Below are 57,671 nucleotides of genomic sequence, written 5' to 3'. Positions count from 1 at the left end.
AAAATGGTAGACATGAAATGTTTCATGAAGTAAATAAGGATGAAGTATTTAAAGATTTAATTTCGTGGTTAGATGCGCATAATAAATAATCCCAAACTGTTTGTAGTTTGGGATTATTTATTATACAGAAATAGGGGCAATAAATTCTTAAATTCACTTTACTTAATAAAAAATAAATCTTATTCTATAGTCGTTCAAAAAATAAAGAAATATTGTATGAGAGGAAACCTCACTTTTCTGAAGTGAGGTTTTTTGTAGTAACGAAGTAATAGTGAATAAAACTAATTTTAAAAGTAACTTAAAATCAAACTTTTTATAAAGCAACAGATGCCTGTTCATAATAGTAGTATAATAGTGAATGAGGTGTTAATAGAATGGAAGATAGAACGTTAGGTTTATTACTAGATGTTGTTGGGGAATTATTTTCAGATGAAATTTCAATTGCTGTTTCGAATACGAAAGAATATATTTACTATCGGCCAAGTAAACGAATTGATTTAAAGATTAGTGTCGGGGATCCTATAAAGGAAGGAACGATTGCTCATAAAGCGATGGTGATGAATCAAAAAACCTCTGAGTTTATTAATCGGGATGTTTTTGGTATTCCTTATCATGGAATGGCTGTACCATTTTCAAACAATGGAAAGCTTGAAGGGTGCGTAACGGCAATTTATCCAGCTTTAACGGATGGAAAGTCAGTTGTTACTTTAAAAACAACAGACGGCTGGATTCCGGTTCCTTTTTCAAAGGTTATGTATTTAGAGGCTAAAGATAAAAAGACGTATGTGAATTCAGAAGAGTTATCAGGAACACATAAATACTCTCTGCAAGAATTCGAATACTTGCTTCCGAAAGATTCATTTATTAGATGTCACCGTTCGTTTATTGTAAATGTTAATCATATTAAAGCGATTTATCCTGATACCCATTCTACTTTTGTACTTTCAATGGATAATGGTGAGAGAGTACCAGTTAGTCAATCATACGCTAGTTATTTCCGTAAACTTCTAGGATTCTAAATTTTTCTGCTTTAGAACCTAGATTTGCTGTTCTGTCTGAATTTTCGGCATTGTATACTAAAATCCCTATTTTGATAGTGTTAATGTGTAAAATAATTATGAATATTCAATGAGAGAGGGATTACATATGGAGAACAATTTAGATAGAATCAGAGATCAACGTCTAAAAGATCGGGTAGTTACACCTGAAGAAGCAGCTTACTGGATTCAAAGTGGAATGACTTTAGGCTTAAGTGGGTTTACACGTGCAGGTGATGTAAAAGCAGTCCCATTTGCGCTTGTAAACCGAGTTAAGAATGATGAATCTTTTAAAGTAAATGTTTATACTGGGGCTTCTTTAGGATCGGATGTAGACAAATTATTTGCTGAGGCAGGAATTTTAGGGAAAAGATTACCTTTCCAAGCTGACGCGACTATGCGAAAAGGAATTAATAACGGAGACTTTTTATTTGTGGATCAACACTTGTCTCATACAGCAGAGTTACTCCGTGCTGACGTTCTGGATATAGATTTCGCCATTTTGGAAGCGGTTGCGATTACAGAGGACGGAATGATTATTCCAACCACTTCAATTGGAAATTCCTTAGCGTTTTCCTTAAATGCTAAGTCTATTATTATTGAAATGAATATGGCTCAATCCGCGCAATTAGAGGGGCTACATGATCTATATGAACCAGGTAAACAAGGGGAGAGGCTTCCAATTCCGCTTGTGAAAACAGATGACCGAATTGGAACAATCGGTATTCCAATTGATCCTGAAAAAGTAAAGGGAATTGTGTTTACGAATCAATTGGATTCGCCATCGACAATTGTTCCTCCGGATGAAGAAACTGTTATTATGGCACAGCATTTAATAGAATTCCTTCGAGAAGAAGTCAAAGTAGGCCGATTAACAAATCGTTTAGCGCCGTTACAATCAGGAATTGGTTCAGTGGCTAACGCCGTATTGCATGGAATGTTAGATTCAGAATTTGAAGATTTAGAAGTATATTCCGAGGTTTTACAAGATGCAGTTTTTGATCTTATGGATGCTGGAAAAGTCAATTTTGCTTCTTGTTGTTCTATCACGCTTTCTGAAGAGAAAATGCAACAAGTATTTTCTAACTTTGAAAAATATCGTGACAAATTAATGATGCGTCCACAAGAGATTTCCAATCATCCTGAAATTATTCGTCGCCTTGGATTAATCTCAATTAATACTGCATTAGAATTAGATATATACGGAAATGTTAACTCTACTCACGTTTTAGGTACAAAAATGATGAATGGTATTGGTGGGTCTGGTGATTTTGCAAGAAATGCTCGCTTAGCTATCTTTGTTACTAAATCGATTGCGAAAGGTGGTAACATTTCAAGCATCGTTCCTTTCGTTTCTCATGTAGACCATACTGAACATGATGTAGATGTTATCGTCACTGAACAGGGGTATGCTGACTTAAGGGGACTTGCGCCAAGAGAAAGAGTGGAACTTATTATTGAGAATTGCGTACATCCAATGTATCGTGCCCAGCTACGAGCTTATTACGAAGAAGCAAAAATAAGAGGTGGACAAACTCCTCATATTTTAGAAAAAGCTTTTTCTTGGCATACGAACTATGCTAAAAATGGAACAATGCTTGAAGCGGTAGTAGAAACTGTATAGGTTTGTATCGTAAGAAATAGTAAAACGAATGAGTGAGCTTGAAGATTAAATTTTAGAAAAAGAGAACGCCAACTTTTAGGGATGGCGTTCTTTTTCTTTAAAAAAATTGTTGAAAATCGTACTGATTATAATAAAGATTTATAAAATTAATTTCTAATTTATGGAAATTAAAGGTTTTTTTGAAGTGCTTTCCGAATCAATTTAGTAGTGTACATATTGAAAGTGAGGAAAAAGAATCATGAAGATAAGAGAAGCATTATTAAGTGAAGCAAATGAATTAAGTGAACTCGCACTACATTCAAAAGCAACGTGGAATTATAGTGAAGAATTCATACTTGCTTGTAAGGAAGATTTAACAATTACGGAAGAGTACATAAAAAATAATTTTGTATATGTTTTAGAAAACGATAATGCGAAGATTGGTTTTTTCTCATTTTTACGTAATGATAAAGCTCTCGATTTCTTGTACATTCATCCTCATTACAAAGGAAAAGGTTACGGGAAAATACTTTGGGAGTATGTAATAGAAAAAGCCAATGAACTAGGATTAAAAAGTTTTACAATTGATAGTGATCCGAATGCAAAAGGATATTACTTGAAAATGGGAGCACAGTTAATAGGAGAGACACCATCAACTGTCTTTAAGGGTCGTGTACTGCCTCTTTTGAAATATGATGTGTAAAACTATTAATAGTAGGGGAAGATTAGAATGGATGATGTAAAGGAAAAAAGAATATATGAAGCACTAATAAAATCGTGGTCGATTGAAACGAGTTCAAAGTGGACAATTGAAAACCCAGCAAAGGGACAATGTGGTGTTACAGCTCTTGTCGTTCAAGACATATACGGAGGAGAAATTAAAAAGACAAAAGTAAGAGAGGTATGGCACTTTTATAACTTTATAGATGGGCAGAGATTTGATTTTACAGAGTCTCAATTCAATGGGAAATTGAATTATATGGATGAAAAGTCAAATCGGGAAGAAGCATTTGCAGATACAAATGAAAAACAATATAGCATTTTGAAGGGAAAAATAACGAAAGAATTAAAATTATCTTTTGACTCTTAATCTTTAATAAGTTACTATAATGGTGGTAACTTATTAAAGGGAACTTCATAGAGTTGAAAGGGGAAATACTTTTGAAAACAACTTATGTAAACGCTACAATTGTAACGATGAATGAACAAAACGAAGTGATAGAAAATGGATATATCATTGTAGAAAATGATCAAATTATAGATGTAAAGAGCGGAGAATTTGCAAATGATTTTGAAGTAGATGAAGTAATTGACATGAAAGGAAAGTGGGTTTTACCAGGGCTTGTAAATACACATACACACGTTGTAATGAGTCTCCTAAGAGGTATTGGAGATGATATGTTATTACAGCCATGGCTTGAGACGAGAATTTGGCCACTGGAAAGTCAATTTACTCCCCAAATTGCGGTCGCTAGTACGGAATTAGGATTACTTGAGATGGTAAAAAGTGGTACAACATCATTCTCTGACATGTTTAATCCAATTGGAGTAGATCAAGACGCAATTATGGAAACGGTATCAAGGAGCGGGATGCGAGCTGCTGTTTCAAGGACTTTATTTAGCTTCGGAACGAAAGACGATGAAAAGAAAGCGATTGAAGAAGCTGAGAAATATGTGAAGCGTTATTATAAAGAAAGTGGCATGTTAACTACGATGGTTGCACCACATAGTCCATATACATGTAGTACAGAATTGTTAGAAGAGTGTGCTCGTATTGCAGTAGAGAATCAAACAATGGTTCATATCCACCTTTCTGAAACAGAGCGTGAAGTACGTGATATTGAAGCACAGTACGGAAAACGTCCAGTAGAATATGCAGCGAGCTGCGGATTGTTTAAACGCCCAACAGTTATTGCACACGGTGTAGTATTAAATGATGATGAGCGTGCATTTTTAGCAGAACATGATGTTCGAGTAGCTCATAATCCGAATAGTAATTTAAAACTAGGTTCTGGTATAGCGAATGTAAAAGCGATGCTAGAAGCAGGAATAAAAGTAGGAATTGCAACAGATAGTGTTGCATCTAACAATAATTTAGACATGTTTGAAGAAATGCGCATAGCGACTTTATTACAAAAAGGTATTCACCAAGATGCAACAGCATTACCAGTTGAAACAGCTCTTTCTCTTGCGACAAAAGGAGCTGCGGAAGTAATCGGGATGAAACAAACAGGGTCACTAGAAGCTGGTAAGTGTGCTGATTTTATTACGATTGACCCGTCTAACAAGCCGCATCTACAACCAGCAGATGAAGTGTTATCACACCTTGTATATGCTGCGAGTGGTAAAGATATAAGCGATGTAATTATTAACGGAAAACGTGTCGTTTGGAATGGTGAATGTAAAACGTTAGATGAAGAGCGTATTATATTTGAAGCAAGTCGTTATAAACGAGGTTTACAAAGATAACTTTTTTAGGCTGTGGAGAGAATCTTCTCCACAGCCTATTTCTAATTTGTAAACCTCACTATATTTTTTAAAACTTTGCAACAGAAGTGATAATGCTAACACTACCCAAAAAATTAGATGTTGACGCTAGTTTTAGAGTACATTGATAGTTAGGACATGTATTTATTTTTGGTTTTTAATAAACTTATTGTATTATTGTGTATTAAATGAACTATTAAGGCGATTAAAGGTAAAGCAGCTCCAATGAGTAAAGTTACTTCACTATTAAATTTATAGTAAGTATAACTTCCAATCCATGAACCAAAGGCTCCTCCCAAAAAGAAAATAGTCATATATAATCCATTAAGTCTGTTTCTTATCTCGGGATTCAAACCAAAGATAATTTTTTGACCTAATAATAAATTTCCTGCTACACCAATATCAATGCAGATACCTGAGATAAGAATTAAAATTATGCTAAATAGTGAATGATCTTGAACAAAGAATAATAGTACGATCGATAATAGTACGAGTGCCATTGATACATTAGTCATTGTAAAAATATAACCTTTATCTGCTATTTTACCAATAGTAGGAGTTAATAAAGCTCCAGCAATTGCAACAAAGCCAAATAATGCAATTTCATTATTTGAAAAATGTAATGGCTCTGATCTTAATAAAATTGGAATAGCTGTCCAATAAAGGCTAAATGCAGCAAATAAACATGCGTGATAAAAAGCTCTTTGTTGTAAAGGAGAAGTATTTATTAGTAGCTTTACCATAGAAGTTATTAAATTTGGATATGTCATGTTACTAGTTGAGATAACTTCATAGTTGGGTAAAAATTTTAGAATTAACAGTAATACGGTAACTAGGGTTATTAATGAAAAAAGAAATACCATTCTCCAGCCAAACCACTCTGTTATTCCGATAGATAATGGGCGAGCAATCATAATCCCAATCAATAAACCACTCATCACTTTACCCACATATTTACCTGCCTCTTCAATTGGCACGATTCTCATTGTTAGTGGAACTAACATTTGAGCTGCACAGGCCCCAATGCCAATTATAGTTGTTAATAGTAAAAAAATAATTCCGTTTGTCGAAATTAGCGTACCAATTAATGAAAAAATAGTTAGCCCGATAAGAATTCCTATTATTTTCTTACTTTTCAATAAGTCAGCGATCGGTACGATAAAAAATAACCCCAATCCATACCCAATTTGTGTCAAAGTAGTGAGCAATCCAGATAAATCAGAAGAAATGTTCAGATCTTTTGCAATGAATTGTACAATTGGTTGTGCATAATAAATATTTGCAGCAAGTGAACCACAACTAATTGCTAAAATAAATATTAGAAAATTTGTCTTTTTAGTCAATTTTATCATTCCTTTCTTTTTGGAACGTTCATTCCGAAATCATTAAAAAAGAAAGACTATAGGTCTGCAATAGTCTTATCTACTAGATGATAGGCTGAATTTTTCTCTTTTTTATATTTAGACATTACATTCAAACTATGATTTAAACTTAATAAAGAATATGCAACTAATTCAGTATCAACCTCTTGTGAAATTTCTCCTTTCTTTTTTCCTTCTTCGATAACTTGCTTAAATACTTTTTCAAGTTCATTAAAATCATTTATGAGTATTTCTTCTATGGCAGGGTCAATTTGTCCAATAAGCAGTGAAGAATTAGTTATCATACAACCTTTTGGAATTTCACCTGAATAACATTTTTCAATATGTTGATAAAAAAAGGATTTAAGTGATGCTTTTGTGTTTATACCACTAAAAAGTAAATTTCTCTTTTGAGAGCCATAATTTTTATAATGTTCCAAAACTAGTTTAAATAGTGCATCCTTATCTCCAAAGCTATCGTAGAGAGTAGATCGACTTATACCCATCGTTTCAATAAGATCTGATATATATGTAGCATCATAACCTTTTTCCCAGAATAAATGCATAGCTTTATTTAAAGCGTGTTCTTTGTTAAAATTAATACTTCTACCCAATTTATAACACCTCCATTCATGTAACTTAGTATAAATATTCCGGAACGATAAGTCCAGAATATTCGTCTTAATTTCCGAAAGTTTCGTAAAATATCCGTAAATGTTAATTTGGTATTGTGGTATTTAGATGCTATAAAATAGAAAGTATGTATTGAAGCGACAATTAAATTCGATTTTATTGAGGAAAAGTTAAGCTCCTATTAGTTTATATGTTTTTTTCGTTAAAAATCGAAAAGATTCCAAGGTAATCCATATCCTTTTAAAAGGATAGTTTTTTTCTTGAACGAATAAATATTCAAAAGAATGTCGCATCTTTCTGTTAGTATTTCTGCTATAATATATTACGCTTTATAATATTTTATATTTAAGGAGAACAACTCATGAAGCGAAAAAAGAGCCATTTAATGGTAATGGCACTTGTTACATCTTTATTATTAACAGCTTGTAATAATAAAGCGGATAAAAGTGACATAGAGGTTAAAAAACAAGTGTTAAATGTAACAGTATCAGAAGAAATTCCTTCTCTGGACACTGTGAAAACAACAGATGGTACATCAGCACACATTATGCAGAATATATTTGAAGGGTTATATGTATTAAACGATCAAGATCAGCCTACTCCAGCCATAGCAAAATCGTTTAAAAGAAGTGAAGATGGTAAGAAATATACATTTGACTTGCGTAAAGATGCAAAATGGTCAAATGGGGATAATGTAACAGCAAATGATTTTATATTTGCTTGGAAACGTGCAATTAACCCTGAAACAGCCTCTCAATATGCGTCCATGCTCTTTTATGTAAAAAATGCGAAAGAGATCAATAAGGGAACAATGCCTCTTGATGCACTTGGGGTTAAAGCGATAAATAATTATACGTTAGAAGTTGAACTCGAACAGTCAATTCCGTATTTTTTACAGTTGTTAGCACTACCTATATACTTACCACAGCATGAATCATTTTTGAAAGAACAAGGAAACAATTATGCATTGGAACCTAGTAATCTCATATATAACGGTCCATTTGTATTAGAAAAATGGAAGCATGAACAAGAGTTTCAATTAAAGAAGAATGCTACATATTGGGATCGAAAGAAAGTGAAATTAGACGAAATAAACTTTCATATCGTAAAGGATACAATGACAGCTGTAAATTTATATGAAGCCGGAGATTTAGATCGAGTACCTATTAATTCGCAAGTTGTAGACAAGTATAAAGGGAATAAGGAATTACATATGTCGAGTGATCCTGGAATTGCTATGCTTCGTTTTAATGAAAAAAATAACGCGTTAGCAAATAAAAAGGTGCGTCAATCTATTTCATTAGCGTTAAATAAAGATGATTTCGTTGCTCACTTTATTAATAACGGAGCAAAACCTGCAAGTGGACTTGTACCAGTTGGTCATGTAAATGAAGTGACTGGTAAAGATTTTAGAAAAGAAAATGGAGATATTTCCTCATATGATTTGCAAAATGCGAAAAAACTTTGGGAAGAAGCGAAAAAAGAGCTTGGGGTAGAACAAGTAAACCTAGAGTTCTTAACGTTCGAACAAGATAACGCAATACGTATGGCAGAATATATAAAAGGTGATTTAGAGAAGAATTTGCAAGGGTTAACGATACAAATTAAACAACAGCCATTTAAGCAAAAATTACAGTTAGAACAAATAGGTGATTACGATATAACTATGGCAAATTGGGGACCTGACTATAAAGACCCAATTAGTTATTTAGAGTTATTTACGACAGGGAATCCGAATAATAAAATGAATTATTCTAATGTTCGTTACGATGAATTAATAAAGAAAGCGAAAACGGATTTTGTACTAGATACGGAAAAACGATGGGAAGCGTTGCGAGAAGCCGAGCAGGTATTATTAGAAGATGCTGCGGTGGCGCCGCTTTATCATATTGGCTCAGCATATGTACAAAAGGATTATGTAAAAGGAATTGAAAAGCATCAATTTGGTGGTATTTATACTTATAAGAATGCTTATATTGCTAATGAATAAATACAAAAAACCTTACTTTTTAAAAGTAAGGTTTTTTTTACAGGGGGCAGGGAAATCCTTTGGTGGTGTTCCCTGCATATAAAGAAGATAAATGCAAAATTGTAGGTACACATTCATAAGAAGTTGCAACAAATAAGATTGAGCAGTTTGTTTAAGTAAAAAGAAGAATAGAAATATAGCATACAAGGAATAAGGAAATGTAGTACAGATCAGCATACAAACATTCTTTTTCTGTAACTATGTTTGTTTTTAATTATATAAAAAAAATATTAGATTATATATTTTGTCCTTGGTATACTTAAAAGGTAATTTGGGGTATTAAGATGATTTGATAGAGGTGTTTGTGTGGAATTATTTGAGTATTATAAAAAAAGGGGACGGTTTAAGTGTTTAATTGGGACAGGGATTTTTCTCTTTGGATTATATTGTCTGTATAATAGTTGGAGTGATGTTAATTGGGGAGAAATAATATTTATGGTTATAGCTTCGTTTGTTTTTGGGGGAATTGGATTTTGGCAATTAAGAAAAGGGAATTTATTAAAAGAGAATATAGCTAAAAATGATTTGAAGTTTTGGGATATTGATACTTATGTTTTACTAGAATTACCTCAAAATAATAAACATTACGGTTTATATACTCCCGATGGCGCCTATATAGTAGGAACAACTATAGTTCCAACTGATATAATTTCTTCAAAATTACCTTTTTTAAAAAACAAGCAAGTTGTTGGATTGGAAGCAAAGGATGGGGAAATTCTTGCATATTTTCATAGTGAAGTTGAAAACTATGATTGGGCTATTTATGACTCAAATTATAATTGTGTAGGGATGTTTAAAGAAAATATGATACAAGGATTTGGAATGGTACGTGGTTCTTTAATGAATGAAAAAGAGATGAAAATTTGTGAAGTAGAAGTTGAATTTGATTTTTTCGAAACTTCTTTTCGGACAATGGATAACCGGATATTAATAAACTGTAAAAGAGGATATATGCCTTTGGAATGGAGCGAAAGATTCGGATTAAATGTACCTATTATTAAATTAGGTAATAATATTTCTAATGCTGAAAAGATATTTGGTTTAGGGATTCTTTTCTACATTTTAGAAACAATTAAAGTAAGAAAAAGTAGGGTTTTTAATGATTAGGATTAAAAATTTGTGTGATGAAATTTTTTGAATGCGTTATTGGGATAGGGGGATATCCATGGGGAATATACAAGTTAGACCGGAAGAATTGAGAAGAATTGCAAAGAATTTTAAATATGCTAGTAATATAGAATCAGATCGTCATTTTAAAATTCAAGGGGAATTATTAAAGCTTCAAATGAGATGGGTTGGTGCTTCCAGTTTAAGTTTTTATAATGATCTACCTAGAATGAATAAAGCACATGAATCTTTTCTTAATATTATAAAGCAAATAGAAGATGAATTACTTCGTATAGCAGAGAAATTTGAAAAAGCTGATATGGAATACTCGTCTAAAAACTCTAAAAATGATTCACTTTTGATGAATTCAAAGTCAGCAGTTGAAGCGGGAGCTGGAGTAGTTGTAAAAGGAATTGGTTATGTAATTAATGGTGAAAAATATGAAAAATCACTTGTAGATGAAAAGGGAACTGGTGGTCTATTTATTAAGGGGCTTACAGTTGAAGCTGAGCCATTTGTAAGTTCTCGTACTTATGATAAATTTGATGTGAAAGATAAAAACAAGAGGGAACAAACTTTTGGACCAATGGCTGGTTTTACGGTAGCTCAAGCTGGAATAGAACTAGAGAATATTAAAGGATCTAATGTGGGAGCTGAAGCTAAAGTAGCACTTGCTACTGCAGAGTTAGGTGCTCATGTAGAAAATGGGAATTTACATATAGGAGCTGAAGCTACTCTGGTAAAATATGAGAGTGCTATAAAAATCCCACTTCCATTTTCTGATAAAAAATTACAAATTGGAGGATCGGCGTCACTTGGGACAGTCGGGGGATCTTTAGAAGCTGGAAAAAGTGGAGTGAAATTCCATGTACCATTTGGTCCTGGTGTAGGTTTATGGGGATTTGGTGGAGAATTTGCTATTAAAGAATAAAGGGGAAAATTAGTATGAATAAGAAAGTGAAAATTTTAAAATATTTTATGGTTATATTAGCTTGCATTGCAATTTTTGGGACAGTTTTACCTAATGCATTAGATCCAAATGAATCATTAGCAGGGAAAATTTCAATTGCAACTTTCGGTACAATTGGAGCTTGTTTACTATTCTCTATTATGTATTTTATTGTAAAAAAAGCTATTTTAAGAGGTGGGAAATAAGATGGGACAAAATTTAGAGTTAGAATTACTTCCAATAGGTTCTGTTGTAATGTTTAAAGATTGGGAACATCCATTAATGGTTTATGGAAGAAGACAAATGGATTCTGAAACAAAAACAACATGGGATTATGTATGTTGTTATTTCCCTCATGGTAATATTTCTTCAGAGTACAATTTCTTCTTGAATCATGAAGATATTTCTAGTGTGTTACATCTTGGTTTTATTAATGAAACAGAATTAGAGTTTCAAAAATTATTTAAAAAAGAAATTGAAGAAAAGCAGTGATTCTTTTTAGGTGTTGGTGTTTTTGAAATAGTTAAAGAATGGATTTTAATTCTCATATACATAAAAAAAGGGGAATTTCTATGAAATCATTACGTTTATTTATGATTCTCACTCTTGTTGTATTGTTAAGTGCGTGCAATACAGCAACACAAGTTACAAAGGTTCAAAAAAATGGCGAAACGACTTTGAAAATTGGTTCTCTGCAAGGGTATTACGATGTACAAACGCTTAAAGCTGAAAAAGGAAATGTGGAAATCCCTTATGAAGCAGCTGTTGAAGAAGGTACAATTTTATTACAAGTTACAAAAGATGATAAGGTTATTTATGAAGAAGAAATCACTTCTCAAAAAGAAGGTTTGCTTTCTTTTGAAGCTCCAAAATCCGGATCATATGATTTAATTGTACGCGTGAAGGGTGAAAAAGAGAAAGCAAAAGAAATTCAAATACATACTAAGCTATGAAAAAATGGCAAGTGGAGTGCACCCGCTTGCCTTTTCCATTTTCAGTTGATTCTGTTAAAACAAATGAAGTTAAAATAAGAGATGAACAAAAGAATATGTTACAACCTTGGCATGTTAGTAACGAAATTGATATCTCTCTTTTACATGATAAAAAGACTGGGTTTGATGCATTTTTATTCGAAAGAGATGTAGATGGTAAAAAGCAAGTAGTAGTATTTAGGGGGAGGGACATAAGGTGATGCTCTTTTTGGAGAAGGTGTCCCAGACTTTACTACAGATATTGATTATATATGGAGGGAAATAAGTTGAAAAGCATTGAAGTTCTAAATACATACATTGAAGGGATTTCTGTTGCAATCCCTACGTGGTTAAAACATCTAATTGAGGCAGAGGAGATACATCAAAACTATGAGAATGTACAAGCACTTGGTGCATTAAAAACAGATGCAGTGTTGTACTATGTACACCGTACGCTGCAAGTGCTAGATGGATTGCCTTTAGCTGAAGAAGCGTATCATATTATTGAAAAGGTACTAACGTATAGTGAACTTGCAAAGGTAGGATCTTTAAAACAGCGGGAGCAATGGAAGAAAAAAGGGATTAATCTATTGGTACATAATGAGGGTTCTGCTGATATCTTTAGTGACATTCAGTTTATTGAACGTGTAGAGACAAACTTAAACGCTATTGAATATTTGTTTATTCGAGATTTAATTAGAACACATGGATTAATCGGGCAGTATATCCGCGGAGAGGCTCGTTTGGACTCCCATATTGATTTAATTAACACATATAAAGAAGAATACGGAGACGTTAGGTTAAAGGAGATTCTATACTATCTTAACCAATGCATTATTGAGGGCGTATCAAAAGCTTTGTGGAGTGAAGTGAAGAACGATGTGAAGATTACAATTGATGGTTTGTTTGATGGTTATATGGAACCATTTACTTCTCGCATACATAGACTCACGCCAAAACATAAGGAGTCAGCATTTGAAAAAGATATAATTATGGGGAGCGAGAAGAGTGACGTTCAAACATTCTTATTTGATAAGGATTTATGGTATGTAGAACCGTCTATGCATGCTCTTAGCTTTGAGGATATTTGGACAGTTTTTGTTATGTTAAAGAATGAGATAGGCACTAGAAAAGTTCAGCATATACATTTCGAGAAATTGATGCAACAGCTGCATTATGATTTTAAAGGCGAAAAAAAGGACAACGTGTATCGTAAGCGGGTTATTGAGAAGTATCTACGGGAGTACCGTGAGAACGAGAAACCGAATACAACGCATGTTTCTTTTAAGGTTAAAGTCGATGAAGATATGAAGACTGCGTATGTGTCGTTTCAGTTTTCTGCTGTAGGTGAGGCGTTAATTACCTTCTGTGTAGAGGCAGAAAAGATAGATATGATGCATGCTCGGGCAAATGTGCTGCTGTTTGATTTCTTCGGGTTACGAAAGGATGCATATGATAGATTCCATAACGAAGAAGTGTATTTGGAGCATATGAATAGCTCGGCTGATGATAAACGAATTATTCTTGATTATATAAAGGGAGATACGATTGTAGATGTCGGAGCTGGTGGTGGTGTCATGCTAGACATGATTGAAGAAGAGACCGAGAATAAACGAATCTACGGTATCGATATTTCTGAAAACGTGATTGATACGTTGAAAAAGAAGAAGCAGAACGAAGGGCGTTCTTGGGACGTCATTAAAGGAGATGCAATCAACTTAAGCAGCTCGTTTGAACAAGAATCGGTTGATACGATTGTATATTCTTCTATCCTTCATGAGCTGTTCTCTTATATCGAGTATGAAGGTAAGAAATTCAATCATGAAGTTATTAAAAAGGGGCTGCAGAGTGCCTATAAGGTGTTAAAGCGAGGAGGTCGTATTATCATTCGTGATGGCATCATGACCGAAGATAAAAAGTTAATGCGGTTGATTCGTTTTAAAGATGCAGATGGAATGAAGTTCTTAGAGCAGTATGCCCATGAATTTAAGGGGCGTACAATCCAGTATGAAGTAATTGCAGAAAATACAGTCAAAATGCCTGTTAACGATGCAATGGAGTTCTTATATACATATACTTGGGGCGAGGACTCCTTCGTTCATGAAGTGCAGGAGCAGTTTGGAATCTTTACGCCAAACGATTATAAGGATTTTGTAAAGAGTATCTTTGGAGATAAAGTAAACATCGTTCAAGCTATGAACTATTTGCAGGATGGATATACAAACCATCTTAGCGAGAAAATCGAGTTTACAGATGAGTCTGGGAATGCGGTTGCGCTACCAGATAGTACTTTCTTTATGGTTTTAGAAAAGAGGCAATGATGTTGAAAACCTTTAAAAATATAATTTTAAAAAACTTAATTTAATAATCTTCAGTTAAAGAGCGTGTTTTTAGAGTAATGAAAAATTCCTAATTTCTTAATTTTATACTGAGAAACATATCCAAATAAGGTATTGGTAATTAAAACCGGGAACATTAGAACAACATCGCTAGCTGAAATTTATCGAAACTCCCCTGTGTTTCAAAACCTTCGTAATCCAGATAAGGATAAGGGGAAGTGTGGTATTTTTGAGTTTCGGTATGTTTGTGGGGAATTTCGTTCTAGAGCATATGCGATGACGGGGGATTAAATGGAAAGTGAGCCTTTTGCGTACATATTCCAAAAGCATTGCGAAAACAGAAAAAGAACATAAAAAGGGGCATGAGTAAAAGTTTACTCATAGCCCTTTTTTAATGTTTTATAATGTATAGTACTTAGCATCCTTCATTAAAAATTCACTACCTATATCTAGTGTACTAAAACAAGTTTTTTACACATGAATTCTATTAAATCGATTTTAATAAAGCGTAAAAATTCGTATCATATGGGATATCATTTTGATACATATAATTTTTTAGAACGCCTTCTTTTTCAAAACCTAATTTTAATAATACTTTATTGGAAGCTTCATTTTCAAGAAATACAATTGCTCCAATCCGCTTTAAATGAATCGTATGGAAACCGTATGATATAACCTCAGAAACAGCTTCAGTCGCATATCCTTTTCCCCAGTGTTCAGGCAAAAAGGCATAACTTATATTGGCTCGTTTATGCTCAGAAGACCAATCGTGAAAACCAATGGTACCGATAAGTTCTTTCTTGTCTTTTAATTCGATCCCCCATTTTATACCGCTTCTTGCATTGTAACTCAACTTAAAGTTATGAATGATTTGTTTCACTTGATCAACATCTTGTAACGGTTTTTGGCCATAATAGCGCAGTACATTAGTATTAGAAAAGCATTGTAGTATACGCGGTGCGTAAGTTCTCTTAAAATGAGTCGGTCTGTTTTCAATATAGGAAACATGCTTTCACTCCATTTCTTTTGAAACTAGAATGTGTTGTTATTATATAATCTAGTCTGAAAATAAAGATTATTCAAGAGGGGAGTATGGTTTTAATTTATGATAAAATTGATTGTGGAATATATTTCAAAAAGAGGTTTGTATATGGAGAAAAATTCAATTTTAATTGTAGATGATGATCAAGATATTGTTCAATTTATAAAAGTGAATCTAATGCAAGAAGGTTTTAAAGTTTTTAGTGTTCATAACGGAGAAGAGGCTTTAGAAATAATAAATAATAACAGTATTCAACTTGCTATTTTGGATATTATGATGCCACAAATGGATGGGATAGAATTGTGTAGAAGGATTAGAGAGAAACATAGTTTACCAATTATGTTTTTAAGCGCGAAATCATCGGATGTCGATAAGGTAATTGGATTTAGTACTGGGGCAGATGATTATATTGTGAAGCCGTTCAGTACAATTGAATTTATCGCAAGAGTGAAAGCTCAATTAAGAAGGTATACATATTTCAACCAAAATGCTGTCCAAGTAATGGAAAAGAAAATAAATATTAGAGGTTTAGAAATAGATGAAGCGTCGAGAACTGTAATGTTATATGGAGAAACAATGAATCTTACGAAAACTGAATATGATATTTTACACTTAATGGCAGCCGCAAGGAATCGTGTGTTTACAATTGAAGAAATATATGAGAGCGTTTGGAACGAAAGAGCCTATGAAAGTAATAATACAGTAATGGTTCATATTGCAAGATTGAGAAATAAAATTGAAGAGAATCCAAAAGAACCGAAGTTTATACAAAATGTTTGGGGAGTCGGATATAAAATTGAAGATTAGATCTTTACAGGGTATTAGGGCGAAATTTTTTTTAGCTTTCATATGTAGCATCTTGTTAGCGACTGTAAGTATAATAGTGCTTCAAATTTTAGTTGGAAATATATATAGTCATGTTAATGCGTTAGAGGAAAAATATTCATTTTTATACTTTATAGTTTTTTTGATTTTTACTACGACATACTTTGCATGTATGACAAAAACAATGATGAAAAGATTGTCTGAAATTAATAAGAACGTGAAGGAAATAAGTAATGGTAATTTTGAAGTACATATACCTATTTCAAAAAATGACGAGATTGGTGAATTAGCGACGAATGTAAATAGAATGGCCAAAAGTTTAAAAGAGTCTATCGAGAATGAAAAAAAATCACAGGAAATGAAAAATGAAATGATTAGTAATATTTCTCATGATTTACGAACGCCAGTAACATCTTTAATCGGTTATGCGGACCTGTTAGGAAATAAACTCCATTCGAATGGAGAAGAATGTGAACAGTATGTAAGTATATTAAAGCGAAAAAGTTATGAATTAAAACATCAAGTAGATGATTTATTAGAATACTGTCAAATAAATTATAGAGAGATTGAATTACATAAAGATGAAGTAGATATGAAAGCATTAATTGAACAAATCATGATTGGCTTTGTACCACAATTAGATGATGCTAATATGAGCTTTTATATTAAAAGTGATGAAGTGCTGTATGTAGAAGTTGATGTGGCACTTATAGTGAGACTATTTGAAAATATAATAGGTAATAGTATTATGTATGGAAAAGATGGAAAGGAAATTGCAATTGGAATTTCCAATAAAACAATGAATGTTGAAGTAGAAATTAAAAATTTTGGACAATGTATTCCGGAAGAGGACCTTCCTTACGTTTTTGAGAAATTTTATCGTAGTGAAAAATCACGTAGTTCTTATACTGGTGGGAAAGGAATGGGGCTTGCAATTTCAAAAAGTATAGCCGAGCTCCATCAAGGGGATCTAACTGTACGTAGTAACGATAAAGAAACAGTTTTCACTGTGAAATTACCGCAGTATAAAAAAGTAAAAAAGTCGTAAGTATTTCTTTTATATGTCGTAATTTTTACTTTGTATCATTGAGAAAAAGGATATGAGAGTAGGGATGCGACATGTGGAAGAAATTTTTATTAGTGATTATAGTTTCTTTTTTAATTATAAGTTGGATCTTAGTTTATGTAGCTAATGGTGTTACATCAGTTTTTGTTTGGTGGAGTATTCAGGCTTTTAGTTTTATTTCAGTTTTCCTCTTGGTAGGATCAGTAATAATATTTTTTTGGAAAGGCATTTTTAGAAAGCGGATAGATAGAACGCTATTTTTAATCATTCTGTTTTCTATCATTGGAGCTTGGCCTGTCGGTTGGTTTGCTAATATAGGTAGAATTGCTTACCCAGCAGATATACAATCTATGAGTCCTAAAGCAGTAGTTCGTGTTCCTTTGAATGAACGAGCATTAATAGGCTGGGGCGGTGATCAGTTAGAAACGAACTATCACGTTATAAAGCCAAATGAAAGGTGGGCATATGATATCCTCATTCCACCTGCTGAAGTGAAAAGTAGTAAGTTAGAGGATTACGGAATATATGGAGCGAAAGTAATGGCACCAGCTTCTGGGACGGTTGTATCAATTAATAATGATGAAAAAGATTTAATTCCCGGATTGGATGATTTTCAGTCAATGGCAGGGAATTACATATATTTACGGATAGATGAAACAGAGACATTTTTGATTCTTGCCCACTTAAAGAAAGGGTCCATTAAAGTTAGAGAAGGACAACGTGTAAATGAAGGAGAATTTCTTGCTCAAGTCGGTAACTCAGGAAGTTCAAGTGAGCCACATTTACATATTCATCATCAAAGGCAAGATCCGTCCAAGGTAAGTATGTTTTTTGCGGAAGGATTGCCACTTTACTTTCGAACTGAAAATGGTGTCATGATGCCGGAAAGAGGGACATACATAAGTGGTAACTAGAAGAAAATCATTTCATCCAAAAAGGGTATTCCAAATTAAAATTGGAATACCCTTTTTCATTACCCTACAAATGTTTGATACAGTAAGAAGATATTTAAAACGATAACGAGTGCTGCAATTATCCAAGCGATAAATGTTGTTATACGGTGGTTAACGAGTGCACCCATAATCCTTTTGTTACTTGTAAACATAATAAGTGGCACTAGTGCAAATGCAATACCGAATGATAAGACGACTTGGCTCATGACTAGAGCGTAAGTTGGATTTACACCTAAAGCGATAATAACTAGTGGTGGAATCATTGTAATAAATCGGCGTAAGTATAACGGAATATGCATGCGAATGAAACCTTGCATAATAATATCGCCTGACATTGTACCGACAGAAGAGCTTGATAAACCGGCTGATAACAGACCAATTCCAAACAAAGCAGCTGATATAGGACCTACTAAGTTGGTAAATTGAGTGTAAGCAACATCTAAATCTTCAACGTGCATACCATTTTTAAAAAATAGTGCAGCTGCAACAATTAACATACTCGCATTAATTGCTCCAGCGATAACCATTGCAATAATAATATCGATAAATTCGAAACGAAAAATCTTTTTCTTTTGTTCGTCAGTTGTTCCGACCACACGGCGTTGTGTTAATGCAGAATGCAAGTATATTGCATGCGGCATAACTGTCGCACCTAAAATCCCTGCTGCAAGTAATATACTGTCTACACCTTGGAATTTTGGAATAAATAGTCCTGAAAGAAGGGGACTTAATTCTGGTTTTGCATAAAAAACTTGAATCCCAAAAGCAATTACTACAATGAAAATCATTCCTGTAATAATAGCTTCTAGTGGACGAAATCCTCTACGTTGAAATTCAAGGATAATAAATGATCCGGCTGCTGTAATTAAAGCGGCAGGTAGCATCGGGATTCCAAATAGTAAGTAAAGCCCCAAAGCAGCTCCAATAAATTCCGCTAAATCTGTAGCCATAATAACTAGTTCACCTTGTATCCATAAGCCGATAGACACAGGCTTTGGAAAGTTTTCACGAGCTATTTCGGGTAAATTGTTTCCTGTAGCAATTCCTAATTTAGCCGATAAAGTTTGGATTAATACAGCCATTAAGTTAGAAGCGAGTATAACCCATAATAGTAAATATCCATATTGTGAACCAGCTGCGATATTTGTAGCAAAGTTGCCAGGATCAATATAAGCAACGGACGCGATAAAAGCGGGTCCTAAAAATGGTAACAGTCTTTTCCAGCCTTTTGTTTCTCCACTTAAAGCTAAGTGAGCTGATTGTACAGTTGTACTTTCAGAAGGGAGATGTTTATCTTTTGTTATATCTTTATTCATAGTAGTTTTCCCCTTTAAAATGTTAACTTGATGAAATTATTGTATTTATTCTTACTCATTATTTCAATACATTTAAATATGTTATGTGATAATTTCATTTGAACACGAAAGTTTCCTTAATGCAAATTATATGCCTTTATGCAATGGATGGTGTGATAATGTAAAATGAATTGGGAGTTTATGGTGTGATGACATGGGGAAACATAGTGAATTAAAGGGCTGTTTTTGAAATTTATGTGAACATAAAGCTGATAATACAGCATATTAATTGATGGAATTGCAATTGTATGATATATAATATATTGGGATTACAACATAACCATAGTGTTATGATGTGTAATCTTGTTTTTTATTTTTGTTAACTGATAGAAAATAGTATAAAGAAAAGAAAATGGGATTCATTTTCTTATTATATATGTTTTGATATGAACGTTAACTTATACATGATTTTAAAAATTAGATAGGTGGTAGAAATACATTGGCAACTACAAAACCATACAGAGTATTACTATATTACATGTACACAACAATTGAAAACCCAGAAGAATTTGCTGCAGAGCATTTAGCATTTTGTAATTCACTTGAATTAAAAGGAAGAATTCTTGTAGCAAAAGAAGGTATTAACGGAACTTGTTCTGGAACTGTAGAGCAAACAGAAAAATACATGGAAGCAATGAACAATGATCCACGTTTTGATGGTATCGTATTTAAAATAGATGAAGAAGAAGGGCATGCATTCAAGAAAATGCACGTACGTCCTCGTCCAGAGTTAGTTACACTTCGTCTAGAAGATGACATTAACCCACACGAAATAACTGGGAAGTATTTAGAGCCAAAAGATTTTTATGAGGCAATGAAACAAGAAGATACAGTTATCATTGATGCACGAAATGATTATGAGTTTGATTTAGGACACTTCAAAGGTGCGATTAAACCTGATATTGAATCATTCCGTGAATTACCAGATTGGATTAGAGAAAACAAAGAAACACTTGAAGGTAAAAAGATTTTAACGTACTGTACAGGTGGAATTCGTTGTGAGAAATTCTCAGGTTGGTTAGTTCGTGAAGGTTATGAAGATGTAAGTCAGCTTCACGGCGGAATTGTAACGTACGGAAAAGATCCAGAAGTACAAGGTGAGCTTTGGGATGGACAATGTTACGTGTTTGATGAGCGTATCGCTGTGCCAGTAAACCAAAAAGAACATGTTATCGTTGGTAAAGATCACTTTACAGGTGAACCTTGTGAGCGCTATGTAAACTGTTCAAATCCAGAATGTAATAAGAAAATTTTATGTTCGGAAGAAAACGAAGCGAAACATTTACGTGCATGCTCTCATGAATGTCGTGTAAGCCCACGTAACCGCTATGTAATACAACATGAATTAACTGAAGAACAAGTAGCTGCTGCATTAGAGAAAATCGAAGCAGGGAAGTAAGCTGAATTCGTATAATAAAAAGGGTACTCCAAGTTTTATTTTGGAGCACCCTTTTTTTATTATACAGTCCTGTCATTTGTCGTTTTTTGTCGGTAAGTCGATATATTTAAAAAATCGCTGATATATCTTAAAAATCGCTGATAAAAATTTCACTTACTGTAGCACACCAAGAATTTGAAAATAACCTTCTTTAGTTTTTATCCTCTTTTTCTTTTACAGCAGACAGTACCGTTTGTTTTACCCAAGCTTTTCTTTGTTTATGCTGTAGACCCCATTGGTATAAACTTTGGGCTCCTAAAATAAGTGAAATGACAATGCCGCTAATCGCAATTAACAGAGCGAAAAATTCAAGAGGTGACGATATTTTGTTTGAATCGGTGTTTCTTAAAAGGTCGATCATAGTAAACCCTAACATTTGGCCCACTACAGAGTAGAGCGTTAAAATTAATAATAAAAGGCTATCTTTTTTAGAGGCGACATTTTCTTGATATTTAAACAAACTATCAAGATTTTGTTTCGCATTCGAGTATAGAACCTCAATATTAAAAAGTTTTCTTAAACGAAAGAAAATATCTTCACTTTGTGATTGGGATACTAATTCTAAAGAAAAATAATTAGCAGTGAACGAATTGATCGAATAAATTAATTTCTCTATTTCATTAGTATCTTGTTCAATATTTAGCTCAGCATAGGCGTTTGCCATTTTTAATAAAACAATTTTATGGAATAGGTTTAATAATAAAGCGTAATAAAATTCTCCGTACATTTGACTAGCAAGTTTAGAGATTTCGCGTTCTCCTTCATTTGTTACACATGTAAAAATATGTTCTTCCATTATGAAATAACGATTTGGAGCCCATCTCTGGTAAGCGTGTTTTTTTAAATAGTTATGAATGTAAGGAAGGTTATTTGCACTTACATATGGTTTACCATCACTTGTTAATCCGGAAAGACTGGAAGTACGATAAACATCCACTTCATTAAGTTCCATACCTTCTTTTAGTGACAATAAAGTTTGAACGTACATTCTTTGGTCTTCAAAGAAAGGGAAGGTTTGAAAGTATGAACTTCTTAATCTCTTCTTTTCAAAGAAATCAGTTACGCCATGAAATAAATAACCAAAAATGAATTTTTCAACTTGGGAATACTTTTTTCCGTTACATTCAATACAAATAGACTCATTTGTATCAGTTTTAGTTTCAAGTACACGGAAGCGAGCAGCGAATTCGATTGCTTCAGATAAAGTCATGTTTGGAGCAGTGTTTACTTCTGTTCGAATTGTTAAGAAGCCAAGTTCATAAGGACAAAGTGTTACATCAATAGAGTGTATCTTGAATGGGATTGAAATAAGGTTTGTTGTTAAATGTCCAGTTAAGTTAAGGTCCTTTGAATAACGTTGCAAGCCCTTTTGATGCTCTGAGTGAGGAAAGAGAATTTTATTTGTAAATGAAAGATAGTATGCTTCCATATTTTGATGTGAAACTTTAAACTCCCCATAATATGTATTTTCATCATCGAGATGATCGAGCCGAAAAGGACGAAAATCGTTTTTTTGTAAGAAAGGGAACATATCTTGTTCATATCCAGTTTTAAACGAAAACGGGAATATAAATTGAAATATAGCTGTTGCTACACTTTTTTCCTCAATTGCTTGTATTGCCTCCATCTACATTGTTTCCTTTCCATATATGCTATAGAAACAACATGCCCAAATTTATTTGAAAATAACCACTGTTTTATACTCAATTGAGAGTGAAAATTCAGCTTATTTAGCAGGGAACATGTATAATGTTATGTATACTAAAAGTTATAAAATTGTATGTTGAAAAGGGGGATGCTGTATGCGGATTTTAGTATTAGGCGCTGGTGGAGTCGGAGGATTTTTTGGTGGCAGATTAGTCGAGAAGGGAGAAGATGTTACGTTTCTTGTTCGTAGTAAACGGAAAAAACAATTAGAGGAAAGAGGACTTGTAATCCGAAGTGTTAACGGGGATTTTTCCTTCCAACCGAAATTAATAACGAAAGAAGAGAGAACTTCTCAATTTGATGTTATTTTATTTTCAACAAAAGCGTATCACTTAAACGAGGCTATTCAAGATTTGAAGCCGTTTGTTGGCGAAAATACTGTAATCATTCCATTGTTAAATGGTATCGCTCATTTATCACTACTACAAAAAGAATTCGGCGAAGAAAAAGTAATTGGCGGTTTATGCTTTATCGAGACGACGTTAAACGATCAAGGAGAAATTGTACAAACTAGCGCTGCCAACAGACTTGTGTTTGGAGAAATTAAGTCTCAAAATTCAGAGAGAGTAAAGCATATTTCTAAAGCATTTTCAGGTACAAAATCTAGTTTTGTTTTAAGTGAAAATATTACGCAAGATATGTGGCATAAATATTTATTTATTACTGTAATGTCAGGTGTGACAACGTTAATGCGTGCACCAATTGGACCAATCCGTGAAAGTGAAGGCGGCCGTGATTTTATCCGTAATGTGTTTGAGGAATCTGTACAAATCATGAGAGTATTAGGAGCTCCAGTAAAGGCTAATATTGCCCAGGAACATATGAAAACGATTGATAAAATTTCATATGATATGAAGTCATCAATGCAGCGTGATATGGAAAAGGGTTCGTTTATTGAAGGGAAGCACTTGCAAGGATATTTACTGGATGTAGCAGAGAAATTTTCTATAGCGGCACCATTATTAGGAACTATATATCAAAATTTAAAGGTGTATGAAGAGATGACCTTTAACAAATCTGTAATAGAATTAGATGTATGAAAAAATAAAAAAGATAGCAATATATAAGTGTATTGCTATCTTTTTTATTTTTTTGTATGACAAATTATTTATTTCTTTTCGTTCTATCTGTCAAATTTATTTCCTATATATCAAAATTTAAAGGTGTATGAAGAGATGACCTTTAACAAATCTGTAATAGAATTAGATGTATGAAAAAATAAAAAAGATAGCAATATATATGCTATCTTTTTTATTTTTTTGTATGACAAATTATTTATTTCTTTTCGTTCTATCTGTCAAATTTATTTCCTGTTCACGTTTACCATATAACTGATTAATTTCATTTGCTACTGCATCTAAATATGAATCGGAAAAAATAGGCTTCTTTTCTTTAGACATATGGGTCTCCTTTGCGGATTTTTAATATTCATTATGTATATTTCTCAGCGGATTATGCGCAATCATTTTAATTTTTTTCTTATTAAAAATTTTTGTTTACTTTTTGAAAATAAAGGAGTATTATAATCCACAGTTTCAAGTTTCTAAATCGCTGAAACCGCATGGTACGGGGGACCCGTTTTTACGGATTAGTACATAATCCGATGGGGTGAATCCTTGAAAAAGGTAGGGCTACTCATAGGCCCGAATCCGACAGCTAACCTCGTAAGCGTTATATTGAGAAGGAAGGTGGAGCTTGTGCGACAAAAAAAATAATGTCTACAAGTCTATTTCGCTATGGCTTGTAGACATTTTTTGTTTTCTGAAGAAATCGTTTACTGGCTGTAACAAGCAGAAAAGTTCGTACAAAATTATTGGAGAGTGGACAGCATTGGTTTCATCTATTAAAAGATTTTTAATTGGAAGACCGTTAAAATCAACAGAGCTTGGAGAACAAAAGCTTAATAAAACGAAAGCTTTAGCTATTTTATCTTCTGACGCATTGTCATCAGTTGCTTACGGTCCAGAACAAATTTTAATTGCTTTAGCAGGTGTGGGAGCGATCGCTTATTGGTATTCCATTCCGATCGCTGTTGGGGTATTAGTATTATTGACAGCCCTTATTTTATCTTATCGTCAAATTATTTTTGCTTATCCGCATGGCGGGGGAGCGTATGTTGTATCAAAAGAAAATTTAGGGATGAATCCAGGCTTAATTGCTGGAGGATCTTTATTAGTCGACTATATTTTAACTGTTGCGGTAAGTGTATCTGCAGGTACAGATGCGCTAACATCTGCTTTTCCTAGTTTACATGCACATAATGTAATCATTGCGATTATATTTGTTATATTTATTACGATCTTAAATTTAAGAGGAGTAACGGAATCAGCTTCTGTTTTAGCATATCCTGTTTATTTATTTGTTTTAGCCCTATTTATATTAATTGGTGTAGGCATATATAATATTTTGACTGGTCACGTTTCACCAACTTTACACACGCCGATCGGAACGCCGGTTGCGGGTATTAGTTTGTTTTTACTGTTAAGAGCATTTGCATCAGGTAGTTCTGCTTTAACAGGTGTTGAAGCAATTTCAAACGCAATTCCGAACTTTAAAGATCCTGCGCCAAACAATGCTGCAAAAACATTGCTTGCAATGGGTGCATTACTTGCTGTGTTATTTTCAGGAATTGTATTTTTAGCTTATTATTACGGAGTGACGCCGAGTAAAGAAGTAACAGTTGTTTCTCAAATTGCTGAACAAACATTTGGACGTAATTTCATGTACTATTTCATACAAGGTACAACAGCTTTAATATTAATTCTCGCAGCTAATACAGGCTATTCTGCATTTCCTTTATTAGCGGTTAACCTCGCAAAAGATAAATTTATACCGAGAATGTTTACGATTAGAGGAGACCGTCTAGGTTACTCAAACGGTATTATAATACTTGGAGTTGCTTCGATTATTTTAATTGTAGCTTTCCAAGGACAAACAGAACATTTAATTCCGTTATATGCAGTAGGGGTATTTATTCCATTTACACTTTCTCAAACAGGGATGGTATTAAAGTGGCTTCGCGAAAAACCTGAAGGATGGGTTTTAAAATTAACGGTTAATTTAATTGGTGCAGTTATTAGTTTTATCGTAATGAGCATGTTCTTTTTAACTAAATTTGCACAAGTTTGGTCGATTCTTATTTTCTTACCTGCTATTATCTTCTTGTTTCATCGAATTAAGAAGCATTATGATGCAGTGGGTGATCAATTAAGTTTAAAAACTTGTGAACCTCTTATTCCAATTGAGGGGAATGTAATTGTCGTTCCTGTAGCAGGTATGACGCATGTAGTAGAAAATTCATTGAACTATGCGAAATCTCTTTCGGCAGATCAAGTTATCGCTGTATATGTTGCTTTTGACAGAGAAGAGGAAAAGAAATTTGAAGAGAAATGGAAGGTGTGGCAACCTGAAGTAAGGCTTGTTACATTACATTCTCATTATAGAAGTATTATTCAGCCGCTAACGAAGTTCATTGATACAGTGCAATATAAGGCAAGTGAATCGAATTACCGCGTTACGGTCGTTATACCACAGTTCATTCCGAAAAAAGGTTGGCATAACATTCTTCATAATCAATCCAGTTTACTCATACGTGCGTATTTACTTTATAAAAGAAATGTTGTTATTACGACAGTTCCATATCATTTGAAAAAATAAGAAGATTTTTGAAGGATAGCTTCGTGAAAATGAAGCTATCCTTTTTGTGTATATGCTATGCATAATTGCATATGGATTTAAAAATTATATTAATATAATTTTATCGGTTATTTGCAAGTAGTGTTTTCTGTTGTGATATATAGATATTTCAATCGATAAAGTGAATCGGATTATATTTTGAAATAAGGACATGAAAGCTTGAAAATAAAGGGAATGAAAATACTTCTTTACGTTATATAAACAGCTGTGTTTAAATGACCTTACAGTACAAAACATATATGAAAACAAAACGAAATTTCATATTTACGCATGTTGTTTAGTTTAAAATGAATAATATTTTTAAGTAATATATTCACTATGTGAATGTGAGAATTTCGATGAAATAGAAAATTTATACAATATTATTCATACTAAACACATATGAAAAATAATAAAATGTTTTGTGACGATAAGTAAGTACTGTAGCAATACGAGAGAGGTGGTCCATACATGGATCACGGTGAGAACGTTCTCTATTTTAATCATCTCAAATTATGGGCAAGAAAATAGAATAATAAAATGCGATAGTAATAGTTGCTAATACATAGGAGGAGTTAAAGTGAAAAAGACTTTAATTACAGGGTTATTGGTTACAGCAGTATCTACGAGTTGCTTCATTCCTGTAAGCGCTTACGCTAAGGAGGGGCAAACAGAAGTGAAAACAGTATATGCGCAAAATGTAATTGCTCCAAATACATTATCCAATTCAATTAGAATGTTAGGATCACAATCACCGCTTATTCAAGCATACGGATTAATTATCTTGCAACAGCCAGACATTAAGGTAAATGCGATGAGTAGCTTAACGAATCATCAAAAGTTTGCAAAGGCGAATGTAAGAGAATGGATTGATGAATATAATCCGAAGCTAATTGACTTAAATCAAGAAATGATGAGATACAGCACTAGATTTAATAGCTATTATAGTAAGCTCTATGAACTAGCAGGAAACGTAAATGAAGATCAGCAAGCAAAAGCAGATTTTATGAGTGCATATGGAAAATTACAATTGCAAGTACAAAGCATCCAAGAGAGTATGGAGCAAGATTTATTAGAGTTAAATAGATTTAAAACAGTATTAGACAAAGATAGTAACAACTTATCAATTAAAGCCGATGAAGCAATAAAAACACTGCAAGGATCAAGTGGAGATATTGTGAAATTAAGAGAAGATATTAAAAGAATTCAAGGGGAAATTCAAGCTGAACTAACTACTATTTTGAATAGACCTCAAGAAATCATTAAAGGTTCTATTAATATCGGTAAACAAGTATTTACAATCACAAATCAAACTGCACAAACGAAAACAATCGATTTTGTTTCTATCGGTACTTTAAGTAATGAAATTGTAAATGCTGCAGATAGTCAAACGAGAGAAGCAGCTCTTCGCATTCAACAAAAGCAAAAAGAGTTATTACCACTTATTCAAAAGTTATCACAAACTGAAGCAGAGGCGACTCAAATTACATTCGTTGAAGATCAAGTAAATAGCTTTACAGAATTAATTGATCGTCAAATTACAACTTTAGAAACGTTATTAACGGATTGGAAAGTTTTAAATAATAATATGATTCAAATTCAAACAAATGTTGAAGAAGGCACGTATACAGACAGTAGTTTACTTCAAAAACATTTCAATCAAATTAAAAAAGTAAGTGATGAAATGAATAAGCAAACAAATCAATTTGAAGATTACGTTACAAACGTTGAAGTACATTAAACAGAAAAATAATTAGCGATATAGGGAGAGAAGAAAAATGACAAAAAAACCTTATAAAGTAATGGCTCTATCAGCACTTATGGCAGTATTTGCAGCAGGAAATATTATGCCGGCTCATACGTATGCAGCTGAAAGTACAGTGAAACAAGCTCCAGTTCATGCGGTAGCAAAAGCTTATAATGACTATGAAGAATACTCATTAGGACCAGAAGGCTTGAAAGATGCAATGGAAAGAACAGGTTCAAATGCTTTAGTAATGGATCTGTACGCTTTAACAATTATTAAACAAGGTAATGTTAACTTTGGAAATGTATCGTCTGTTGATGCGGCTTTAAAAGGGAAAGTAATTCAGCACCAAGATACAGCTAGAGGAAATGCGAAGCAATGGTTAGATGTATTAAAACCACAGCTTATTTCAACAAATCAAAATATCATTAACTACAATACGAAATTCCAAAACTATTATGATACTTTAGTTGCTGCAGTTGATGCAAAGGATAAAGCGACTCTTACGAAAGGCTTAACTAGATTATCAAGTAGTATTAATGAAAATAAAGCACAAGTGGATCAGTTAGTAGAAGACTTGAAGAAATTCCGAAATAAAATGACTTCGGATACGCAAAACTTCAAGGGTGATGCAAATCAAATTACATCTATATTAGCTAGTCAAGATGCAGGGATTCCGCTTCTGCAAAATCAAATTACAACGTACAATGAAGCAATTAGTAAATATAATGCAATTATTATCGGTTCATCTGTTGCGACAGCTCTAGGACCAATTGCAATTATCGGTGGTGCAGTAGTTATTGCTACGGGCGCAGGAACACCGCTAGGAGTAGCATTAATTGCAGGTGGTGCAGCAGCTGTAGGCGGTGGTACAGCTGGAATCGTATTAGCGAAGAAAGAGCTTGATAATGCACAAGCAGAAATTCAAAAGATAACAGGACAAGTTACAACTGCGCAATTAGAAGTAGCAGGATTAACGAACATTAAAACACAAACAGAGTATTTAACAAATACAATTGATACTGCAATTACAGCGTTACAAAATATTTCAAACCAATGGTACACAATGGGATCAAAATACAATTCTTTACTTCAAAATGTAGATTCTATTAGTCCAAATGACCTAGTTTTCATTAAAGAAGATTTAAACATTGCGAAAGATAGCTGGAAAAACATTAAAGACTATGCAGAAAAGATTTATGCTGAAGATATTAAAGTAGTAGATACGAAAAAAGCATAATCGAATACGAATCGTTAGAGCGTTAAGTGTTGATGAATGATTTGAAGCTCCTGTTCAGTTGTGAGCAGGAGCTTTTGATATCCTTATAAAGAGAATAGGTGAAAAATATGCAGAAACGATTTTATAAAAAATGTCTTTTAGCGGTAATGATTGCTGGGGTGGCAACAAGTAACGCATTTCCTTTACATCCTTTTGCAGCAGAACAAAATGTAAAGGTGCTACAAGAAAATGTGAAAAACTATTCTCTTGGACCAGCTGGATTCCAAGATGTAATGGCACAAACGACATCAAGTATATTTGCAATGGATTCATATGCAAAATTAATTCAAAATCAACAAGAGACGGATTTAAGTAAAATAAGTTCGATTAATAGTGAATTTAAAGGGAATATGATTCAGCATCAAAGAGATGCAAAAATTAATGCAGCATATTGGTTAAATAATATGAAGCCTCAAATTATGAAAACGGATCAAAATATTATAAATTACAATAATACTTTTCAATCGTATTATAATGACATGTTAATAGCGATTGATCAAAAGGATAGCGGAAAATTAAAAGCGGATTTAGAAAAGTTGTATGCGGATATTGTAAAGAATCAAAATGAGGTAGATGTATTATTAGGGAATTTGAAAGCTTTTCGCGATAGAATGGCGAAAGATACAAATAGTTTCAAAGAGGATACAAATCAGTTAACAGCGATATTGGCAAGTACGAATGCTGGTATTCCAACTTTAGAGCAACAAATAAATACATATAACGATTCAATTAAAAAGAGTAATGATATGGTCATTGCTGGTGGCGTACTTTGCATAGCATTAATAACATGTCTTGCTGGCGGGCCAATGATTGCGGTTGCGAAAAAAGATATCGCAAATGCAGAAAGAGAAATCGCTAATTTAAAAGATAGAATTTCAGGAGCGCAAGCAGAAGTCTTAATTTTGACTGATGTAAAAAATAAAACAACAAACATGACAGAAACAATTGATGCAGCAATTACAGCACTACAAAACATATCAAATCAATGGTATACAGTAGGTGCAAAATATAATAATTTACTACAAAACGTAAAAGGAATTTCTCCAGAAGAGTTTACGTTTATAAAAGAAGATTTACATACAGCGAAAGATAGCTGGAAAGATGTAAAGGATTATACAGAAAAATTACATGAAGGTGTGGCAAAGTAAACAGTGGACTAGTTCTGCTGTTTATTTTTTTATCCTGTTTTTTGTGAGAGTTGAACTTGCAATTATATATAAGTTTGTCATGTATTTTATCCATGTGTGTATAAAAATCTTTTCGTTATCGCTCCCTTTGATAGAATCCATTTTTATATGGTTTTTTACCGAATTTTTTAAAAATTAAATTTTATAGCTTGATAATTCATTTAAAATGATTTAATCTTATGTCAAATGATATGTTTATCTATCAAAAAAATGCTTTTGTAAAGATAAAGGAGTGATTGAGAATGTTAAACGCCCCATTGATGGTAAGTCTTTAGGTACAGCAGCATTGAAAAGATTGGGAAGAACTGAGTGAGCTTTCACAATAAAGAACTCTATAACTTTATGTAGTGTTTGATACCCTTCGATTAGATTTTTTGAAAAACAAATCAATATTAATTGAATCAAAGTTTAGAAATTAAATATATGAGTAGTAGAAAAAATCCATTAGTTGTTATCATGTCCTGATAAAAAAATGTAAAAAATAGAAAATGGAAATTCTGAGAAAACCTGTTCAGAAAGTATGGTATGAAAGTAAGTTAGTGAGGGGAATTCAAAACCAATTTAATAAAAGCGAGGTAAATAATATGACTTTTGAAGAAAAATTACAAGCATATGCAGAACTTACGGTGAAAATCGGTGTCAATATTCAACCAGGGCAATACTTATTAGTCAATACATCAGTGGATGCATTGGATTTCGCCCGTATAGTTGTGAAAGAGGCTTATAAGGCTGGGGCAGGGCGTGTTCATGTTAATTTTTCGGATGAAGAAATGGAACGTGCTTACTTTGATTATGCCTCAGATGAAGAATTTAATCGCTTCCCAGAGTGGATAGTCAAAATGAATGATGAGCTGATCGAACGTAAAGGAGCACTATTAATGATAGATGCTACAGATCCTGATAAATTTACAGGTATTTCATCTGATCGTCTAGCTACCTATCAAAAGGTAGCAGGAGCTGCTCTGAGAAACAATCGCAACGCCGTAATGAAGGATTCAATAGCTTGGTCGATGGTAGCAGTTCCTTCACCAAAGTGGGCATCGAAGGTGTTCCCGGATTTAGCAGCAGAGGATCAAGTACCAGCATTATGGGAGGCTATTTTTAAAGCTGTTCGTATTGGTGAAGGCAGTACTATTGAAAAATGGCGTGAACATGTAACAAATTTAGAATCTCGTGCGGTCCTACTGAACAATAAAAAATATATGAAGCTTCACTATACAGCGCCAGGTACTGATTTAACAATTGCATTAGCACCACAGCATAAATGGGTTACTGGAGGTGGTAAAACTCCTGATGATACTATCTTTATGGCTAATATGCCGACAGAAGAGGTTTATACGTTACCGATGAAACAAGGTGTAAATGGCTATGTAAGCAATACAAAACCATTAGTTTATCAAGGGAATATTATCGATGGCTTTAAACTGACATTTGAAGAAGGAAAAATTGTTAAAGCTGAAGCACAGGTAGGACATGATTTATTACAGGAGCTTATTAATGTGGATGAAGGCTCTTGCTATTTAGGTGAAGTAGCACTTGTACCACATGAATCACCAATTTCAGCATCGGGAATTTTATATTTTAATACATTGTTTGATGAAAATGCATCGAACCATTTAGCGATTGGTAAAGCTTATCCAACTTGCTTAGAGGATGGAAGAGATTTAGAAAACGATCAGCTTGAAACGTTAGGGGCAAATATTTCTGTAACACATGAGGACTTTATGATTGGCAGCAGTGAGATGGACATCGACGGTATTCTACCAGATGGAACTGTAGAACCAATTTTCCGTAAAGGTAGCTGGGCATTTTAAGTTTTTAATTTGAATAAAGGAGTAGAGTGGATGAAACGGTTACTAAGCATAATTGATGCAACTATATAGGTGTTTCACCTGCTTTTGCTTAGGCTGAAAACAACCTCTTTAATTAGAAGTAAAATGCATGCAAAGGAGATAGGCCAATGAATTTCTGGGAAGTTGTTTTGATAGTAGTGAATTTTAGTCTATTGAGTTGGATACTGTTAATAGGCAGAGAAACGAAAAAGTGGTCTAAATTAGCTACTTTGATTGCCGTTGTAATGGTTACAGTTCAGTTATTGGCAGAAGGTTTTAGGTGGCAGATGATTCCGGCATATGTATCCCCAGTTATCTTAATTTTATGCTATTTATTAACTGGGCAGAAAAAAGGCTTTAGAAGTTCGGGTATATTCATAGTTAAGACTTCGTTACTATGTATCTATTTGTTTGTAGCAGTTGCGCTACCCTTACTTATGCCAGTATTTTCATTTGAAGAACCAACTGGTCCACATAGGATCGGTACGAAGCTATATCATTGGGTTGATCATCAGAGAAATGAACCATATTCGAAAAATCCAAATAATCGGCGCGAACTGATGGTGCAAATTTGGTATCCTGCAGCTGAAAAAAGAAAGGGGGATCCAGAACCTTATATTCGTAACATAAATGAGCTCTCCAAGGGATTGGAAAAAACATTGTCTATTCCTGCATTTGCATTCAGCCACATGGAATTGGTAAAGTCTCATTCGTTTATGGATTTACAACTCTCAGACTCAGAGAATCACTATCCCATATTACTCTTCTCTCATGGTTTTAATGGTTTTCGTAATCAAAACACGTTTCAAGTTGAGGAGTTGGCTAGTCAAGGATATATTGTTCTAAGTATCGATCATACCTTTGATGCTGCAGCTACCGTCTTTCCAGGTGGTCGAACTGCTTACGTACAGCCCATCAATTTAACTGATGAAGGAGATAGCCACATAAAATTATGGGAGGAAGATGTCAGCTTTGTCCTTAATCAGATAGAGAAACTTAACGAAAACGATGAGACCGGTTTCTTTACAGGAAGACTGGATACCTCGCGAATTGGAATGTTTGGCCACTCTTACGGTGGAGCTACCGCAGCACAAATACTTGCAAAAGATTCTCGTGTCAAAGCAGCTATCAATATGGATGGTACATTGTATGGTGAAATCTTGCCTGAAAGTGGCATTGGAAAACCATTTCTGCTCATGAATGCAGAAGAGCCTGATGAAGCAGATCCCTTTGAAGTGAGGGAGCGATACGGACGCGGGTTAGCTGGCGGTGGTATGTCAATGGTCATTCCTCATACGGATCATACAAGCTTTACCGATTTACATTTGTTCTCACCTCTGTTGCAGAGCCCAGGTGAAAATCCAAAGGAAGTTCATCGTATTATTAACGAATTCAGCCTGGCATTTTTTGACCAGTATGTAAAACAGAAGGATGACGGCTCAACCCTTAAAAGGCTGATAACCCAATACCCGGAAGTGAATTTTAAAATAAACCGATAACTTTATGCAGAAAGTAACTCGTACCATTTCCTTTGGCTCTTGTATTTATTACATTAAAGAATTTAATTTCTTCATCGTTATCTAAATAATGAAATGCTAAAAATGAAACATTCAAAGTACTATCAGTTTCAGGAATATAATTCTTTTTGAAAAGCTACATTCAGCAGCTGGACACTTTATTTGAGATTGTTTATTATAATATCAAATGATATATTTATCTATCAAAAATGACGACTTTATACAGAAAAAGGGAGAGATTGACGATGAAGAAAGACTTGTCAGCGTTGAAGGAAGCGAGATTTAATGCAATTCTTGATTCAGCTACTATATTGCTTGTTGAAAATCCTACTGCTTCGATGAATGAAATTGCGGAATATGCGGGAATTGGAATTGCTACACTCCATCGCTACGTCGAAAGCAGGGAGAAATTGATGCTGTTCTTGGGCCATCGGGCTATACAACTGGTAAGTGATACTGTAAACCAGATTCCACTGGATGAGGAAAGAAGCGAAAACTATATCCCGGAACTCATTGAAGCGTTAATCCCTTTAGGTGACAAAATCTATTTTCTAGGTCATGATGCATCTGTATTTAACAACAAAGAATTAGGTGAAGCAGAAGAGAAGCTGAGGGAACCCTTAAGACGCGTTATTGAATTGCTACAACAAAGAGGTTACTTTCAGCAAACAGTTAGCAGTGAATGGATTTTGAATACGCTTTATGCTCTGCTTTTCCATACCTGGGAACAGGTACATGAAGGAAATGTGGCTAAAAAATCTGCTGCAGAGCTTGTTTTAAATACATTTTATTATGGTTTCAAAGCTAAGGATGAATTGAGAGGGAAGTGAACTGATTCAAATCCATGATAATTAATATTAATAATATAGAAAGTGAAAAGGAGCAATAGGATAATGAATAAAATCTCTATTGTAAAGGCTGTTCATCAATCCATGGTCGGCGCCCAGCTAAATGTAATGGCATTGGAATACATGGCGTTTCCACTTGCAGGATCTGAGGAGAAGAACACAGTCGATTGGACATTTTGTAAGCTATGGCGGCAGGAGAACAACCGTTTTAGTCATCAATACGCCTATGAAGCTCAAATGGATGGGAAAACTTTAGGGATGATTACTTGCTATCCCATATCCGTTTTAAATCGTCTTGCCTGGCCGACTTTTAAACAGCTGCTTTCGTTCCGAAAGCTGGGTTTTGTTGTTTATAACATTCTGAATATCAAAATGCTTTATTCCATGTTTACCTTGAAGGAGGGAGAAGATGACGAGTTTCACATCGGCACAATTGCCTTACTGCCCGAAAGTCGAGGACTAGGGATAGGTACCAGACTAATTGAGTTTGCTGAGGAACAAGCTTCGCTGCAAGGCTTTGCCAAATGCTCTCTAACGGTAAAGAAAGAGAACCAACTTGCCATTAAATTGTATCAGAGGATAGGCTACCAGATTACAGGTGAAATCAATAAACCAAAGTTATCGTTGTACAGAATGGTCAAAAACGTAGAACCTTACAACCATTTATAAAAAAGTTGTACAGTATTAGGGTAACGCCACATGCCCATAAACTTAAGGGTTCAAAATTACCCCAAAGTAAAAAATGTACATTTTTTTACAAGTTAACACAAAATTTTAGCTTGATAGTGATGGGGATGAGGCTTCTATATAAAAAAACACAGTTTACACTCAAACTGTGTTTTTTCGACGTATAATGCTTTATCAACATCTCTTTTTATTCTTTAAAATCTGCAAAAGAACCAGGCCCCTCCTCAAAGTATAAATTCCAAAGGAGGAACCGTTTTTTTATTTACTTATATACGTACAGCTGTACCACTGACAGCAACCATTAACATTCCATCACGAACAACTTCGTAATCTACGTCAATACCAACGATAGCGTTCGCACCTTTTTCTTTTGCAAGTTCTTTCATTTCGCTCATTGCAATATCACGAGCGTCTTTTAGCTTACTTTCATAAGCACCAACACGGCCACCGACAACATCACGAACGGAAGCGAATACATCGCGGACAATATTTGCACCCATAATAGCTTCACCATTTACAATATCAATATACTCAATAATCTCTTTACCTTGAATTCCAGAAGTTGTTGTTACAATCATGACTGACACTCTCCTAATATATTATAATTTTTGATTAGCTTTCTTATGCCATAGAAAAAGTATTTTTGGCACCAGAAACAAGTCTAGTTTCTTACAGAATGAAACCAAGGCAATTGTTTAACATGTGTATCGCTATAACATATGCAATGGATCTTTTAGAAATAAGATAAGCCGCAGTAAGTATCAACGATCCAGGTAAATAAATAGCAATATCCGAAAGTTGGTTCGTATGAAGAAGTGTAAAAATCATAATCGAAATGATAGATGCAATAGCAGTACCAATATGGTAAGAAAAACGATTTATTAATATGTGGCGAAACACAATTTCTTCAAGTATTGGACCCAGAATACCAAATACAAGCAATGTAAATACAAGAGGTACCTCTGCACCCGTTTCAAGGAGCTGCTCTTGGTTCTCTGGTTGACCAGTTGCTAGAAAATACATAACACACTGTTCCACAATTAACGTAAATAAAACTACCATAGGAATACTTACTATTTTCAAAATTGTCTTCTCTTTAAAATAAGTAAAACTTTCAATAATTTCTTTCCTAAAGCAAATGATTCCTACAATAGCAGGTACAGTAAAACCGATGGCACTAAGAACAAATTCTGATTCAACTAAATTGACATTAGCTAAAAGTGATATGCCAAATAGTATGTACAAGCCAATTTGAAATGGTACAAACAGTGTAAAGATTATTAGCATAATGATTTCTTTTTTATTCATTTTTATAAAGTTCACTGTATTGCCCCCATAATTAAATTACCTATAATTTTTGATTTTTCTTTCTGCATAACGCTCTCCTTCTAAATATATTTATATAAGATTCTAAACCGGACGGTTCGGTTCGAATCGAAATCTAATGATACTACAAGTTTCTAGTTTTTTAAACCCTTTTTATAAAGTATTAACAAAATCAAAATGGAAAAAAGCAAATATATTTATATTTCAGTTGCTTTGTTACAATTTAATTCCAGTAATCATTAATGGTTAATCTTTTATAGAATGAAGTGAAAGTGGGGGTAGTTCAAACACTTTAGCTAAACATATTAATAAAAATTATATATAATAATCATATGTCTATACGTTAAAATTAACTATATATTTTTACACCTCTACGATTTTAGATAAAATTAGTTGTATAATATGACTGAATTAAACAATTGGTCATATTGTTTTGACAGAAAATTCACTTAAGTTATATAGGTAATACAATTTGATTAACTTCTTTTCAAACTGTATTGTTTGAGGTTTCCATAAGATAGGGATTGATAAGATATTTCTGTTCCAAACTTATTTATACTTACAAAAAAATTAAGAAAATAGAGGGTAAACATTACCTAGAATATTAGGATCGTTTTCATTAGGAGGATTACAAAGCATGACTAAAGTTGATAAGATTAAAGAAAAAATTATTGAAACATCTTTATATTTATTTAATACTAATGGGATAACTCGCACATCCATACAGGATATAATGACAGCTACTGAACTACCTAAGGGATCTATTTATCGTAGATTCAAAAGTAAAGAAGAAATTGTCCTTGCTGCCTACGACAAAAGTGGTGAGATTATGTGGAGTCATTTTCATAAAGCAATGGAAAATAAAAAGACAGCAATCGATAAAATCCTTGCAATTTTCCTTGTATATCAAGATGCAGCTAATAATCCTCCTATTGCTGGAGGCTGTCCATTACTTAATAGCGCAATTGAAAGTACTGGAGTATTTCCAGAATTACAAAAAGCAGCAGCAAAAGGTTATGATGATACAGTAATGTTAATGGCTTCTCTCATAAAAGAAGGAATAGAGAAACAAGAACTTAAAGAAGATATAGATATTATATCGCTCGCTTCTTTTCTTGCATCTTCAATGGAGGGAGCTATTATGGCAAGTCGCGTATCTAACGATAATATACACCACCATTATTTTATTGAACAAATAAAACATCATCTTTTCTCTTATTCTAAATAAGTGAGAACTTGCAGTGTTTCCATCCAATTTTTATAAAGTTAAATTGAATACATACCCCTTATGGACAGTATCTTTTGTTTATGAGGGGTATTTGAATAGATTTTAGCAAAGGTAGTCTTTAGATGATGTTTCATGTTTCTTATTGAACGATTTCATTATATATAATAAGCGTAATAGAAGTTCAGTTAAATAAAATTCGGTAGTCGAATTTTTTTGCATAAAGCTGTATAATGCTTGTAACGAAAGGGAAATACAGGAAGGGATTTGTAATGAGTTACTATGGAAAAAGATAAACAACAATTAAGCGTTGAAGTTGCAAGATTATATTATCAATCAGATTATAGTCAGCAAGAAATTGCTAACAAATTAAATATTTCAAGACCGACGATTTCTAGATTGTTAAAGTACGCGAAAGAAAAAGGGTTTGTTCAAATTAGCATCGCCGATCCATTTGCGGATTTAGATAACGTTGGGAATTTACTGAAAGAAAAGTACAACTTGTTAGAGGCACATGTTGTGTTTTCTCCAGTACCGGAATATGCAACGATTACAGAGTATATAAGTAAATATGCTGCTGAGTATATGGAAAAGACGGTTAAAAACGGTGATATTGTTGGTGTAAGCTGGGGAATGACGATGTATGAAATTGCTAGAAAAATCGTACCGCAACATGTAAAAGGGGTAGAGGTTGTCCAGCTAAAAGGTGGCATTAGTCATTCGAGTGTAAATACATATGCGAATGAGACGATAGCTTTATTTGCAGATGCTTTTCAAACGACGCCAAGAAATCTACCTCTTCCAGTTATATTTGATAATGCAGTGACAAAAGAATTAGTAGAGCAGGATCGACATATTCATCACATTATCGAAATGGGGAAACAAGCGAATATTGCAGTTTTCACTGTAGGAACAGTGCGAGACGAAGCGCTGTTATTCCGATTAGGTTATTTCGATAAGGATGAAACAAGTTTACTCAAAAAACAATCAGTCGGTGACATTTGTTCACGTTTCTTTGATGGAGACGGAAATATTAGTAGCGAAGAGATTAATCAGCGTACAATTGGAATTGAGTTAGAGGAACTGAAATTAAAGAAACGCTCTATTTTAGTTGCAGGTGGTAATAGAAAAATAAAAGCAATTGATGGTGCGTTACGTGGCGGGTATGCAAATGTATTAATTATCGATCAGCATACAGCAAAAGAACTGTTACATTATCAAAAAGGTTAGAAATAAAAGGAGTTCTCAAAATGTTAATTTTGAGAACTCCTTTTATTTTGTTATGTATGAATGATAGGAGTCTTTTTTGAACACAAATTGCCTTTTTAAAAATAATTATGGATATGGAGATACATACTACCATTGTTAACATAGAAAATTTGATTATATATGAAGTGTTCTTTGTTAGAATGCGCTTTATTTACTACAAGAAAATGCCTTTTAAAAAAATGAACAAAATTTCAAAAGTGTATTTACATTTGTTCAACTAAGAGTTAGAATGAAGTTGTTAAAAGATATGAGGAGTGAAGATAATGAACATTGCAAAGTTAATTGACCATACAATTTTAAAAGCTAATACTACTAAAGAAGATGTTATGAAAGTAATCGAAGAAGCAAAGGAATATAAATTCGCTTCTGTTTGTATTAACCCAACATGGGTAAAATTAGCGGCTGATGAACTAGCTGGACATGATGTAGACGTTTGTACTGTAATCGGTTTCCCATTAGGAGCAAGCACTACTGAAACAAAAGCATTTGAAACAAAAGATGCTATCGCAAAGGGTGCAACTGAAGTTGATATGGTAATCAACGTAGGCGCTTTAAAAGATGGCGATAACGAATTTGTTGAAAAAGACATTTATGAAGTAGTACAAGCAGCAAAAGGAAAAGCTCTTGTAAAAGTAATCATTGAAACTTGCCTATTAACAGATGAAGAGAAAGTACGTGCTTGTGAATTATCAGTAAAAGCTGGTGCTGATTTCGTAAAAACTTCAACTGGATTCTCAACTGGCGGAGCAACTGCTGAAGATATCGCATTAATGCGTAAAACAGTAGGACCAAACGTTGGTGTAAAAGCATCTGGCGGTGTTCGTACACGTGAAGATGCAGACAAAATGGTAGCTGCTGGAGCTTCTCGCGTTGGAGCAAGTGCTAGTGTTGCAATCGTATTAAATGATGCAAAAGGTGCTACAGATAACTACTAATCGATAAAAGCTTAAAGCAATAGATATACGTTTAAAGTATATCTATTGCTTTAATAATTGAAAAAAATGTAAGCGGATACGAATGGGAGGAAACGGCTTATGAAATACTTAATCGGTGTTTTTGGCCTCGTATTGATTTTAGGTATCGCTTGGCTTGCTAGTAATGATAGAAAGAAAGTCAAATATCGTCCAATCATAACGATGGTTATATTACAATTCATTTTGGGGTTTCTATTATTAAATACAAGTGTAGGGAATATATTAATTAGCGGAATAGCAGATGGTTTTGGAGAGCTATTAAAATATGCCGCTGACGGTGTGAATTTCGTATTTGGTGGATTAGTAAATCAAAAAGAGTTTTCGTTCTTTTTAAGTGTATTAATGCCAATCGTATTTATATCAGCCTTAATAGGTATTTTGCAACATATTAAAGTATTACCTATTATTGTAAAATCTATCGGTCTAGCATTAAGTAAAGTAAATGGAATGGGGAAACTAGAATCATATAACGCTGTTGCATCTGCGATTTTAGGACAATCTGAAGTATTTATTTCAGTTAAGAAACAACTAGGGTTATTGCCAGAGAAAAGAATGTATACATTATGTGCATCAGCAATGTCTACAGTTTCTATGTCTATCGTTGGATCATATATGGTGTTATTAAAACCACAATATGTTGTAACCGCTTTAGTGCTTAACTTATTCGGTGGTTTCATCATTGCTTCTATCATTAACCCATATGAAGTTACTGAGGAAGAAGATATGTTAGAAGTACAAGAAGAAGAGAAGAAGACCTTCTTTGAAGTATTAGGGGAATACATTATTGATGGATTTAAAGTTGCGATTACAGTAGCAGCTATGTTAGTCGGTTTCGTTGCTCTTATCGCATTCATTAATGCAGTATTTAAAGGTGTAATCGGTATTTCATTCCAAGAAATTCTTGGTTATGCATTTGCACCATTTGCATTTATTATGGGTGTACCTTGGCATGAAGCAGTTAATGCCGGAAATATTATGGCAACAAAATTAGTATCAAATGAATTTGTCGCTATGACAGATTTAGCACAAGGAAACTTTAATTTCTCAGATAGAACGACAGCGATTATCTCTGTATTCTTAGTTTCATTTGCAAACTTCTCTTCAATTGGGATTATTGCAGGGGCAGTTAAGAGCTTAAATGAAAAGCAAGGGAATGTAGTCGCAAGATTTGGTTTGAAATTACTATTCGGTGCAACATTAGTAAGTTTCTTATCAGCAACAATCGTTGGCTTATTATTTTAATAGATTTATATAATATAAAAAGGAATGGTGATTGTAATGAGAATGGTAGATATTATTGCAAAAAAACGTGACGGCAAAGAATTAACGACTGAAGAAATCAAATTCTTTATTAATGGATATACAGACGGAAGTATTCCTGATTATCAAGTGAGTGCGCTTGCAATGGCAATCTTCTTTAAAGATATGACAGATCGCGAACGTGCAGATTTAACGATGGCGATGGTTGAGTCTGGAGAAACGATCGACTTATCAGCAATTGAAGGAATTAAAGTAGACAAACATTCAACTGGCGGTGTTGGTGATACAACAACATTAGTATTAGGACCGTTAGTAGCTGCTTTAGATGTACCAGTAGCAAAAATGTCTGGTCGTGGTTTAGGACATACAGGCGGAACAATTGATAAATTAGAAGCGGTAGAAGGATTCCACGTTGAAATTACGAAAGAACAATTCATTGATATTGTAAACCGTGACAAAGTAGCTGTTATTGGACAAACAGGAAACTTAACACCTGCAGATAAAAAGATTTATGCATTACGCGACGTAACAGGAACTGTTAACTCAATTCCTTTAATCGCAAGTTCAATTATGAGTAAAAAAATTGCAGCTGGTGCTGACGCAATCGTACTTGATGTAAAAACAGGTGCTGGTGCATTTATGAAAACAGAAGAAGATGCAAAAGAATTAGCACATGCAATGGTACGTATCGGAAATAACGTAGGACGTCAAACAATGGCAGTTATTTCAGATATGTCACAACCTCTTGGATTTGCGATTGGTAATGCTCTAGAAGTGAAAGAAGCGATTGATACGTTAAAAGGTGAAGGTCCAGAAGATTTAACAGAATTAGTACTTGTATTAGGAAGTCAAATGGTCGTACTTGCGAAAAAAGCAAATACGTTAGAAGAAGCTCGTGAAATGCTAATTGAAGTGATGAAAAACGGAAAAGCAACTGCGAAATTTAAAGAGTTCTTAAGCAATCAAGGCGGAGATAGCTCAATTGTAGACAATCCAGAAAAAATGCCACAAGCGAAGTATGTAATTGATGTACCTGCAAAAACTTCAGGTGTTATTTCTAACATTGTTGCAGATGAGATTGGTATTGCAGCTATGTTACTTGGTGCAGGTCGTGCAACGAAGGAAGATGAAATCGATTTAGCAGTAGGATTAATGTTACGTAAAAAAGTTGGCGATGCAGTAAAAGAAGGCGAGCCGTTCGTAACAATCTACGCAAATCGTGAAAATGTAGAAGATGTAAAAGCAAAAATTTATGAGAACATCTCTATCGCTGAAACAGCAGTGGCTCCTAAATTAGTTCATACAGTTATTACTGACTAATGATCATTTCATTTACTTTGAGGGGGAAATAATATGGATAAGAAAATATATATTGAAGAAGCAAACAAGATGTTATCGAAAGCGTATATTCCGTATTCTAAATTTCCTGTTGGCGCAGCGTTAGTTACGAAAGAAGGGAAAATCTATACTGGTTGTAATATAGAAAATGCTTCTTATGGTTTATGTAACTGTGCAGAAAGAACAGCAATATTTAAAGCGGTATCAGAAGGGGAGCGCGATTTTAGTTACTTAGTTATTACAGGAGAAACTGATGGACCGATTTCACCATGTGGTGCGTGTAGACAAGTAATTGCTGAATTCTGTGATCCGAAAATGCCTGTATTACTAACGAATGTAAAAGGTGATGAAAAAGAAGTGACTGTTGAGCAATTACTTCCAGGTGCTTTCACAATTGACGATTTAAAATAAGTTAAAAAGCCATTTTGCAATTATTAATTGCAGAATGGCTTTTTTGTTCATATTCCGTTCATAAACTTTGCGTAAAATGATTGCAGCGAATATGGAAAGTTTACAGCAGGAGGAATATAATGAAGAAATTCTATAATGCGGCATGTAGTTACTTATTGGTTTATGATTTTGCTAAAAAAGTCATTTAAATAGATAGGAGTGGAAAGTATGATAGCACTTTTATCAAGTGTCATAGCGGTTTGTATGGCTGTTGGGGTAATGTTTCTACGTTTTAAAGCAGCGAAAAAGCCGGTAACGAAAAAGAAAATTATATTACCACCAATTTTTATGAGTACAGGCGCGATGATGTACTTTTTACCAGGTTTTCGATTAACATCGTTAGAAATAGTCGAGGCAATTAGTATAGGGATTATTTTCTCTATTTTTCTTATTAAAACAACTAAGTTCGAAATAAAAGGCGAACATATATTTATGAAACCGTCAAAAGCATTCATATTCATTTTAGTAGGCTTATTAGCTGTACGCGCGGCATTAAAGTCATATTTAAGCCAATCAATTGATTTGGCAGAGTTAAGCGGCATGTTTTTCTTACTAGCATTTGCGATGATTGTGTCGTGGAGAATTGCGATGTATCGCTCGTTTACTAAATTAGAAAAGACAATAAAAAGAGTTGGAATTTCTAAATAGGAATTCCGGCTCTTTTTATGTTTTATACGATTGTTTTTTTAGCTTTGATTTCATTTGCTTAATTTTAAACGTATTTGAGCATCTTGTAATGCGGCTGGTGTAACGTTAAGACCATGTTGATCAACAATTTTTGTGTTTAATAAAATGGAATCTAAGCTTCCACGAAATGTTTTTGTATAGTTTTGACGCAGCATTTGTTGTTCTTGTTTTTCATCAACTGTTAATCCAGATGCTTTTTCTTTTTTTGATAATTCGTTAATACGGAATAAAATGTTTTTCATTTGATTCACCTCTAGTTTTAATTAATTACATTAGTTACTTACTAATGTATAGTTATTGTAACGTATCTTTTAATAAGTGTCAATGCTTATAAACATTCATTGTTTTGTAAGTGTGTGGGGTGATAAAGAATGAAAAAACTACAAATACTTGAAATAGGGAAGATGTTAATATACAATACCTAAGTAGGGTATATAAAGTTATTGTTTTACTTTATGAGAGTAATAAGCAAAAAGGAGTATGTAATAATGAATGCAGTAATTTCAAAGAAAGAAACAATCATCTCATATACGATTGCTATTTTATTTATTTTAGCCATGGTAATAGCAGGTGTGTTATTAAATGATCCAGAAGTCATTTTGCCGGAAATAGCGGCAATGGCAATCGCTTTATGGGCATACCGTGAGCCGGGATGGCTAAGACAACCAGAAAAAATCTTTATTGCACCGTCAATAACAGCTGTAATTGGTTTTATGGTGAATCAAATGGATATAGCCTATTTAGGGAAAGTAAGCTTAACGCTTGTATTGATGATGCTGTTTTTACGTGTTATTCAGTCCAATTTAGCACCATCTATTGCGACAGGTTTATTACCATTAGTAACAAATGCGACGGAATGGTCATTTGTTATCTCAGTCTTCGTTTTGACATTTATTTTAATGATTGGTGTTCTTATTTTTAAATTGAATAACGGTATTGAGCGAAAAGTGAATATACAGTATAAATATATGACTGTATTTCTAATACTAAATTTCGTTTGGATCAGTTTATGTTGGATAACTGGTTATGAACAATTAGCGGTTATTCCGCCAATTCTAGTCGTTGTGTATGAATCACTTCAAAAACCGATGTACAATGAAAAAATGGCATTTAAACAAATAGTAGTATTAACTACATCAGCAACTGTTGGAACTTTATTGTATTTTGCGATTGATTCATGGATTGTAGTTACTTTATTCAATATGATATTAATGCTTATTTTATTAAAAATAGTTGGAGTACGTATTCCAGCAGCGTATGCATTTCCCTTACTTCCGCTCGTATTTCCTGATGAAATGATAAAAATGTTACCAGTAGGTTCATTCATTGCAGGGGTATTTTTATTTGGTGCAGTACTATTGTATAAGAAGTGGGAGATGAAACAAAAGGGCATGCAGAAGAGTGAAATATAATTTGTAAAAAAGGTAAGTTCAAATCACTTGAACTTACCTTTTTTATTTATACCCAATATAAGGATATATCATAAATTCCGACTAAAATGAGTAGTACCCCTGCTATAAGTTGAATGTGTTTTCCTATTTTTCGGCTCTTTTTAAGTAGTGCTCCATTTAATCCAAGGTAGGAAATGATGAACATTAATATAACGATAGGGAGAGCAGTTCCTATCGAAAAGAATGTCGGAAACAAGTAACCATAATTATATGAGAAAGATAAAGGGATTAACGTTCCGAAAAATAGAACGAACATAGTCGGACAGAAAGCTAAGGAAAAGAAGAATCCAAGTAAAAATGAGCCAACCTCATTTTGTTTTCGTATAAATTTGATCGAGAAGAAACTTCTTCCTTTTATAATACCTGCCAACATTAGCCCCATTAAAATTAATAAAGGTCCAATTATTTTTCGTAACCATGGGAAATACAAAGTTAATATTTGCTGAATCTCTTTTCCTAAAAACCATACTAATAGTCCAAGTGTCGTAAAAGCTATTATTTTTCCTAAAATGAATAACAATATATGTTTCCATGCATGTCCCTTTTGTAAAGATTGATTCCCATAAAGTGTAATAGCGCTAATGTTTCCTGTTAATTGGCAAGGAGCAAGGGTACCTACAATGCCTAATAAAAATGCAAATAAAAGAGGAATTGATTTCGTAGCATTCGCGACATCCATTAAAGGAGACATGAGTTGATAACTCCACTCGCTAATTGTTGAAAACACGTTATATTCACCTTTCTAATTAAATTGAAATGCTCCTTCTTTCGTAATCTGCTTCCAAGTTTTCCCCTCATCTGTAGAAAGGAACACATTTGCTTTCATTGTAGCAAATACTATTTCAGATGAATTTTGAGGATTTTGTGATATGTACATAATTGCATCTTTAGAATCTAAAGATGGAGTTTGTATGTTTGTTTCTTCATTTGTAGCAATTGATTTCTTCGTTATCATTTGCTTATTGATAGGGGCGTAAAAAACATCTTCATTACTTAATGTAACTGCTGTCGATTCAAGTGATGTAGAGAATAGTTCAAATGTATTTCCGTAATCTGTAGATAAGTAAACACCATCTTTAGCACTTACCGCGACTACACTAGATTGATCAGGATGTACGGAAAAGGAATGAATTGTACTTGAAAGACCTTTTAACTTACTATTTTTCCAATCTTGTCCGTTGTTCGTACTGAAATAAAAACCTTGTTGTAATTTAGAATTTGGACGCTCATTGTATAAATAAATTGCTTCCGTATTATATCCGACAGCAAGGTTGTGAAAATCAGATTCCCCATAAAACGCTAGCTTCTCGAGGGTATTACCGCCATCAGAACTTTTCATTAATCCTAAAGGATTTTTTAAATTTGCACCTGGTTCAGGATGGCCGCTGGCAAAGAATCCGTTCTTTGTTGCCTGAAATCCCATATAATCATGTAGCTCAGTCTTAGTTTCAAACCATTTTCCATTTTGATAAACTTTTATACCACTGTGAGTGGCAATAGAAACTCCGGGCATATTTCCGGCATAGCCAATTCCATGAATGTGCTCGATTTTTCCAGATGTAGTTTCCTTATAGAAGTTTTGCGGACTCGTATTTACTGTTTCTGTATGTTTTCGTTGAGATTGCACCGTGTCTTTCTTCACTGGTGCTGTTTCGGCGTTGCTAGAACATCCTGTAATGATGAATAAAGAAGTAATTGCTATCCCTGTTGCTACATAATATTTCAAAGTTGTAGCTCCTTTCCTATATATGAGATTTTAAGTATATGGAATAAATGTCAAGAAATTGTGGAGTGGTATGCATCATTTAGATTGGAATGGGCTCTAGTAATGAAAATTTTCCTTTTTATATGAGTACTATCAATTGACGAAAAATTATAACAATAATAAAATGAATTGTATTGGGTAATTAGATTTACAAGTATACATAGAACGCTAGGGGGATTATTATGAAATCAACATTTTTTGCTCAAAATAGAGAACGATTAGTAAACACATTACCAGATGAATCTATTACTATTTTATTTGCTGGACAAGCACCTCATATGTCGGCGGATGCACATTATAAATTTGTGCCGAATCGAAATTTTTACTATGTAACAGGAATCGAGGAACCAAATGTTATTTTCATGTTGAAGAAGTTTGGAAATAGTGTTGAAGAAACACTGTTCATTGAAAAATCGGATCCAGTCATGGAAAAATGGGTCGGTAAAACAGTTTCTAACAAAGAAGCAGAGAAAATTTCAGGTATAAAGAAAGTTGTATATTTAGATAGCTTTGAAAAGACAATGTCAAATATACTTTTTACAGAAAATGTGAAGCATCTATATTTAGATTTAGAGCGTCGTGAGTGGAATGGTACGGAGACAAAAACGCTTGCTTTTGCTAAACATGTAAGAGAACAGTATCCACACGTTTTAGTTGGTAATGTATATCCGAATATTTGTGAATTACGAGTGTTTAAAACAGAAGAAGAAATTGAAATCATAAAAGAAGCAATTGCTGTAACGAAAGAGGGTATTTACAACGTACTTAAGCATGCAAAAGCAGACATGATGGAGTATGAATTAGAAGCTCAGTTTGATTTCACATTGAAGTCATCTGGTATTAAGCATCATGCATTCAATACAATTTTGGCAAGTGGGAAAAATGCTACAGTTCTTCATTATGAAGACAATGATGCACAAATTCAAAATGGTGATTTAGTACTGCTAGATTTAGGCGCTCAAAAAGACTACTATAACGCTGATATTAGTTATACATTCCCGGCAAATGGAACATTCTCTAGTCGCCAAAAACAAATGTATAATATTGTATTAAAAGCATTGAAAGAAACAACGAAACTCATTAAGCCAGGAGTAAAGTTTGCTGCATTAAATGAGCATACAAAAAAGGTACTAGCAGAAGAGTGTAAAGAAATTGGTTTAATTCAAGAAGACGAAGAGTTATCAAAATACTATTATCATGGTGTTAGCCATTTCCTTGGTTTAGATACGCATGATGTAGGAACATATAAAGATAGAGTGTTAGAAGAAGGCATGGTTATAACAATTGAACCTGGTCTTTATATTGAAGAAGAAGAAATTGGAATTCGTATTGAAGATGACATTCTTGTAACGAAAGACGGACATGAAAACTTGTCAAAAGATATTATTAGAGAAGTTGAAGAGATTGAAGCGTTTATGAGAGAAAACAATGTAAATATAAAAAAAGATGAAGTTGTTACGAAATAATCATTAGAAGAGGCGCTCAATTTTGGGCGTCTTTTTATTTAGCTCATTGCATATCTCCATATTTTCTTGAAAATCATTTTTTATAATGATTTTGAAAAAGAAAAAGGAGGGGTTTCCATGAAGAGATTTGTGTTAACAGCAGTTACAGTCTCTGTCATATCTTTAATTGCTGCATGTTCTGCGACCACAAATACAACAAACGATCATAAAAATATGAACGATAAAAAAACACCACAGACTGAAACGGCTACAAAACCATTGAAAGTTGAAATAGGACCAGAAGTTACTTTAATAGCGAAAGAAGAAAAGCAAAAATTAAGTAACGGTGTTATTGTTCCAGTCTGGACATTTAATGGCTCATCTCCTGGTCCAGAAATTCGGGTGAAAAAAGGCGAAAAGGTGAAAGTGACATTAAAAAATGAACTATCTGCACCAGTATCTATTCATTGGCATGGGTATCCTGTCCCAAATAATATGGATGGAATTCCAGGTGTGACGCAAGATGCGGTTGAATCTGGAAAAAGTTTCACCTATGAGTTTGAAGCGAACGTACCAGGAACGTATTGGTATCATTCACATCAAGATTCTGTAAATCAATTAGATAGAGGTTTGTATGGAGCGCTCATTGTAGAAGATACAAAGGAAAAATATGATAAAGATTACACATTAATGTTAGATGAATGGGTAACAGATAAAGAAGAGATTAATAAACAGTTAAAAGAAATGACAAAAGGAAAAACAGAAAAAGCAGATGGTAATAAATCTAGTAAGGATAATGAAAATACGAAAAAGAATGATGATAGGAACGACATGGATCATTCCGGTATGGACATGGGCAGTGATAAAAAAGACTCTAGTAATATGGCAGGAATGGACCATGGAAATATGAAGATGGAAGGTCATGATATGAGTATGTATGATTTATTCACAATCAATGGTAAAAGCGGGGATTTAGTAGAACCATTAAAAGTGAATAAGGGGGATAAAGTCCGTCTTCGACTCGTTAATGCTGGTTATCTATCACATGATATACACGTTCACGGTCATGATATAAAAGTAATTGCGACAGATGGTCAACCAATAAACGATCCAAAAGTTATAAAGGATCAAGTAATTTCAATCGCACCTGGTGAACGTTATGATATTGAATTTACTGCTAATAATCCTGGGAAATGGTATGTTGAAGACCATTCAGCAAATAAAGGTGCAAAAGGAATGAAAGCTGTTATTGAATATGATGGCAGCAAAGAGATGAAAGATAAAGCAGATGAAAAAGAAAAATTATCGAAATTAGATATGACGAAATATGGTGCTAAAAAACTAGGTAGTTTCACGCTAGATCAGCAGTATACTGCCACATATAATATGGACTTGAATACGCAAATGAATGGAAATGAAATGGTATATACAATTAACGGAAAGGTATTTCCAGACATTGACCCGATTCCAGTAAAAAAGGGTGATTTAGTAAAAGTAAAATTGGTAAATCGTTCTAAAATGGACGATCATCCGATGCATTTACATGGTCACTTCTTCCAGGTGTTGAGTAAAGATGGAAAACCGATAGAAGGTTCTCCAATTGTGAAAGATACTTTGAACCTAAAACCAGGTGAAGAATATGAAGTAGCCTTTGTAGCAGATAATCCGGGTGATTGGATGTTCCACTGTCATGATTTACACCATGCTTCCGCCGGGATGGTAACAGAAGTGAAATATACAGATTATAAATCTGATTATGTTCCAAACCCAAACATTCCTAATAAGCCAGAATAATATAAAATTTATGGAGTTGATGATAATATAAAACAGCTATCTTAGGGATAGCTGTTTTAATGATTTTTAGCATGAAAAAAGCTGTTTTTAAATGTAATGTTGTGTATTGGGCATATTATTTTTATAAAAGTTTAGGCAGCGGAAGCGATAATGCCTTGTATAAGAGTTACAAGATAAAAAATGCGATTTTTGTTATTTAGGGATTTAAAAAACATATTCGTTTCTGGTTTGGAAGTAGATAATAGAAGAAATCGCTAATTTTTTGTATAATCAGTTGATAAAATTACAGTGGTAAATTTAATGTGTTGTAGTTCAAAAAGGATAGATAATAGCCCCTTACATTTGACCTTTTTTTTATTTTATACTACAATTCGTAGTGCGAAGGGAGGGCGGGTATGTTCAAGCAAAACTATAAGTGAAATGAATAAGGCATAAATTATTTTTTTGACCGCTTGAAGCAAAAATAATAGAAATTATTTGGTGCTCAGAAGGTATCACACTGAAAGGTGTGCAGAAAAAATTAATGTTACAACGTTACAGCACATATCAAAAATTGTTAGCTGATCAGTAGTACAGTATGTGATAGATAAAATAAAGTCACCTTTTGGAAAACAGCGACTAACTTATGGGTGAGTGTTTGTGGCTTTTTTTAAGAATTTAAACTACACAGTGTAGTGGTTTGTGAAAAGAGGCAAAATGAATGCAGCAGATTAAAAGATATGGATTGTACTAGGAACGGGGATGCTTTCATTTGTCTCACCGTGCATCGGTCTAATTTTGACCGCATTATTAATGCTTGGTACAACGAATCCAGATCAAGCGTTTATTTACATTACAGTTTACAAACTGGGATTTGCGATTCCTTTTTTCTTAATTGCCTTCGTACGTTACGAAAGAATGGAATAACACCTCCGTTGAATATCTAGAATAGAGGTTGATAGAAAAGAAGAGTACAACATAAGTAGAAAAGCATTTGATATAAAAAATAATAAACTAAAGATATGATGATACTTAAATGTATTTATGGGAAGGTGTTTAATACCTATGAAAAGAATTTTAGCTAGTGTGGCAGTAGTTTCTGTTACAGGAAGTACATTTATTGGTACTGCTCAAGCGCAAACTTCTATAGTGCCAAAAGACAAAAAACATGAGCAACCTACTGATACAGTAACATATGAAAATCCAGTAACAGTAAACACGAATGTTCTACGTGTTCGCACACAGCCAAATACGTCTAGTGCAATAATGGGGCGCGTGTATGAAGGGAAAGTTTTACAAGTTATTGGAGAAGATAACGGTTGGTTGAAAATTAATCATAACGGAAAAATTGGCTACGTAAGTGGTGAATTTGTTTCGAAAAATGGTATATCAGCGAAGACGAATGTAAGTACGAGTCGTAGTAAAACTGTAACTGCTAATATATTACGTGTTCGCACACAGCCAAATACGTCTAGTGCAATAATGGGGCGCGTGTATGAAGGGAAAGTTTTACAAGTTATTGGAGAAGACAACGGTTGGTTGAAAATTAACCATAATGGAAAAGTAGGTTATGTAAGCAGTCAATTTGTAATAGACGATAGCTCAAATGGAAGTGACAATAACAATGGAAAAGTTCAAGTAGCGAGTGGGAATTACAAAGTTAATGTATCCTCCCTCCGTGTTCGTACAGGTCCAAGTACTTCCCATACGATTTTAGGCTCTATACATAAAGGACAAGTTGTTCAAGTAACTGGTGAAGTTCAAGACTGGGTCAAAATTAACTATAGTGGACAAACTGCTTATATTAGTAAAGATTACATTTCAAAGAGTGGCTCTAATGCAAATGTAGACCAAACAAATGAACAACAAAATAATGTTACGGTTCAAACTGACGGTACATACATTGTAGACGCTACTTCTTTACGTGTGCGTACAGGTCCTGCTACTTACCATAGTGTAATTGGTGGTGTATTAAACGGACAAACATTGCAAGTAACTGGCGGTGAAAATGGCTGGTTGAAAATTAATCATAATGGCAGAACTGGTTATGTGAGCAGTGAATATGTAAAATTCGTTAAAGAGGGTACACCATCAAAACCTGAAACAAGTAATCCATCTACTGGAGCAACAGTTGGTGCCTACTATGTTAACGTAAGCATGTTAAATGTAAGAAGCGGTGCTGGTACAAATCATGGTGTAATCGGTGCTTTATCAAAAGGAATAAAAGTACAAGTTCTATTTGAACAAAATGGATGGGGGAAAATTAATTACAACGGTAAAAACGGTTATGTATCAAGTGAATTTCTATCAAAAACAAGTGAGACTGATGCAGAGGAGCAGCGACAATCCCAAGAGGTAAATACAACTAATGAAATTAAAACAAATGACTTTATTCAACCAGCTGCAGGAAGATATACTTCTGGATTTGAGAAACGTGGTGGGCAAATGCACCACGGATTAGATATTGCTGCTTCAGGAACAGTGCCAGTTGTTGTTGCCGCAAAAGGTGTAGTCACTCGCTCATATTATTCCACAAGCTACGGTAATGTGGTGTTTATTTCTCACAATATTAACGAACAAACATATATAACTGTATACGCTCATTTAAAGAGTCGTTCTGTTACTGCAGGTCAAAAAGTGAAGCAAGGACAACAACTTGGCATAATGGGGAATACAGGACAATCTGAAGGACAACACTTACATTTTGAAATCCATAAAGGTGAATGGAATGCACAGAAGAGCAATGCTATGGATCCAAAACAATATATTAGTTAAGTAAGAATTTTTTATTTTAAGATGGGGGTATTGTATACCTCATCAAACTAAGAGAACTGAATATCTATGAACTGAAAAAATATACTATCAATCATGTAGATTTAGAAGGTTCATTAAGTGTAGAAAAGTAGAAAAATAATTGATGGTGAAGATTACGACATGAATTAATTTGAAAAAGAGAGGTCACAGCATTGTAATTCTGTGACCTCTTATTATATAATGCAAAGCTATTATTTATTAGTTTTCTGTATAATTATTAATCCTGATCCCATGTCAGAAGCTAAACTATAGTTATTATCTACAAATACTCCAAATAATAAGTAAGTCGCATCCGTAAACCACATTTCATTTGGGGCTGACGATTCAAAAGTGTTTTTTATTTTCATTTGTTAAAAAATAAAATTATCGATTATAGCTGCTAGTGTTTATGGATAGGTTGTTCATGTTCAGAGGGGAACGGTAGGGTATGATCTGGGAATGTTACGAATACAGTAAGAACAATTACTACGCTGATCGAAAGTAATAATAAAAAACGCCGTTCGATAAAAGTAGAAAAGGTTTCTGATAAAAGTTGAATTATACATGACATAGTTATTGTTATCGTAAGTAAGAGACTAATGAACAGTATACTATGAGCTTGTTGAGCGTTTAACATTTCTGTAATCATTGCTCCCATCATACTTGCCATTAATCCAGAGAACATTCCTTCTAAAGCAGTATATAGGTGAAAACGTAGACCGATTAAGAAACCGATAAAACCACTAATTAAAATAGCAAGCAAAGTAGAATATAGTAATTCCCCCTTAAAGAGAATGCCTAAGTAAAAACCAATACTTAAACCGATACTCATACTAAAAGACATAATAAATACCATATACTCCATTAGGGTACCCTTACGTTTAGAAATATAGGATGTAATAAGAATCGAGGTACAGCAAAGTGTTAAGGTAGTTAACGTATAAGCAAACATTATGATACCTCCTTGTCCTATCGTTCATTTCATCATATGTTTATATGGAGGGTACTTATGCTTATTAATATCTGCATATTATCTGCACAATTTCATAGATGTAAGCAAAGGAACGCTTGATTTTTTAGGGCGTCTTTTTTAATTATAAGCATGTGAAAGAAATTGTTATATTATGAGTTTCTATTGTGAAGCCATAAAGAATAAGCGTATAATATTATAGGTCTCCCATTTGCGAGACAAACCGCGAATGATAAATAAGATTGTTGTTTTATCATCGCTTCTAAACATATAGACAATGAAAGTAACACTGGAATACAGATAGGGAGTTATAAAATGAAATTAATTATTGCCGAGAAACCAGATCAAGGGTTGGCTCTTGTTTCACAGTTTAAATATCGCCGGAAAGATGGATATTTAGAAGTAGAAGCGAATGAGTTATTTCCAAATGGAGCGTACTGTACATGGGCAATTGGTCATTTGACGCAGTTATGTAATCCAGAGCATTATCACGCAGAGTGGAAAAAATGGTCACTTAATACATTACCGATGATTCCAGAACGTTTTCAATTTGAAGTAACAAAGTCAAAGTATAAGCAATTTAACGTAGTGAAACAGCTGTTACATAATCCTCAGGTAACAGAAATTATTCACGCGGGCGATGCTGGGCGTGAAGGGGAACTGATCGTACGAAATATTATTAATCTTTGTAACGTGCAAAAGCCGATGAAACGTCTATGGATTTCATCTTTAACGAAGCAAGCTATTTACCAAGGATTTAAAAATCTACTTGATGAATCAGATACAATTAATACGTATTACGAAGCATACACAAGATCTTGCGCTGACTGGGTTGTTGGTATGAATGCATCACGTGTCTTTAGTATTTTGTTAAAGAAAAAAGGAATGAATGATGTATTTTCTGCTGGTCGTGTCCAAACACCAACGTTAGCATTGATTGTAAAGCGAGAGAAAGAAATTGAAAACTTTAAGTCAGAGCCTTTCTGGGAAGTGTTTGCAACCTTTAATATAGAAGGAAAGAAATATGACGGAAAATGGGAAAAGGATAATGAATCCCGCTTAAAAGACCCTGATATGGCGAATAAAATTGCGGCATTTTGCCAAGGGAAACCGGCTGTTGTGAAGGAAATGAAAACGGAGCGTAAAGAGTTTCAGCCGCCGCTTTTATTTAACTTATCATCACTGCAAGCAACGGCAAATAAAGCCTTTAAGTTTTCACCGAAAAAGACGCTTGATATAACGCAAGCACTCTATCAAAAAGGGATTGTTTCTTATCCACGTTCAGATTCTAACTATGTTACACAAGGAGAAGCAGCGACGTTCCCTGATATTTTACAGAAGTTAAGTCAGTTTGATGAATATAAAGGCTTATTACCGGCTCCGGTTGAATCCATTATGAATAACAAGCGTTATGTAAATGAAAAGAAAGTAACAGATCACTACGCAATTATTCCGACAGAGCAAGTTACAAACCCAAGCAGACTATCAGGTGATGAAAAGAAAATATACGATATGATCGTAAGAAGGCTTATTGCAGCTCATTATGAAGTTGCAATCTTTGACTATACAACGATTGTAACGCTTGTAGATGAACGTGCTGAATTCATTTCAAAAGGAAAACAGCAAATTCAAGAAGGTTGGCGTAAAGTTATTTTCCAAGACGATAAAGATGACGAAACCATTCTTCCAATTGTAGCTGAAGGCGAAGAAGGAAAAGTTGTAAAGGTGAAAGTGAAAGAAGGAAAAACACAGCCACCGAAGCGCTATACAGAAGGACAACTTATTACGTTAATGAAAACAGCTGGTAAGTATTTAGAGAATGAAGAGCTGGAGAAAGTATTAAAGAAAACAGAAGGTTTAGGTACGGAAGCGACTCGCGCAGGTATTATTACGATGCTGAAAGACCGTAAGTATATAGATGTAAAGAAAAACCAAGTGTATGCGACTGATAAAGGAAAAGTATTAATTACCGCAATTGGTGATAAAATACTAGCTTCACCGGAAATGACTGCGAAATGGGAACAACGTCTTGCGGAAATTGGTGAAGGTACAGCTTCACCAGCTACATTTATGGAACAGACGAAAAAGCTATCAGCTAAAATTATTGAAGACGCAGTGGAAATGTCTGAGAAGTGGGATTTCACGGGACTACATGTTGAATCGATTGAACGGAAAGGATCGAAATTTACAACGGGTAAAAAGGTTGGTAGCTGTAAAAAATGTGATGGTGATGTAATTGATAAGTCAACGTTTTACGGTTGTTCTAACTATAATACAACGCAATGTGATTTCACCATTTCAAAGAAGATATTAAGTAAAACAATTTCGCAAAAGAATATGACAAAGCTCTTAAAAGGTGAAAAGACTGATTTAATTAAAGGTTTTAAAAAGGGCGAGAAAACGTTTGATGCGAAATTAGAGTGGAAAGATAATAAGATTAATTTTGTATTTGAGAATTAATTTGTTAAAAGAGCATGACATAAAACTGTCATGCTCTTTTGTTTTTCTTTTATTTAAAATTTAACGATAAAAAAAATCCTTTAAATAATAATTTTTTATTGTAAAACGATAAATTTTGTATTAAAATCAAAATCATAATAAATGAGTGAGGTGCTTTTGTTAAAAGGTAACAACCTTATTTTTAAAATTAGAGGAGGTATAACTATGAACATTAACAATTTGATTGTTAAAAATATGGATAACCCCCATGAGTTGGAGAAGATGTATAGAAAAGATCCGAAAGCTTTTAAAAAAGCATTCTCACAAGCATGGGACCAAAACCCTGATTCCCAGGTTCTAGGTGCTTGGTATGAAAGGTTGCATTTCAAGGAGAAAGTAAATAAAGAAAAAACATCTTTGTTTCAAAAAGGTTTCTTATTCATGGGCCTTTTAGCTATTCTGGCCGGCATAAGCACCAGGATCATTTTCCACTTTGTTGAGCAGGAAGCAATTGCTCCAATTAACTTGGCTTTTGGTGTAATTCCCTTTATTGCTGCTTATTTTGTTTACAATAATACTCCCAAAAAAAGTATTATTTATTCCCTTGCAGCGTTGTTCCTTATTTCCGGGATGTATCTTAATACGTTGCCATTAAATTATAAAGACAGTACCATTCTTGCTTATTTACATCTTCCTATATTTTTATGGGTCTTAGTAGGGCTTGCGTTTACAGGAAATGAATATTCAAAAGGCAGTACAAGATTAGCCTATATAAAATTTAATTTAGAATATTGTCTTCTCTACGCCAGCATGGCAGTGAGCGGAATGATAC

The 57,671-nt window shown here is 33.8% G+C and carries 52 protein-coding genes, 3 pseudogenes and 1 riboswitch (2 of these 56 cut by a window edge); of the genes and pseudogenes, 43 read left to right on the top strand and 12 right to left on the bottom strand.

All coding sequences use genetic code 11. The features are described from left to right. The 6 genes from DN400_RS06035 to DN400_RS06010 form a co-directional block, all read left to right on the top strand. Positions 1-89: the 3' end of an alpha/beta fold hydrolase gene (locus tag DN400_RS06035; protein WP_065228626.1), read on the top strand. 835 nt of this gene lie to the left of the window's left edge; the window shows 89 of its 924 coding nt (coding positions 836-924); its start codon lies off the left edge, out of view; it ends in the stop codon at positions 87-89. Positions 90-374: 285 nt separating this feature from the next. Next, positions 375-1,019 (top strand): LytTR family DNA-binding domain-containing protein, encoded by a 645-nt coding sequence (locus DN400_RS06030; protein WP_000390209.1) that lies wholly within the window; start codon positions 375-377, stop codon positions 1,017-1,019. Positions 1,020-1,146: 127 nt separating this feature from the next. Beyond that, positions 1,147-2,661, top strand: a complete 1,515-nt coding sequence (locus DN400_RS06025; RefSeq protein ID WP_098850720.1) for an acetyl-CoA hydrolase/transferase family protein — start codon at positions 1,147-1,149, stop codon at positions 2,659-2,661. A gap of 238 nt (positions 2,662-2,899) precedes the next feature. Beyond that, complete coding sequence (locus DN400_RS06020; protein WP_000701896.1) at positions 2,900-3,343, top strand: GNAT family N-acetyltransferase; 444 nt, start codon at positions 2,900-2,902, stop codon at positions 3,341-3,343. Between the two features lie 27 nt (positions 3,344-3,370). Beyond that, the gene (locus tag DN400_RS06015; RefSeq protein ID WP_097853459.1) at positions 3,371-3,730 is read left to right on the top strand and encodes a YunG family protein; all 360 of its coding nucleotides are present in this window, start codon (positions 3,371-3,373) and stop codon (positions 3,728-3,730) included. Between the two features lie 53 nt (positions 3,731-3,783). After that, on the top strand, positions 3,784-5,109 hold the full coding sequence (locus DN400_RS06010) for a bifunctional S-methyl-5'-thioadenosine deaminase/S-adenosylhomocysteine deaminase (protein ID WP_002153101.1): 1,326 nt from the start codon (positions 3,784-3,786) through the stop codon (positions 5,107-5,109). Between the two features lie 149 nt (positions 5,110-5,258). Here DN400_RS06010 and DN400_RS06005 read toward each other — a convergent pair whose 3' ends face one another. Both DN400_RS06005 and DN400_RS06000 read right to left on the bottom strand, forming a co-directional pair. Then, complete coding sequence (locus tag DN400_RS06005; protein WP_080017572.1) at positions 5,259-6,479, bottom strand: MFS transporter; 1,221 nt, start codon at positions 6,477-6,479, stop codon at positions 5,259-5,261. Positions 6,480-6,526: 47 nt separating this feature from the next. Next, positions 6,527-7,102: a TetR/AcrR family transcriptional regulator gene (locus tag DN400_RS06000; RefSeq protein ID WP_098907987.1), complete on the bottom strand. Its 576-nt coding sequence runs from the start codon at positions 7,100-7,102 to the stop codon at positions 6,527-6,529. A 380-nt stretch (positions 7,103-7,482) separates the two neighbouring features. Here DN400_RS06000 and DN400_RS05995 point away from each other — a divergent pair, with 380 nt between their 5' ends. The 9 genes and pseudogenes from DN400_RS05995 to DN400_RS05955 all read left to right on the top strand — a co-directional run. Next, entirely contained in the window at positions 7,483-9,111 is a 1,629-nt protein-coding gene (locus DN400_RS05995) for a peptide ABC transporter substrate-binding protein (RefSeq protein WP_065228631.1), read from the top strand. A gap of 345 nt (positions 9,112-9,456) precedes the next feature. After that, complete coding sequence (locus tag DN400_RS05990) at positions 9,457-10,257, top strand: ABC transporter ATP-binding protein (protein ID WP_139213205.1); 801 nt, start codon at positions 9,457-9,459, stop codon at positions 10,255-10,257. 58 nt (positions 10,258-10,315) lie between these two features. Continuing rightward, positions 10,316-11,188: a WXG100 family type VII secretion target gene (locus tag DN400_RS05985; protein WP_023521673.1), complete on the top strand. Its 873-nt coding sequence runs from the start codon at positions 10,316-10,318 to the stop codon at positions 11,186-11,188. A gap of 14 nt (positions 11,189-11,202) precedes the next feature. Next, on the top strand, positions 11,203-11,412 hold the full coding sequence (locus DN400_RS05980) for a hypothetical protein (RefSeq protein WP_001036914.1): 210 nt from the start codon (positions 11,203-11,205) through the stop codon (positions 11,410-11,412). Between the two features lies 1 nt (position 11,413). Next, positions 11,414-11,698: a DUF4176 domain-containing protein gene (locus DN400_RS05975; protein ID WP_000531359.1), complete on the top strand. Its 285-nt coding sequence runs from the start codon at positions 11,414-11,416 to the stop codon at positions 11,696-11,698. A gap of 80 nt (positions 11,699-11,778) precedes the next feature. After that, a complete protein-coding gene (locus DN400_RS05970; RefSeq protein ID WP_000838921.1) occupies positions 11,779-12,159 on the top strand; it encodes a BA_1872 family lipoprotein in 381 nt (126 codons plus the stop codon). A gap of 26 nt (positions 12,160-12,185) precedes the next feature. Continuing rightward, positions 12,186-12,398: a hypothetical protein gene (locus DN400_RS05965; protein ID WP_139213206.1), complete on the top strand. Its 213-nt coding sequence runs from the start codon at positions 12,186-12,188 to the stop codon at positions 12,396-12,398. Between the two features lie 66 nt (positions 12,399-12,464). After that, positions 12,465-14,498, top strand: coding sequence for a class I SAM-dependent methyltransferase (locus DN400_RS05960; RefSeq protein WP_139213207.1), 2,034 nt, complete (start codon positions 12,465-12,467; stop codon positions 14,496-14,498). 117 nt (positions 14,499-14,615) lie between these two features. Continuing rightward, positions 14,616-14,911 (top strand): annotated as a pseudogene (locus DN400_RS05955) (hypothetical protein); the annotation flags it as partial. Positions 14,912-15,003: 92 nt separating this feature from the next. Here the strand turns inward: DN400_RS05955 and DN400_RS05950 are convergent. After that, positions 15,004-15,524: pseudogene (locus DN400_RS05950) on the bottom strand (GNAT family N-acetyltransferase). A 142-nt stretch (positions 15,525-15,666) separates the two neighbouring features. Here DN400_RS05950 and DN400_RS05945 point away from each other — a divergent pair. From DN400_RS05945 to DN400_RS05935, 3 genes are all read left to right on the top strand, one after another. Continuing rightward, a complete protein-coding gene (locus DN400_RS05945; RefSeq protein ID WP_147801576.1) occupies positions 15,667-16,365 on the top strand; it encodes a response regulator transcription factor in 699 nt (232 codons plus the stop codon). Next, a complete protein-coding gene (locus tag DN400_RS05940; RefSeq protein ID WP_147801575.1) occupies positions 16,331-17,431 on the top strand; it encodes a HAMP domain-containing sensor histidine kinase in 1,101 nt (366 codons plus the stop codon). Before DN400_RS05945 ends, DN400_RS05940 begins: the two co-directional genes overlap by 35 nt. 71 nt (positions 17,432-17,502) lie before the next feature. Then, on the top strand, positions 17,503-18,363 hold the full coding sequence (locus tag DN400_RS05935; protein WP_087875191.1) for a M23 family metallopeptidase: 861 nt from the start codon (positions 17,503-17,505) through the stop codon (positions 18,361-18,363). Between the two features lie 59 nt (positions 18,364-18,422). Here the strand turns inward: DN400_RS05935 and DN400_RS05930 are convergent, their stop codons facing one another. Further along, complete coding sequence (locus tag DN400_RS05930; RefSeq protein ID WP_147801574.1) at positions 18,423-19,718, bottom strand: Nramp family divalent metal transporter; 1,296 nt, start codon at positions 19,716-19,718, stop codon at positions 18,423-18,425. 478 nt (positions 19,719-20,196) lie between these two features. Here DN400_RS05930 and trhO point away from each other — a divergent pair, with 478 nt between their 5' ends. Beyond that, positions 20,197-21,156, top strand: coding sequence for an oxygen-dependent tRNA uridine(34) hydroxylase TrhO (gene trhO, locus DN400_RS05925; protein WP_000246223.1), 960 nt, complete (start codon positions 20,197-20,199; stop codon positions 21,154-21,156). A gap of 190 nt (positions 21,157-21,346) precedes the next feature. On the opposite strand, the gene DN400_RS05920 is transcribed toward trhO, so the two are convergent. Further along, positions 21,347-22,822 carry a hypothetical protein gene (locus DN400_RS05920; RefSeq protein ID WP_098255532.1) on the bottom strand — a complete coding sequence of 492 codons (1,476 nt, stop codon included), beginning with the start codon at positions 22,820-22,822 and terminating at the stop codon, positions 21,347-21,349. Positions 22,823-22,997: 175 nt separating this feature from the next. Between DN400_RS05920 and panE the strand changes: the two genes are divergently transcribed. Beyond that, positions 22,998-23,942 carry a 2-dehydropantoate 2-reductase gene (gene panE, locus DN400_RS05915; RefSeq protein WP_098255533.1) on the top strand — a complete coding sequence of 315 codons (945 nt, stop codon included), beginning with the start codon at positions 22,998-23,000 and terminating at the stop codon, positions 23,940-23,942. A 231-nt stretch (positions 23,943-24,173) separates the two neighbouring features. Here the strand turns inward: panE and DN400_RS29780 are convergent, their stop codons facing one another. Beyond that, positions 24,174-24,302 carry a hypothetical protein gene (locus DN400_RS29780; protein WP_000031873.1) on the bottom strand — a complete coding sequence of 43 codons (129 nt, stop codon included), beginning with the start codon at positions 24,300-24,302 and terminating at the stop codon, positions 24,174-24,176. Positions 24,303-24,441: 139 nt separating this feature from the next. Further along, positions 24,442-24,588: riboswitch (cyclic di-AMP (ydaO/yuaA leader) on the top strand. Between the two features lie 144 nt (positions 24,589-24,732). On the opposite strand from DN400_RS29780, the gene DN400_RS05910 reads away from it, so the two are divergent. The 8 genes from DN400_RS05910 to DN400_RS05875 all read left to right on the top strand — a co-directional run bounded on the left by DN400_RS05910 (position 24,733) and on the right by DN400_RS05875 (position 35,656). Then, positions 24,733-26,559 carry an APC family permease gene (locus DN400_RS05910; protein ID WP_000254901.1) on the top strand — a complete coding sequence of 609 codons (1,827 nt, stop codon included), beginning with the start codon at positions 24,733-24,735 and terminating at the stop codon, positions 26,557-26,559. 598 nt (positions 26,560-27,157) lie between these two features. Further along, entirely contained in the window at positions 27,158-28,318 is a 1,161-nt protein-coding gene (nheA, locus tag DN400_RS05905; RefSeq protein WP_000751828.1) for a non-hemolytic enterotoxin NHE subunit A, read from the top strand. A gap of 37 nt (positions 28,319-28,355) precedes the next feature. Beyond that, the gene (gene nheB / locus DN400_RS05900; protein WP_000162968.1) at positions 28,356-29,564 is read left to right on the top strand and encodes a non-hemolytic enterotoxin NHE subunit B; all 1,209 of its coding nucleotides are present in this window, start codon (positions 28,356-28,358) and stop codon (positions 29,562-29,564) included. A 107-nt stretch (positions 29,565-29,671) separates the two neighbouring features. After that, positions 29,672-30,751, top strand: a complete 1,080-nt coding sequence (gene nheC, locus DN400_RS05895; RefSeq protein ID WP_098255534.1) for a non-hemolytic enterotoxin NHE subunit C — start codon at positions 29,672-29,674, stop codon at positions 30,749-30,751. Positions 30,752-31,374: 623 nt separating this feature from the next. Next, entirely contained in the window at positions 31,375-32,604 is a 1,230-nt protein-coding gene (locus tag DN400_RS05890; protein WP_098237057.1) for an aminopeptidase, read from the top strand. Positions 32,605-32,750: 146 nt separating this feature from the next. Further along, positions 32,751-34,121 carry an alpha/beta hydrolase family protein gene (locus DN400_RS05885; RefSeq protein WP_097912520.1) on the top strand — a complete coding sequence of 457 codons (1,371 nt, stop codon included), beginning with the start codon at positions 32,751-32,753 and terminating at the stop codon, positions 34,119-34,121. A 263-nt stretch (positions 34,122-34,384) separates the two neighbouring features. Then, complete coding sequence (locus DN400_RS05880; RefSeq protein WP_000710981.1) at positions 34,385-34,969, top strand: TetR/AcrR family transcriptional regulator; 585 nt, start codon at positions 34,385-34,387, stop codon at positions 34,967-34,969. Positions 34,970-35,032: 63 nt separating this feature from the next. Next, positions 35,033-35,656 carry a GNAT family N-acetyltransferase gene (locus DN400_RS05875; protein ID WP_065382478.1) on the top strand — a complete coding sequence of 208 codons (624 nt, stop codon included), beginning with the start codon at positions 35,033-35,035 and terminating at the stop codon, positions 35,654-35,656. 284 nt (positions 35,657-35,940) lie between these two features. Here the strand turns inward: DN400_RS05875 and DN400_RS05865 are convergent, their stop codons facing one another. Both DN400_RS05865 and DN400_RS05860 read right to left on the bottom strand, forming a co-directional pair. Further along, on the bottom strand, positions 35,941-36,252 hold the full coding sequence (locus tag DN400_RS05865; protein ID WP_097912518.1) for a heavy metal-binding domain-containing protein: 312 nt from the start codon (positions 36,250-36,252) through the stop codon (positions 35,941-35,943). A 91-nt stretch (positions 36,253-36,343) separates the two neighbouring features. Next, positions 36,344-36,997, bottom strand: a complete 654-nt coding sequence (locus DN400_RS05860; protein ID WP_001009301.1) for a CPBP family intramembrane glutamic endopeptidase — start codon at positions 36,995-36,997, stop codon at positions 36,344-36,346. Between the two features lie 640 nt (positions 36,998-37,637). Here DN400_RS05860 and DN400_RS05855 point away from each other — a divergent pair. The 7 genes from DN400_RS05855 (at position 37,638) to DN400_RS05825 (ending at position 44,164) form a co-directional block, all read left to right on the top strand. Further along, positions 37,638-38,228 (top strand): TetR/AcrR family transcriptional regulator, encoded by a 591-nt coding sequence (locus DN400_RS05855; RefSeq protein ID WP_000169640.1) that lies wholly within the window; start codon positions 37,638-37,640, stop codon positions 38,226-38,228. Positions 38,229-38,507: 279 nt separating this feature from the next. Continuing rightward, complete coding sequence (locus tag DN400_RS05850) at positions 38,508-39,455, top strand: sugar-binding transcriptional regulator (RefSeq protein WP_000409787.1); 948 nt, start codon at positions 38,508-38,510, stop codon at positions 39,453-39,455. Between the two features lie 302 nt (positions 39,456-39,757). Further along, positions 39,758-40,429 (top strand): deoxyribose-phosphate aldolase, encoded by a 672-nt coding sequence (deoC, locus tag DN400_RS05845; protein ID WP_001017440.1) that lies wholly within the window; start codon positions 39,758-39,760, stop codon positions 40,427-40,429. 99 nt (positions 40,430-40,528) lie between these two features. Continuing rightward, complete coding sequence (locus DN400_RS05840) at positions 40,529-41,710, top strand: NupC/NupG family nucleoside CNT transporter (RefSeq protein WP_000876188.1); 1,182 nt, start codon at positions 40,529-40,531, stop codon at positions 41,708-41,710. A 36-nt stretch (positions 41,711-41,746) separates the two neighbouring features. After that, complete coding sequence (locus DN400_RS05835) at positions 41,747-43,048, top strand: pyrimidine-nucleoside phosphorylase (protein ID WP_002093946.1); 1,302 nt, start codon at positions 41,747-41,749, stop codon at positions 43,046-43,048. A gap of 33 nt (positions 43,049-43,081) precedes the next feature. After that, entirely contained in the window at positions 43,082-43,477 is a 396-nt protein-coding gene (locus DN400_RS05830) for a cytidine deaminase (RefSeq protein WP_065228642.1), read from the top strand. Positions 43,478-43,684: 207 nt separating this feature from the next. Next, complete coding sequence (locus tag DN400_RS05825; RefSeq protein WP_065228643.1) at positions 43,685-44,164, top strand: CcdC family protein; 480 nt, start codon at positions 43,685-43,687, stop codon at positions 44,162-44,164. A gap of 50 nt (positions 44,165-44,214) precedes the next feature. On the opposite strand, the gene DN400_RS05820 is transcribed toward DN400_RS05825, so the two are convergent. After that, complete coding sequence (locus DN400_RS05820) at positions 44,215-44,445, bottom strand: DUF896 domain-containing protein (protein WP_000789775.1); 231 nt, start codon at positions 44,443-44,445, stop codon at positions 44,215-44,217. A 246-nt stretch (positions 44,446-44,691) separates the two neighbouring features. Here DN400_RS05820 and DN400_RS05815 point away from each other — a divergent pair, with 246 nt between their 5' ends. Continuing rightward, the gene (locus tag DN400_RS05815) at positions 44,692-45,615 is read left to right on the top strand and encodes a hypothetical protein (protein WP_065228644.1); all 924 of its coding nucleotides are present in this window, start codon (positions 44,692-44,694) and stop codon (positions 45,613-45,615) included. A 46-nt stretch (positions 45,616-45,661) separates the two neighbouring features. On the opposite strand, the gene DN400_RS05810 is transcribed toward DN400_RS05815, so the two are convergent. Together DN400_RS05810 and DN400_RS05805 are read right to left on the bottom strand one after the other, a co-directional pair. Then, on the bottom strand, positions 45,662-46,381 hold the full coding sequence (locus DN400_RS05810; protein WP_222124026.1) for an urease accessory protein UreH domain-containing protein: 720 nt from the start codon (positions 46,379-46,381) through the stop codon (positions 45,662-45,664). 15 nt (positions 46,382-46,396) lie between these two features. After that, positions 46,397-47,380: a F510_1955 family glycosylhydrolase gene (locus DN400_RS05805; protein ID WP_046955046.1), complete on the bottom strand. Its 984-nt coding sequence runs from the start codon at positions 47,378-47,380 to the stop codon at positions 46,397-46,399. A 221-nt stretch (positions 47,381-47,601) separates the two neighbouring features. Between DN400_RS05805 and DN400_RS05800 the strand changes: the two genes are divergently transcribed. The 5 genes and pseudogenes from DN400_RS05800 (at position 47,602) to DN400_RS05780 (ending at position 53,412) form a co-directional block, all read left to right on the top strand. Beyond that, the gene (locus tag DN400_RS05800; protein WP_065228646.1) at positions 47,602-48,885 is read left to right on the top strand and encodes an aminopeptidase P family protein; all 1,284 of its coding nucleotides are present in this window, start codon (positions 47,602-47,604) and stop codon (positions 48,883-48,885) included. Positions 48,886-49,002: 117 nt separating this feature from the next. Then, complete coding sequence (locus tag DN400_RS05795; protein ID WP_065228647.1) at positions 49,003-50,658, top strand: multicopper oxidase family protein; 1,656 nt, start codon at positions 49,003-49,005, stop codon at positions 50,656-50,658. Positions 50,659-51,089: 431 nt separating this feature from the next. Next, a pseudogene (locus tag DN400_RS05790) lies at positions 51,090-51,181 on the top strand (BlaI/MecI/CopY family transcriptional regulator); the annotation flags it as partial. Positions 51,182-51,399: 218 nt separating this feature from the next. After that, complete coding sequence (locus DN400_RS05785; protein ID WP_080477857.1) at positions 51,400-51,564, top strand: sulfite exporter TauE/SafE family protein; 165 nt, start codon at positions 51,400-51,402, stop codon at positions 51,562-51,564. A gap of 138 nt (positions 51,565-51,702) precedes the next feature. After that, positions 51,703-53,412 carry an SH3 domain-containing protein gene (locus DN400_RS05780; protein WP_097912515.1) on the top strand — a complete coding sequence of 570 codons (1,710 nt, stop codon included), beginning with the start codon at positions 51,703-51,705 and terminating at the stop codon, positions 53,410-53,412. Between the two features lie 418 nt (positions 53,413-53,830). Here DN400_RS05780 and DN400_RS05775 read toward each other — a convergent pair whose 3' ends face one another. Continuing rightward, positions 53,831-54,382 (bottom strand): hypothetical protein, encoded by a 552-nt coding sequence (locus DN400_RS05775; RefSeq protein ID WP_097912513.1) that lies wholly within the window; start codon positions 54,380-54,382, stop codon positions 53,831-53,833. Positions 54,383-54,715: 333 nt separating this feature from the next. Between DN400_RS05775 and topB the strand changes: the two genes are divergently transcribed. Next, positions 54,716-56,860 carry a DNA topoisomerase III gene (gene topB / locus DN400_RS05765; RefSeq protein WP_000766771.1) on the top strand — a complete coding sequence of 715 codons (2,145 nt, stop codon included), beginning with the start codon at positions 54,716-54,718 and terminating at the stop codon, positions 56,858-56,860. Between the two features lie 204 nt (positions 56,861-57,064). Then, on the top strand, positions 57,065-57,671 hold the start of the coding sequence (locus DN400_RS05760) for a DUF4153 domain-containing protein (protein WP_001024718.1). Its footprint extends 641 nt past the window's final position; only the first 607 of its 1,248 coding nucleotides appear in the window; its start codon is at positions 57,065-57,067; its stop codon lies beyond the right edge, outside the window.

Source organism: Bacillus sp. AR8-1 (assembly GCF_008042345.1).
Classification (GTDB): Bacteria; Bacillota; Bacilli; order Bacillales; family Bacillaceae_G; genus Bacillus_A; species Bacillus_A cereus.
Note: the sequence above shows the minus strand (reverse complement) of the source record. Positions and strands in the feature narration are given on the sequence as shown.

Bases quoted from the DNA above. Each gene is read 5' to 3' on its own strand.
- DN400_RS05945 (WP_147801576.1), top strand. From the start codon at position 15,667: ATGGAGAAAAATTCAATTTTAATTGTAGATGATGATCAAGATATTGTT.
- DN400_RS05930 (WP_147801574.1), bottom strand. From the start codon at position 19,718: ATGAATAAAGATATAACAAAAGATAAACATCTCCCTTCTGAAAGTACA.
- DN400_RS05785 (WP_080477857.1), top strand. From the start codon at position 51,400: ATGCTTTCATTTGTCTCACCGTGCATCGGTCTAATTTTGACCGCATTA.
- DN400_RS06030 (WP_000390209.1), top strand. From the start codon at position 375: ATGGAAGATAGAACGTTAGGTTTATTACTAGATGTTGTTGGGGAATTA.
- DN400_RS05885 (WP_097912520.1), top strand. From the start codon at position 32,751: ATGAATTTCTGGGAAGTTGTTTTGATAGTAGTGAATTTTAGTCTATTG.
- DN400_RS05775 (WP_097912513.1), bottom strand. From the start codon at position 54,382: ATGTTTGCTTATACGTTAACTACCTTAACACTTTGCTGTACCTCGATT.
- DN400_RS05815 (WP_065228644.1), top strand. From the start codon at position 44,692: ATGAATGCAGTAATTTCAAAGAAAGAAACAATCATCTCATATACGATT.
- DN400_RS06005 (WP_080017572.1), bottom strand. From the start codon at position 6,479: ATGATAAAATTGACTAAAAAGACAAATTTTCTAATATTTATTTTAGCA.
- DN400_RS05840 (WP_000876188.1), top strand. From the start codon at position 40,529: ATGAAATACTTAATCGGTGTTTTTGGCCTCGTATTGATTTTAGGTATC.
- DN400_RS05880 (WP_000710981.1), top strand. From the start codon at position 34,385: ATGAAGAAAGACTTGTCAGCGTTGAAGGAAGCGAGATTTAATGCAATT.
- DN400_RS29780 (WP_000031873.1), bottom strand. From the start codon at position 24,302: ATGTCTAAAGAAAAGAAGCCTATTTTTTCCGATTCATATTTAGATGCA.
- DN400_RS06025 (WP_098850720.1), top strand. From the start codon at position 1,147: ATGGAGAACAATTTAGATAGAATCAGAGATCAACGTCTAAAAGATCGG.
- DN400_RS05980 (WP_001036914.1), top strand. From the start codon at position 11,203: ATGAATAAGAAAGTGAAAATTTTAAAATATTTTATGGTTATATTAGCT.
- DN400_RS05825 (WP_065228643.1), top strand. From the start codon at position 43,685: ATGATAGCACTTTTATCAAGTGTCATAGCGGTTTGTATGGCTGTTGGG.
- DN400_RS05940 (WP_147801575.1), top strand. From the start codon at position 16,331: ATGTTTGGGGAGTCGGATATAAAATTGAAGATTAGATCTTTACAGGGT.
- DN400_RS05970 (WP_000838921.1), top strand. From the start codon at position 11,779: ATGAAATCATTACGTTTATTTATGATTCTCACTCTTGTTGTATTGTTA.
- DN400_RS05920 (WP_098255532.1), bottom strand. From the start codon at position 22,822: ATGGAGGCAATACAAGCAATTGAGGAAAAAAGTGTAGCAACAGCTATA.
- DN400_RS05850 (WP_000409787.1), top strand. From the start codon at position 38,508: ATGGAAAAAGATAAACAACAATTAAGCGTTGAAGTTGCAAGATTATAT.
- DN400_RS05795 (WP_065228647.1), top strand. From the start codon at position 49,003: ATGAAGAGATTTGTGTTAACAGCAGTTACAGTCTCTGTCATATCTTTA.
- DN400_RS06015 (WP_097853459.1), top strand. From the start codon at position 3,371: ATGGATGATGTAAAGGAAAAAAGAATATATGAAGCACTAATAAAATCG.
- nheC (WP_098255534.1), top strand. From the start codon at position 29,672: ATGCAGAAACGATTTTATAAAAAATGTCTTTTAGCGGTAATGATTGCT.
- DN400_RS05865 (WP_097912518.1), bottom strand. From the start codon at position 36,252: ATGATTGTAACAACAACTTCTGGAATTCAAGGTAAAGAGATTATTGAG.
- DN400_RS05875 (WP_065382478.1), top strand. From the start codon at position 35,033: ATGAATAAAATCTCTATTGTAAAGGCTGTTCATCAATCCATGGTCGGC.
- DN400_RS05835 (WP_002093946.1), top strand. From the start codon at position 41,747: ATGAGAATGGTAGATATTATTGCAAAAAAACGTGACGGCAAAGAATTA.
- DN400_RS05830 (WP_065228642.1), top strand. From the start codon at position 43,082: ATGGATAAGAAAATATATATTGAAGAAGCAAACAAGATGTTATCGAAA.
- DN400_RS05995 (WP_065228631.1), top strand. From the start codon at position 7,483: ATGAAGCGAAAAAAGAGCCATTTAATGGTAATGGCACTTGTTACATCT.
- DN400_RS05985 (WP_023521673.1), top strand. From the start codon at position 10,316: ATGGGGAATATACAAGTTAGACCGGAAGAATTGAGAAGAATTGCAAAG.
- panE (WP_098255533.1), top strand. From the start codon at position 22,998: ATGCGGATTTTAGTATTAGGCGCTGGTGGAGTCGGAGGATTTTTTGGT.
- DN400_RS05890 (WP_098237057.1), top strand. From the start codon at position 31,375: ATGACTTTTGAAGAAAAATTACAAGCATATGCAGAACTTACGGTGAAA.
- topB (WP_000766771.1), top strand. From the start codon at position 54,716: ATGAAATTAATTATTGCCGAGAAACCAGATCAAGGGTTGGCTCTTGTT.
- DN400_RS05820 (WP_000789775.1), bottom strand. From the start codon at position 44,445: ATGAAAAACATTTTATTCCGTATTAACGAATTATCAAAAAAAGAAAAA.
- deoC (WP_001017440.1), top strand. From the start codon at position 39,758: ATGAACATTGCAAAGTTAATTGACCATACAATTTTAAAAGCTAATACT.
- DN400_RS05935 (WP_087875191.1), top strand. From the start codon at position 17,503: ATGTGGAAGAAATTTTTATTAGTGATTATAGTTTCTTTTTTAATTATA.
- DN400_RS05780 (WP_097912515.1), top strand. From the start codon at position 51,703: ATGAAAAGAATTTTAGCTAGTGTGGCAGTAGTTTCTGTTACAGGAAGT.
- DN400_RS05855 (WP_000169640.1), top strand. From the start codon at position 37,638: ATGACTAAAGTTGATAAGATTAAAGAAAAAATTATTGAAACATCTTTA.
- DN400_RS05800 (WP_065228646.1), top strand. From the start codon at position 47,602: ATGAAATCAACATTTTTTGCTCAAAATAGAGAACGATTAGTAAACACA.
- nheB (WP_000162968.1), top strand. From the start codon at position 28,356: ATGACAAAAAAACCTTATAAAGTAATGGCTCTATCAGCACTTATGGCA.
- DN400_RS05975 (WP_000531359.1), top strand. From the start codon at position 11,414: ATGGGACAAAATTTAGAGTTAGAATTACTTCCAATAGGTTCTGTTGTA.
- DN400_RS06020 (WP_000701896.1), top strand. From the start codon at position 2,900: ATGAAGATAAGAGAAGCATTATTAAGTGAAGCAAATGAATTAAGTGAA.